The organism is Pseudomonas sp. P97.38 (assembly GCF_001269745.1).
GTDB lineage: Bacteria > Pseudomonadota > Gammaproteobacteria > Pseudomonadales > Pseudomonadaceae > Aquipseudomonas > Aquipseudomonas chlororaphis_E.
This window is the reverse complement of sequence record NZ_LHVJ01000011.1, coordinates 57672-114131: the sequence shown is the minus strand read 5'-3', so window position 1 is coordinate 114131 and position 56460 is coordinate 57672. Positions and strand designations below refer to the sequence as shown.

Here is a 56460-nt window from a genome sequence, read left to right as displayed (position 1 = left end):
GGGAACAGTTTCCGGCCGATCCCGACGCCGGGCTCAAGGACTGGCTCGGCCAGCGGTTGCTGGAGGATGGGCCCGCCCCTCAAGTGGTGGACCTGCGGGACGGTCGACGGGCCTGGATTGCGGTCGATCCTCGGGACGAAATCGATGAGATCCTCGACTCGCTGGTGCAACTGCTGGGCGTCTGCGCCCTGGCTCTGTTGGTCAGCCTGTTGGTGATTCGCTGGGCGGTGCGCCAGGGCATGCGCCTGCTGGATGAGTTGCTCGATGCGCTGCGTCAGGTGTCCGCCGGGAACCTGCACGTGCGCCTGCCGGCCGAAGGCGTGCCTGAAGCCCAGCAACTGGCCGGGCATTTCAACCGGATGACCGCCGCGCTGGCCCAGGCCCAGGCCGACAATGCCCGGCTCACCCAGGCGCTGTTGGCCGTGCAGGAGCAGGAGCGCACCCAGCTGGCCCAGACCCTGCACGATGACCTGGGCCAGTATGTGGCGGGCATTCGCGCTCGCGCCTGCCTGCTGCGCCTGGTGCTGGACCAGCCTCCGGTGCTGGAGCAGACGGTCGGTCAGTTGGAGGAACACTGCGAGCATTTACAGCAGGGGTTCCGCGCGCTGGTGCATGACCTGTACCCGGTGGTCTTGCAGCACTTGTCGTTGCACGAAGCCGTCGGCTTGCTTGCCGGGCAATGGCAGAAGAACCAGGGCATCGCTTGCCAGGTGCACATCGATCAAGCGCTGCCGGCGTTGCCGGGGGCGGAAAAAACTCATCTGTATCGCTTGTTGCAGGAAGCGTTGACCAACGTGGCCCGGCATGCGGGCGCCACACGGGTGCGGATCCGCCTGCAACACCGGGCCGGGCGCCTGCGCCTGCTGGTGCGTGACAACGGCCGCGGTGCGAAGCAGCCGCCGCGCGCCGGCGTGGGCCTGCATTCGATGATGGAGCGGGCCCGCAGCCTCGGCGGCGAGTTGCGCATTATCAGCCAGCCCGGCGACGGTTGGGCGCTGGCCTTGAACATGCCTCTGGAGGGCTGATGAACATTTTGCTGGTGGATGATCATGCGGTGGTTCGGCAGGGCTATGCCAGCCTGCTGCGGGCACTGATGCCGGACTTGCAGGTGCGGGAGGCGGCCACCGGAGAGGAGGCGCTGAACCTGGTCCAGGAGCAACTGCCTCACCTGGTGATCATGGACTTTGGCCTGCCAGGCATCAGCGGGTTGGAAACCACCCGGCGCCTGCGCCAGCGCCTGCCGCAACTGCGGGTGTTGTTCTTCAGCATGCACGACGAACTGCCGTTGGTGCGTCAGGCCCTGGACGCCGGCGCGGCGGGCTACCTGACCAAGAATTCGGCGCCCCAGGTGCTGGTGGAAGCGGTCCGCCGGGTGCTGGCCGGGCATGCCTACATCGAACAGTCCCTGGCGACGCAGCTGGCCTGCGCCAGCTCCCGGCACGCTGTCGATCCGCGCCTGCAATGCATGACCCAGCGCGAGCTGGAAATCTTCGTCATGCTCGCCAAGGGCACCCCGGCGCGCACGATTGCCGAGCAGTTGTGCATCAGCGCCAAGACCGTCTCCAACCACCTGACGCTGCTCAAGAGCAAGCTGCAGGTCAGCTCTCATGCCGAATTGGTGCATCTGGGGATCGATCTGGGGGTGGTGCGGGTGGCGGGGTGAACATCTGATCTGAAAGACCTACCCGATTGTGGCGAGGGAGCTTGCTCCCGCTGGGGTGCGGAGCGCCCCCAAAAACCGGCACTTCGGTGTGCCAGGTTCATTGAGTTGTCCCTATTGGGGCTGCTTCGCAACCCAGCGGGAGCAAGCTCCCTCGCCACAGGGGGGCACGACAGGCTCACTGATCCCAGGAGGTTGGACACCCCTCGCAGCCTTCCATGTTCGCATTCTGGAAATTGCCGTAGTGCTGGCGTGAGCCGCTCAGGTTGGCCTGCGCCAGTTTGCTTTCCCCCAGCTTGGCTTCTTGCAGGTTGGCGTCGCGCAAGTCGGCGGCCGTGAGGTCGGCCTTGCTCAGCCAGGCCATTTCCAGGTCGGCGGCCTGCAGGTTGGCGCCTTGCAGTCTGGCGCCGGACAGGCGGGCGAATTGCAGGTAGGCCGCGCTCAGGTCGGCCCGCTGGAACTGCGCACCCTGGGCAAACAGCCCCCAACCCTGGATGGCCTTGAGCGTGGCGTCGCTGAAGTCGGCCAGGCGCAGGTTGCTCTGTTGCAGGCTGGCGCGGGTCAGGTTGGCGCCTTGTAACTGGGCTTTCTCCAGGTTGGCCAGGTCCAGGCGTGCGTGCCGCAGGTCGGCATCGCGCAGATCGGCGCCGCTAAGGTTCATTTTGCGCAAGTCCTGATTCGCCAGTTTTGCGCCCCGCAGATTGGCGCCGGGGCATTGGCTGGATTCGGCGATGAGGCAGCCGTTGATCGTCAGAACGGTGTCAGAGTCGTCAGCCTGGGCAAAGGTGCCGACGAGCAGAAGCAGCAATGGCAAGAGTTTCATGGCATCAACTCAGGTAAGTGTGGGAGCGGGCTTGCTCGCGATGGCGGTGGTTCAGCCAGCATTCATGTTGACTGACACTGCGCTATCGCGAGCAAGCTCGCTCCCACAGAGGGTTGTGGTGTGGGTCGGGACCCGGTTGGGCTCAAGTTATTTTTGTGCCGTGGCCTTATCCCAAGCTGGGATCTTGAACACCCAGAACGACCCGCCCTGGGCCACCGGCTTGGTCAGTTCGGCCATGTCGCCGCCCCACAACGGCACCGCGCCGCCATAGCCGACGGTGACGCCGATGTACTGCTCGCCATCCTGCTCCCAGGTGATGGGCGGAGAGACGATCCCGCTGCCGGTCTGGAATTTCCACAGCTCCTGGCCGGTCTTGGCGTCGAAGGCCTTGAAGAACCCGTCGCCGGTGCCGGTGAACACCAGGTTACCCTTGGTGGCCAGCACGCCGGCCCAGAGCGGCAAGGGCTCCTTGTGTTCCCAGACGACCTTGCCGGTGGTGGGGTTCATCGCCCGCAAGGTGCCGACGTGATCGTCGTACATGCGCTTGATGCGAAACCCCATGCCCAGGTAGGCCGAGCCTTTCTTGTAGTTCACTTCTTCGGTCCAGTACTCCTCTTTCCACTGGTTGCCGGGCACGTAGAACAGCCCGGTGTCCTGGCTGTAGGCCATGGGATTCCAGTTTTTGCCACCGAGGAACGGCGGCGAGACTTCCACCGGCTTGCCCTTGGTTTCGCCGGGCAGGGGCTTGGCCGGACGCTGGCCGGGGTTCTCCACCGGGCGGCCGGTCTTCAGGTCGATGTGGCTGGCCCAGGTGATGTTGTCGACGAAGGGAAAGGCGTTCTGCAGCTTGCCGTTGTGGCGGTCGACCACATAGAAAAAGCCGTTGCGGTCGGCGTGGGCGGTGGCCTTGACCACCTTGCCGTCCTTGTCCTTGTAGTCGAACAGCACCAGCTCGTTGTTGCCGGAAAAATCCCAGGCATCGTTGGGCGTGTGCTGGTAGAACCACTTCACTTCGCCGGTGCTCGGGTCGACGCCCACCTGGCCTGAGGTGTAGAGGCTGTCGTAATCGTGGGGGTTGCCGTCCTTGGCCGTGCGCGCCCAGGTGTTCCAAGGGCCGGGGTTGCCCGCGCCGACAATGATGGTGTTGGTCTCGGGGTCGAAGCTCGCACTCTGCCAGGGTGCGCCGCCGCCATGGCTCCAGGCTTCGACCTTGCCGGTCTCGGTGGTCTTGTCATCGGGCCAGGACGGTGCCTTGACGTCGCCGGTGGGTGTACTGTCCTTGCCGTTGAGGCGGCCCATGTGGCCTTCGACGAAGGGACGCATCCAGACCTCTTCGCCGGTCTCCGGGTCGCGGGCGAACAACTGCCCGACCACACCGAACTCGTCGCCGGAGCTGCCGTGGATCAACAGCACCTTGCCGCTGGTCTTGTCCTTGATCAGCACCGGCGCTCCGGTCATGGTGTAGCCGCCGGCGTGGTCGCCAAACTTCTTGTTCCAGACCACCTTGCCGGTGTTCTTGTCCAGGGCGACCACCCGGGCATCCAGCGTGCCGAAGTAGATTTTGTCGCCATAGATCGCCGCGCCGCGGTTGACCACATCGCAGCACGGACGGATGTTGTCCGGCAGCCGGTGGTTGTAGGTCCACAGGCGCTTGCCCGTCTTGGCATCGAGGGCAAAGACCCGCGAGTACGAGCCGGTGACGTAGACCACGCCGTCGCTGACGATGGCCTGGGACTCCTGGCCGCGCTGCTTTTCGTCGCCGAAGGAGTAGGACCAGGCGGGGGTCAGCTTGAACACGTTCTTGTCGTTGACCTGGGCCAGCGGGCTCCAGCGCTGGGCGTTGGTGCCCATGCCGTACTGCAGGACATCCCGGGTGGTCAGGTGGTCGTTGGCGATGTCTTCCCAGGTCACGCCCGGGGCAGTCGCGGCGGCGTGGGCCAGCGTGCCCAGCGTCAGGCTGCCGGCCAGCATCAGGGCCTGCACGGCAACGGCCAGGGGGGAGAAGGGGGGCAGTGTTCTTATTGTCATGGTAGCGATTCCCAGTGAGGTTTTGGCCTGACTAGGGTCGGTCGTGGTGGTGCCTGGCCGATACGGAAAAAGTCCCGCCCTTGCCGGGAAGACTTCCCGATCCGGGTGTCTTTGCGACTTGCGTCGGAGGGCTTGCTACCAAGGAACTAGACCCCGGCCACCAAAGCAGCATTCGGCGGGGAACGGGCGCTTTCTAAGATGACGGCACGGCCTCTGCAGAGAGGTTTGCGTGCAATCTGAGAGGGCATAACAATGACAACAAAACGCAACGCCATCATCGCTAGCGCCTTGCTGATGGGGCTGATCGGCGCAGGCCCGGTGTGGGCCCACGGCAACGTAGTGCCCCAGGCAGTGGAAACCAAAGGGCTGACCCCGGTCAAGGACAGCAACCTGCCGCTCGACGCCGACGGCTGGGCTTCCCAGAACCCTTATCGCAATTCCCCTGAACGCGACAAGGCGGTGGAAATCGGTGCTTCGGCGTACAACCAGAACTGTGCGGCCTGCCATGGCCTGGAGGCCAAGTCTGGCGGCATCGCCCCGGACCTGCGCATGCTCGATGCCGCCGAGGCTGGAGACGAATGGTTCGTCGAGCGCGTGCGCCACGGTGCCGTGCGCGATGGTCGGGTCTACATGCCGAAAATGGCCGACTACCTGAGCCAGGAGGCCTTGTGGGCGGTGCGCTCTTACCTGGACAGCGTGCACGTCGAGGAGTGATCGTCATGCGCCTGTTCGCGTGGGTGATATGCAGCCTGCTGCTGTGGGGCCAGGCGGTGCAGGCGCAGGTGCGCAGCTACGACCAGATGATCGCCGCCGGCGAGTTGAAGGTGGCGGTCTACAAGGACTTCGCCCCCTACAGCTTCGAAGACCAGGGCCAACCCAGGGGCGTCGACGTCGAGTTGGCGCAGGCCCTGGCCAAGGCCCTGGGCGTGCGCCTGCAATTGATCTGGGCGCCGCCGGGCGAGAAGCTCGATGACGACCTGCGCGACTACATCTGGCGCGCCAGCCCGCTGCACGACCGCCAGCTTGCCGACCTGATGATGCGGGTGCCCTACGATCACGACTACGTGCAAAAGCGCAACGATGTCGGTGAGCTGGAGAATGCCCAGGTGGTGATGTTCGGCCCCTATCAGCAGGAGTGCTGGCAGGTGGCGTTTGACCGTCGGCGCCTGGACTCGGTGGCGAGCGTCGCGGTGTTCCAGCAGCACCCCATTGGCGTTGAAGTGGACAGCGTGCCGTCGTTCTACCTGACGTCGGTGTTCAACGGCATGCTCAGCGCCAAAACCCACCATTACCCTGGCGTGAGCCAGGCCTTCAAGGCCATGCAGGCCGGGGAGGTCGATGCGGTCATGGCCATGCGCGGGGAGGTTGACTGGCAGGTGCACCAGGCGGCCGACCCGCAACTGGCGCTGGCGGAAAACGCCTACCCGAACATGGGCAAGCAGCGCTGGGAAATCGGCATGGCGGTGCATGAAAGCAACCGCCAGTTGGCCTATGCAGTGGAAGAGGCCCTGGAGGGGCTGATCCGCGACGGCAGCCTCAAGGCCATCTATGCCCATTACGGCCTGCGGTATGACGTGCCGCAGATGTATCAGTAGGGGCGCAAGGGATGAAATGGCTCGTGTGTGGGCTGTTGGGCCTTGGCCTGCCGATGATGGGGCTGGCGGCCGTCGAGCCGGAAAAGGATCCGGTGCCGTCGGTGATGTGGGCGTTCTATCACAAGCAACTGCTGGGCGATGCGCCGTTCGTGTTCGACGATCGGGTCCGGTTGTTGGCCCCGCCCTTTGCCGAAGATGCGCGCCAGGTGCCGCTGGAAATCGATGCCCGGGCCCTCGGCGTGGACGTGGTACGGGTGTTGGCCTGGGCTGAACTGAACCCGTTGCCGAAAATCGTCGATTTCCAGCCAGTGGCGCGGGTGCAGCCCTGGCTGTCGATCCGCATTCGCATCGAACAGGCCACGCCATTGCGCGCCGCCGTACAGACCCGCGATGGCCTGTGGCACGTCGGCTCGACCTTGATCGACGCGGCCGGTGGCGGCTGCACCGCGCCCAGCGTGGTGCGCACCCAGCCCGGTTGGGAAGAACACCTGGGCGAAGTGCTCGGGGCCCGCTATCCCCGGGGTGATGGCAGTCGCTTGCGTTTGCAGGTCGCCCACCCGATGGACAACGGCCTGGTGAGCGGCATCCCTGAGTTCTATCTCAACCAGGCCCAACTGCTGGGGGCCGACGGCGAAGAGTTGGCGCGCCTGGAGCTGTTCCCAGCCGTCAGCGAAAACCCCAACCTGGGCTTCGACATCCAGGGCCCGGGCCGCACCCGGTTGCTGCTGCGTGACAACAGCGGCAACGCTTTCGAAGCGGCAATTCCCTGACCCCAAGGAGTGCGCCATGCGCTGGTTGTTGTTGATCTTCATGGGCCTGTACTGGCCGGCCTGGGCCTTGGCGGACTATGGGCTCAAGCCCCGGCAGATCGCCGTGGACACCTGGCTGCTGGAAGGCAGCACCGAGAACTTTGCCAAGGCCAACGGCGGCAACATCGTCAACAGCGGCTTCATCGTCACCGACGCCGGGGTGGTGGTGATCGACACCGGGCCGTCCAAGCGCTACGGCGAGGCCCTGCGCCAGGCCATCGCGGCAACGACTGACAAACCGGTCATCCAGGTGCTGCTGACCCATCACCACCCCGACCATGTGCTCGGCAACCAGGCCTTCGGCGACGTGCCCATCGGCGCGCTGGCGGGCACCACGCAACTGTTGCGCGAGCAGGGCGATGCGCTGGCGGAGAACATGTACCGATTGGTGGGCGACTGGATGCGCGGCACCGAGGTGGTGTTGCCGACCCAGGTGCTGGTGCCTGGTCCGCTGCAGGTGGGCAATCATTCGTTGCGGCTGTTGCAGATGGCCGGGCACACCGGCGCGGACCTGGCGATCCTCGATGAAACCACGGGCGTATTGTTCGCCGGTGACCTGGTGTTCTACGAGCGCGCCCTGACCACTCCCAACAGCCCCGGACTCGATGTCTGGCTCCACGACCTGGACACCTTGCAGGCCTTGCCCTGGAAACTGATCGTGCCCGGCCACGGCCCGGTGGCAAGCGACAGCGGCTCCTTTGTGCAGATGCGCGATTACCTCGGTTGGCTCGATCAACTGATGCGCGAAGGCGCCGCACGGGGCGACGACATGGCCGAGATGATCCGCAGCCCCATCCCCGAGCGCTTCGCCGGTATCAGCCTGAGTCGGTATGAGTTGATCCGCAGTGTCAGCCACCTGTATCCGCGGTATGAGCGGGCGGGGATGAAGCGGGTGGATAGCAAGCCTCGATAATCCCGTGGCGAGGGAGCTTGCTCCCGCTGGGGCGCGCAGCGGCCCTAAAAATATCCAGCCAAACCTGATAGCCCAAGGTGGGCCAAAAATGGGGGGGGCTGCTGCGCAACCCAGCGGGAGCAAGCTCCCTCGCCACAGGGACCTGCCGCCCCGGCCTGCTCATCACATGTACCAAGGAACTAGAAAACTCAACACAGCGGGCAATTGTTGGCAGGGGCTGCGGGCCCAAGAATCTGCGCCAGACCGGGAAAATTTCCCGGGTATAACAATAATCGCAGAGGTAGCCGTCATGACTCATCCCGCACGTCGCCAACCCTTCGCCGTGAGCTTGCTGCTCAGTGCCATGCTGCTGTCCGGTTCGGCCTTGGCCGCCGTGACCGATCAGGAAATTCTCCAGGACCCGAAGAACCCGCAGCAGGTCGTGACCAACGGCCTGGGTGTCCAGGGCCAGCGCTACAGCCCGCTGGCGACCCTCAACACCGACAACGTCAAGGATTTGCGCCCGGTCTGGGCCTTCTCCTTCGGTGGTGAGAAGCAACGCGGCCAACAGGCGCAGCCCATGATCAAGGATGGGGTGATGTACCTCACCGGTTCCTATTCGCGGGTGTTTGCCGTGGATGCGCGCACCGGCAAGAAACTCTGGCAATACGACGCGCGCCTGCCCGATGACATCCGCCCTTGCTGCGACGTGATCAACCGTGGCGTGGCGCTGTATGGCGACCTGGTGTTCTTCGGCACCCTCGATGCCAAGCTGGTGGCCTTGAACAAGGACACCGGCAAAGTGGTGTGGAGCAAGAAGGTCGCCGACCACAAGGAAGGTTATTCCATCAGTGCCGCGCCGCTGGTGATCAACGGCAAGCTGATCACCGGCGTGGCCGGTGGCGAGTTTGGTGTGGTGGGCCAGATCAGCGCTTTCGACCCGAAGAATGGCGAGCTGCTGTGGACCCGTCCGACTGTGGAAGGGCACATGGGCTATGTCTACAAGGACGGCAAGGCCATCGAGAACGGGATCTCCGGCGGTGAGGCCGGCAAGACCTGGCCGGGCGATCTCTGGAAAACGGGCGGTGCTGCGCCGTGGCTGGGCGGTTACTACGACCCGGAAACCAACCTGCTGCTGTTCGGCACCGGCAACCCGGCGCCGTGGAACTCCCACCTGCGCCCTGGTGACAACCTCTATTCCTCGTCGCGCCTGGCGCTGAACCCGGACGATGGCAGCATCAAGTGGCACTTCCAGAGCACGCCGCACGATGGCTGGGACTACGACGGCGTCAACGAGCTGATTTCGTTCAACTACAAGGAAGGCGGCAAGGACATCAAGGCGGCGGCCACGGCCGACCGCAACGGCTTCTTCTACGTGCTCGATCGCACCAACGGCAAGTTCATTCGTGGCTTCCCGTTCGTCGACAAGATCACCTGGGCCACGGGCCTGGATAAGGACGGGCGGCCGATCTACAACGAAGCCAGCCGTCCGGGGGCGCCGGGCAGCGAGGCCAAGGGCAGCTCGGTGTTCGTCGCACCGGCGTTCCTGGGCGCGAAGAACTGGATGCCGATGGCGTACAACCAGGACACCGGGTTGTTCTATGTGCCTTCCAACGAGTGGGGCATGGACATCTGGAACGAAGGCATCGCCTACAAGAAGGGCGCGGCGTTCCTCGGGGCCGGGTTCACCATCAAGCCGTTGAACGAAGACTACATCGGCGTGCTGCGGGCCATTGACCCCAAGACCGGCAAGGAAGTCTGGCGCCACAAGAACTTCGCGCCGCTGTGGGGCGGGGTGCTGACCACCAAGGGCAACCTGGTGTTCACCGGCACGCCTGAAGGCTTCCTCCAGGCCTTCAATGCCAAGACTGGCGAGAAGGTCTGGGAATTCCAGACCGGTTCCGGTGTGCTGGGCTCACCGATCACCTGGGAAATGGACGGCGAGCAATACGTCTCCGTGGTCTCGGGCTGGGGCGGCGCGGTGCCGCTGTGGGGGGGCGAAGTCGCCAAGCGGGTGAAGGACTTCAACCAGGGCGGCATGCTTTGGACCTTCAAGTTGCCGAAGGACTTGGTGGCCAAGCACTGAGCCAACTCTGGCAAGTGCAGAACCTGTGGAAAATGTAGAACCTGTGGGAGCGAGCTTGCTCGCGATGGGGCCAGAACATCTTGCATTGATGTTGACTGATCCGCCGCCATCGCGAGCAAGCTCGCTCCCACAAAAAAGCCCGGGTCATCCTCAGATCGCGGCAAAACCTACGACCAAATAACGAGAGCTTCCCTGCCAACGACGCATTCGTCCGCCGCACGGGGCTCTCTACCATCGGCCTATCGCCTGTCCCGTGACAGGCATCGACCAGGCAGAGGCCCATCATGATCTACGCACAACCCGGAACCCCAGGCGCCGTCGTTTCCTTCAAGCCGCGCTACGGCAACTTCATCGGCGGCGAGTTCGTCGCGCCCGTCCACGGCGAATATTTCACCAACACCTCGCCGGTCAATGGCGAAGTCATCGCCGAATTTCCACGCTCCAGCGCCGCCGACATCGACAAGGCCCTGGACGCCGCCCATGCCGCCGCCGACGCCTGGGGCAAGACCTCGGTCCAGGACCGCTCGCGGGTGCTGTTGAAGATCGCCGATCGCATCGAACAACACCTGGAACTGCTCGCGGTCAGCGAGACCTGGGACAACGGCAAGGCCGTGCGCGAAACCCTCAACGCCGACGTGCCGCTTTCAGCCGACCATTTCCGTTATTTCGCCGGCTGCATCCGGGCCCAGGAGGGCGGCGCCGCCGAGATCAACGAGTTGACCACCGCCTACCATTTCCACGAACCGCTGGGCGTGGTCGGGCAGATCATCCCGTGGAACTTCCCACTGTTGATGGCCGCCTGGAAACTCGCCCCGGCCCTGGCGGCCGGCAACTGCATCGTGCTCAAGCCGGCGGAACAGACGCCGCTGTCGATCACGGTGTTCGTCGAGCTGATCGCCGACCTGCTGCCGCCTGGCGTACTGAACATTGTCCATGGTTTTGGCCGCGAAGCCGGTGAAGCCCTGGCCACCAGCAAGCGCATTGCCAAGATCGCCTTCACCGGTTCCACTCCGGTCGGCTCGCACATCATGAAATGCGCCGCCGAGAACATCATCCCGTCCACCGTGGAACTGGGCGGCAAGTCGCCGAACATCTTCTTCGAGGACATCATGCAGGCCGAGCCGGCCTTCATCGAAAAAGCCGCCGAAGGCCTGGTGCTGGCGTTCTTCAACCAAGGCGAGGTCTGCACCTGCCCGTCCCGGGCATTGGTGCAGGAATCGATCTACGCGCCGTTCATGGCCGAGGTGATGAAGAAGATCGCCAAGATCAAGCGCGGCAATCCCCTGGACACCGAAACGATGGTCGGCGCCCAGGCCTCGCAGCAGCAATACGACAAGATCCTGTCGTACCTGGACATCGCCCGGGAAGAGGGCGCCGAACTGCTCACCGGTGGCGCGGCCGAGCGCCTGGAGGGTGACTTGTCGAGTGGCTATTACATCCAGCCGACCCTGCTCAAGGGCCACAACAAGATGCGCGTGTTCCAGGAAGAAATCTTCGGCCCGGTGGTGGGCGTGACCACTTTCAAGGACGAAGCCGAAGCCCTGGCGATCGCCAACGACACCGAGTTCGGCCTCGGCGCCGGCCTGTGGACCCGCGACATCAACCGCGCCTACCGCATGGGCCGAGCGATCAAGGCCGGTCGGGTCTGGACCAACTGCTACCACCTGTACCCGGCGCATGCCGCGTTCGGCGGCTACAAGAAATCCGGCGTGGGCCGTGAAACCCACAAGATGATGCTCGATCACTACCAGCAGACCAAGAACCTGCTGGTGAGCTACGACGTCAATCCGCTGGGGTTCTTCTAGTAAACCCTGTGGGAGCGGGCTTGCCCGCGAAGGCGTAAGTAGATTCAGCACTTCTGCAAGCTGAACCACCGCCTTCGCGAGCAAGCCCGCTCCCACATTTGAGTGTTGTGTGATGCCCGAAATCGCTACCAACGCACCCCGCCCACCGGTTCGAAAGTAGCATTCGAACCCAGGGCGCACCGTGCATTAATGAGTCACCGGAATCGTCCGGTACAAGAAGAGGAAAGACCCATGTGGACTAAACCCGCGTACACCGACCTGCGTATTGGCTTTGAAGTGACGATGTACTTCGCCAACCGATGAGTGCCGGCCCGGTCTGGCGCGTCCAGGCCGGGCTACCCATTGGTCTGATTGCATTCACGGCGGGATGCTTTAGGCTCAGAGTATCCCCGGACAATAACAACAGGCTTACCAATGAGCCACGCCCCTGCAAAGATGAGTCTCAGCCCGCTGCGCAAGTTCGTTTCTCCTGAAATCATGTTCGGCGCCGGATGCCGGCACAATGTCGGCAACTACGCCAAGACCTTTGGTGCGCGCAAGGTGCTGATCGTGACCGATCCCGGCGTGATCGCCGCTGGCTGGGTGGCCGATGTCGAGGCCAGCCTCCAGGCCCAGGCCATCGACTATGCCCTCTACAGTGCGGTCTCGCCCAATCCCCGGGTCGAGGAAGTGATGCTCGGTGCCGAGCTGTACCGGGAGAACCACTGCGACGTCATCGTCGCGGTCGGTGGCGGCAGCCCGATGGATTGCGGCAAGGCCATCGGCATCGTCGTCGCCCATGGCCGCAGCATCCTCGAATTCGAAGGCGTCGACACCCTGCATGTGCCCAGCCCGCCGTTGATCCTGATTCCCACCACCGCCGGCACTTCGGCCGACGTGTCGCAGTTCGTGATCATCTCCAACCAGCAGGAACGCATGAAGTTTTCCATCGTCAGCAAGGCGGCGGTGCCGGATGTGTCGCTGATCGACCCGGAAACCACCCTGAGCATGGACCCGTTCCTGTCGGCCTGCACCGGCATCGACGCGCTGGTGCATGCCATCGAGGCGTTCGTGTCCACCGGCCACGGGCCATTGACCGACCCCCATGCGCTGGAGGCGATGCGCCTGATCAACAGCAACCTGGTGCAGATGATCGCCAACCCGGCGGACGTCGCGCTGCGGGAAAAGATCATGCTCGGCAGCATGCAGGCCGGGCTGGCGTTCTCCAATGCGATCCTGGGCGCGGTGCATGCGATGTCCCATAGCCTGGGGGGCTTCCTCGACTTGCCCCACGGGTTGTGCAACGCGGTGCTGGTGGAACACGTCGTGGCGTTCAACTACAACTCGGCGCCGGAGCGCTTCAAGGTGATCGCCGAGACCCTGGGCATCGATTGCCGTGGGCTCAATCACCGGCAGATCCGCAGCCGGCTGGTGGAACACCTGATCGCGCTCAAGCGCACCATCGGTTTTCACGAAACCCTGGGCCTGCACGGCGTGAGCACGTCGGACATCCCGTTCCTGTCGCAACATGCGATGCACGATCCCTGCATCCTCACCAATCCTCGGGAGTCGAGCCAACGGGATGTCGAGGTCGTCTATGGCGAAGCCCTCTGACGAGCAGCAAAAGGCCCTGGCCGGTTTGCTCGGGCTGGGCAATCACTCCACGCGCAAGAGCCATTACCCCGAGTTGGCGGCGCGTCTCGATGAGTTGGAGCTGGCCCGCCAGCGCTTGCAGCAACTCAATGACCAACTGGAGCAACGGGTGGCCGAACGCACCGATGCGCTGTTGGAAGCCAACCACAACCTGCAACAGCAGATCGCCCAGCGCGAGCGGGTCGAGCGGCAATTGCGCGACGCCCGGGACGCGGCCCAGGCCGCCAACCGCAGCAAGGACAAATACCTGGCCGCCGCCAGCCATGACCTGCTGCAACCGCTCAACGCCGCGCGCCTGTTGATCGCCACGCTGCGCGAGCGGCAACTGCCCGACACCGAGCGGGTGCTGGTGGAGCGCACTCATCAGGCCCTGGAAGGTGCAGAAGACCTGCTCACCGACCTGCTGGACATTTCCCGCCTGGACCAGGCCGCCGTCCGGCCCGACCTGGCGCCGTATCGGCTGGACGAGCTGCTGGCGCCACTGGCCTCGGAGTTTCAATCGGTGGCCGGTGCGGCGGGGCTGGAGCTGCGGGTGCGGTTCGCCGACGAGGCGGTCATGACCGACCTGCGGCTGCTGACCCGGATCCTGCGTAACCTGCTCAGCAACGCCTGCCGCTACACCGACCAAGGCGGTATTCTCCTGGCGGCGCGGCGCCGGGCAGGGCGCTTGAGCCTGGAGGTGTGGGACACCGGGCGCGGCATCGCCGCCGATTGCCTGGAGTCGATCTTTCTCGAATTCAACCAGTTGGATGTCGGCCGGGCGGCCGATCGCAAGGGGGTGGGCCTGGGGCTGGCGATTGTCGAGCGCATCGCCCACATCCTTGGCTATCGGGTCCAGGTCCGCTCGCGTCCGGGACGGGGTTCGGTGTTCAGCATCGAGGTGCCGCTCTCCACTGAGAAACCGTTGCCTGTGTCGCAGGTGCCTGCCCAGGCGGTGACCGGCAATCCGCTGCCGGGCCGTCGGCTGCTGGTGATCGACAACGAACTGAGCATCCTGCAGAGCATGGCTGCGTTGCTGGGGCAGTGGGGGTGCGAAGTGTTGACCGCCACCGACGAGGCGGACGCCATCGACGTGTTGCAAGGGCGTGCGCCAGAGCTGATCCTGGCGGATTTTCACCTCGATCATGGGGTGGTGGGCTGTGAAGTGGTCAGGCGCTTGCGCGAGCACTTCAGCCGGGCGATCCCGGCCGTGATCATCACCGCCGACCGCAGCGACCAGTGCCGCCGCGCCCTGCGCAAACTGGAAGCGCCGTTGCTCAACAAACCGGTCAAGCCGGGTAAGTTGCGGGCGGTGTTGAGTCAGTTGCTCGGCTAGCGCGGTGTACTCATCCCCTGCGACGGATCCCCTGTAGGCGCGAGCTTGCCCGCGAAAGCGGAGGGTCAGTCAACCAAGATGTCGGATGTGCAGCCATCTTCGCGGGCAAGCCCGCTCCCACAATGAATGTGCGTCGGGCACGCCATCCGGACCCGCCGAAGAACCTGTGGGAGCGGGCTTGCCCGCGAAAGCGGAGGGTCAGTCAACCAAGATGTCGGATGTGCAGCCGTCTTCGCGGGCAAGCCCGCTCCCACAATGAATGGGCGTCGGACACGCCATCCGGATCGGCCGAAGAACCTGTGGGAACGGGCTTGCCCGCGAAAGCGGTGTGTCAGTCAACGGAAGTGTCGGATGTGCAACCGTCTTCGCGGGCAAGCCCGCTCTCACAATGAATGTGCGTCGGGCACGCCATCCGGACCCGCCGAAGAATCGGTGGTAGCGGCTCGCGAAAGCGGAGAGTCAGCCGGCACAAGCCTGAGTGAACCGTCGTCTTCGCAAGCAGGCCCGCCGTGAAGGGTCTATCCGTCGCGGTGTTTTGTGTTATGTTATCCGCTTTCTTTTGACAGGGATTCTCATTCCCTGTCTTGTACGGATCCCCGACGAGTATTGCCATGAGCCTCTCTTCCCCTGTGACGAGCCTGTCCGGCGTCGCTGCGCCCACCCTTGCCACGAGCCTCGCCAAAACCCATGTGCGCATGCTGGCCATCGATGCCCTGCGAGGGTTCGTGATGTTGCTGATGCTGATCGACCATGTTCGCGAAACATTCCTGCTGCACCGGCAGGTCAGCGACCCGATCGATGCACTGAGTGTCACCCCGGACCTGTTCTTCACCCGGCTGCTCAGCACGCTCTGTGCTCCGGTGTTCATCTTCCTCACCGGTTTGTCGGCCTGGCTCTACAGCCAGAAGCACACCGCCGGCGAAACCTCGATGTTCTTGTTCAAGCGCGGGCTGTTCCTGGTGGTGCTGGAGCTCACGTTCGTGTGTTTCGCCTGGACCGCCGAGTTTCCCCCCAAGACTTTGTGGCTGCAGGTGATCTGGTGCATCGGCATTTGCATGATCGCCCTGGCCGTGCTGTTGCACTTGAAGCGCAGTTGGCTGGTCATCATCGGCGTTGCGATTGTCGCCGGCCACAACCTGCTGGACGGCATCGTGCTGGGGCCTGACTCGCCGTTCTTCGTGCCCTGGTCGATCCTGCACCAGCGGGCATTCATCGATCTCACCGAATTCACCCGCGCCCGTACCACTTACCCGGTGTTGCCCTGGATCGGCTTGATCCTGCTGGGCTGGGCCATCGGACCATGGTTTGCCCGGCAAGTGGACCCCGCCGTGCGAGTGCGGCGGTTGTTGCAGGTGGGCATCGGCTTGCTGGTGGCGTTCGTCGTCATCCGTTACCTGAACGTCTATGGCGACAAACCCTGGGTGCAGACCGGCGATGCGCTGCGCACCGCCATGAGTTTCCTGAGTGCGACGAAGTACCCGCCATCGTTGATGTTCCTGCTACCGACACTGGGGGTTGGCCTGATCCTGTTGGCATTGTTCGAGAAGGCTCAGGCGCGGGGCACCATCGCCTTGCTGGCGGTCTACGGCGGCGCGCCGATGTTTTTCTATCTGTTGCATCTCTACGTGCTCAAGGCCTTGTACCTGGTAGCGGTTGCTCTCTGGGGCACCAACCAGGGGGCGTATTTCGGTTTCGACCATTTGCCCCTGGTGTGGGTATGGAGCGTGCTGTTGGGCGTGGTGCTGTTCTTCCCGACCCGCTGGTTCGCCGGCCTGAAGCAACGGCGGCGGGACATCGCACTGCTCAAGTATTTCTGATGAGAGCCAATAAAACGCCGTCATCTGGCCGGCGTTTTTCGTCCGCAATGTAAAAAGATGCTTCGGTCTGGTTATTTCATTATGTAAACTCCCCCCGCTGCGACAATCGGGCACGGTCAAATCAGACCCGAGCACAACCGTTTTGCAGTGTCCCTCACTCAGCTGAAGCCAAGACCTACAAGAAGTCAGCGCCGGAGAGACATAAATCTGAGGCCGACCTTTTGCTCGGTCCTGTAGGTCCATCCTCCAGTCCTATCGAACCTTTCACGCTGGCGCTGCCGGCTACGGGCGTGATCTATCCTTGATCAGGACAGGAGGGCGGAATGGCGTTCCATCCTAGGGATACACACATGTTGAAGAAAACACACACGGCGCTACTGGGCCTGGCGATGGCGATGGGTCTTGCGACCACGCACGCCGCCGAGGCAAAAAAAGTGGACGTCCTGCTCATTGGTGGGGGCATCATGAGCTCGACACTCGGCGTCTGGCTCAATGAGCTGGAGCCGGGCTGGACCATGGAAATGGTCGAGCGCCTGGACGGTGTTGCCGAAGAAAGTTCCAACGGTTGGAACAACGCCGGTACCGGTCACTCCGCACTGGCCGAACTGAACTACACGCCGGAAGACAAGAACGGCAAGGTCGATATCTCCAAGGCCATCGAAATCAACGAAGCCTTCCAGATCTCCCGTCAGTTCTGGTCCTGGCAGGTCAAGAACGGCGTGCTGAAGAACCCGCGTTCGTTCATCAACTCCACCCCGCACATGAGTTTCCTGTGGGGCGACGACAACATCGCGTTCCTGAAGAAGCGCTACGAAGCCCTCCAGGCCAGCCCGTTGTTCGCCGGCATGCAGTATTCCGAAGACCCCGCGCAGATCAGCAAGTGGGTGCCGCTGATGATGCAAGGGCGTGACCCGAGCCAGAAAGTCGCGGCGACCTGGAGTCCCCTGGGCACTGACGTGAACTTCGGCGAAATCACTCGCCAGTTCGCTGCCTACCTGCAGAGCAAACCGAACTTCTCGCTGAAACTGTCCAGCGAAGTGGAAGACATCACCCGCAACGAAGACGGCACCTGGCGCGTTTCGTACAAGAACCTGAAGGACGGTACCGAAACCGAGACCGACGCCAAGTTCGTGTTCATCGGCGCTGGCGGCGGCGCCCTGCACCTGCTGCAGAAGTCCGACATTCCGGAAGCTCGCGAGTACGCCGGTTTCCCGGTGGGCGGTTCGTTCCTGGTCACCGAAAACCCGACCGTTGCCCAACTGCACCTGGCCAAAGCCTACGGCAAGGCTTCGGTCGGCGCGCCGCCGATGTCGGTGCCGCACCTGGACACCCGCGTGCTGGATGGCAAGCGTGTGATCCTGTTTGGCCCGTTCGCCACCTTCTCGACCAAGTTCCTGAAGAACGGTTCGTACTTTGACCTGCTGACCAGCACCACCACCCACAACGTGTGGCCGATGACCAAGGTCGGTATCGAACAGTACCCGCTGGTCGAGTACCTGGCCGGTCAACTGATGCTGTCGGACGAAGATCGTTTCAATGCGCTGAAGGAATACTTCCCAGAGGCCAAACAGGAAGACTGGCGCCTGTGGCAGGCCGGCCAGCGTGTGCAGATCATCAAGCGTGACGAAGAGAAGGGCGGTGTCCTGAAGCTCGGCACCGAGGTGGTCGCCTCCCAGGACGGCAGCATCGCCGGTCTGCTGGGTGCTTCGCCAGGTGCGTCGACGGCTGCGCCGATCATGCTGACCGTGCTGGAGAAGGTCTTCAAGGACAAGGTTGCCAGCCCGGCCTGGCAGGAAAAACTGCACCAGATCGTGCCAAGCTATGGCACCAAGCTCAACGACAGCCCTGAGCGCGTTGCCCAGGAATGGGCCTACACCAGCGAAGTCCTGCAACTGGACACGCCGCCGGTGATCGGCAAGCCAGGCGCCGCTCCGGCCCCGGCCCAACCAGCGGCTGCCCGCGAAGCCAATCCAGCGGCTGACATGGCGCTGTAAGCCTGACGTTGTCGGGTTGATAAAAAAACGCCGCTCATCGAGCGGCGTTTTTTTTGGAGTGCGATTTGTACGGCAGGGCACTTCGGCCAACGATCAGTCGCCGGCACCCCTCTGGAAGCGCTGGTCAAAATCTTCGGCCAATTGCGCCAACGTAATGCTGCCCAACCGCTTGAGCAGCAACGCCTGGGCTTCGTCGAATGCATCGGTCAGCGCTGCGTTAACCGCTTGTTCGACCAGGCATTGCGGGTGGTCGGTGGACAGGCCGATGGAAAAGATCGAAGTGCTGCCCAGGGCCTGATGGATGTCGAGCAAGGTCATGTCCGACAAGGGCTTGCTCAGCGTCCAGCCGCCTCGATGGCCTTTTTCCGAGGTGACGTAACCTTGCTCCTTGAGCAGGGCCATGGTCCGGCGCACCACCACCGGGTTGGTGCCCAGCATCTGGGCGATGGTGTCGGAAGTGGCCGATTGCTGGTGGCGGTCCATGTGGATCAGCACATGGAGCATACGGGACAGGCGGGTGTCGGTTCTCATGATCGGTACGGCGTTCTGTGGTCGGGACGAACGAAAGTATCGCCTGTAATCGCAAAAGTTACGAGAACGTTGACAGTGGCTTTTCAAGGAACTTACGATGTGTCGAGACTTTCATCCAGCCATCCAGGGAGATCGACCATGCACTACGACGTCATCATCGCAGGCGGCAGCTATGCTGGCCTGTCCGCGGCGCTGCAATTGGCGCGGGCGCGGCGCAAAGTACTGGTGATCGACGCGGGTCAGCGTCGCAACCGCTTCGCGGCCAGCTCTCATGGGTTTCTCGGGCAGGATGGCCGTTCCCCCGGCGACATTGTCGAGGATGCCCGGCGCCAGCTCATGGTGTATCCGACTGTGCAGTGGCTATCGGACACGGCCATCGACGCTCGTCAGGAGGCAGAGGGTTTCACCGTGGAAACCGCCGGCGGACAACGCCATCGGACCCGGCGCGTGTTGCTGGCCACGGGCGTGATCGATGATCTGCCGCCAATAGAGGGGCTGGCCGAGCGCTGGGGCAAAAGCGTGTTCCATTGCCCTTACTGCCACGGTTACGAGCTGGAGCAAGGGCCGATCGGAGTGCTGGCCACGTCGCCAATGTCCCTGCACCACGCTCAGATGCTTCCGGACTGGGGGCCGACCACTTTTTTCACCCAGGGCGTGTTCGAGCCTGACGCCGAGCAGCGGGCCAGTCTGGTGCAGCGCGGGGTGACACTGGAGCCGGAGCGTGTCGTGCGTATTGAAGGCGAACGGGCCAATGTCGTATTGGCGGATGGGCGCGGCGTGCGCATCGACGGCCTGTTCGTCCTGCCGCGCACCCGGGCGGCCAGCCAGCTGGCGGTCTCTCTGGGCTGTGCCTTTGAAGAGGGGCCGTTGGGTGCGTTCATCCAGACCGACGCCATGACCCGTGAAACCCGAGTGGCGGGTGTCTTTGCCTGTGGTGATGCGGCGATGCCGTTCGGTTCGGTCGCGCTGGCTGTTGGCGACGGGGTGCGCGCCGGGTCGGGCGTGCACCGCTCGTTGATCTTCGCCCAGGCATGAGGGCAGGGGGCGCCTGGCGACCTGGCAGGGTTATTGAGTGCCGAACAGCGCCGTCCAATAGATCCCCGCATCGCTTTTCGGGTCGGTGGCGTAACCGGCGCCCAGCTCGTGGAATTGCGGGTTCATCAGGTTGGCGCAGTGCCCTGGGCTGGCCAGCCAACCGTCCACCACCTTGAGGGCGGTGTCTTGCCCGGCGGCAATGTTCTCGCCGATCAACTGGCCCAGGTAACCGGCGAGTTCGGCACGGTCGCCGGGCATGCGGTTGTCACGGTCCTTGTGGTCGAAGAAATTGTTGTTGGCCATGGCGCGGGTGTGGGTCACGGCGGCCAGGGCCAGGGTCGCGTTCCAGGTCAGCGGGGTGGTGGCGGCAAAGGTCTCGGTGCCGCAGCGGCGCGGTTGGGCCCGGGCGCTGTTGATCAGCTTGAGCAGTTTCTGGCCTTCGGCCTGCCAGTCGCCGAGGCGAGCCGACAGCAGTGGGCGCGCCACCACGATGCGCCATTCACGGTCCATGCGACTGACGCCGATATCGACGAATTGCGGGTCGAGGACCACCTGGCAGAAGCTTTCCTGGATGGCCTTCATCGCACTTTGCGCATCCCGCGGTCCGGACAGGCTGATGGCCTGCACGTTGACCATCGGGTAGGCCGTGCGCGCGAGCGCCTGCTGCAGATCGCCGATGCCATTGGCCGACAGGATCAGCCGGGAATCCATCGCCAGCGGTGGCAACTCCAGCGAAGCCTGGCCGGAGCAGCTTTGGGATTGGCTGCGGTAAAGGTTGATGGACTCGACCAGTTGCGTCTCTTCGGTGGCTGCGGCGCTGGCGGCGAACACCAGCCCCAGCGACAGCACGACAAGACGCATGACGGATGAAATGGCACGCATGTAAATCTCCCTTGAGCGGACGGCGCCTATGATGCGCAATTTTTGCCCCGCTGGGGCAACGGTATTCACGCTCTCTTGAAATTCCCTGAGCGGCACCGCTGGGCACCGTTCGGGACAATCCTCAAGTACTGGGATCAATTTTCAGGCAAATAAGTCCATCACCGGCGTTTGAAGGTGCAAATCCGTCGAACTTCAGCTCATCCAGTTGCCGCCGTCGACGTTGTACGTCTGGGCCACCACGTATTCGCTGTCCGCCGAGGCGAGAAAAACCGCCATGCCCGTGAGGTCTTGCGCGGTGCCCATGCGGCCGTAAGGCACCTGCTGGCCGACCTGGCGTTTCTTTTCCCCCAGGGGCAGGTTTTCATGGCGGGCGAACAGTGCGTCCACGCCGTCCCAATGCTCGCCCTCCACCACGCCGGGCGCGATGGCGTTGACGTTGATCCGGTGCTTGATCAGATCCAGCCCGGCGGACTGGGTCAGGCTGATCACCGCTGCCTTGGTGGCGCAATAGACACCCACGAGGGCTTCGCCACGGCGTCCGGCCTGGCTTGCCATGTTGATGATCCGGCCGCCGTGGCCCTGGCCGATCATCTGCCGGGCCGCGGCCTGGAGCGTGAACAGCGTGCCGGCGACGTTGATCGAGAACAGCCGCTCATAGCTTTGCCGTGTGATCTGCACGATGGGCGCCAGGTCGAACAGCGCCGCGTTATTGACCAGGATGTCCAGCTTGCCTGCACGTGCCACCACCTCTGCAATGGCTGCGTCGATCGAAGCCTGGTCGGTCACGTCGAGCCTGACCGCGTAGGCGTATTTGCCCAGCTCGGCGGCGGTGGCCCGGGCCCGATCCAGGTCGATATCGGCAATTGCCACGGTGGCACCTTCATTGATGTAGACCTGGGCAAACGCTTTGCCGATGCCTCGGGCGGCGCCGGTGACCAGGGCACTTTTTCCTTCCAGTCGTTTCATGGGATGGTCCTGTGTTCGATGGCAAAAGGGTGGGGTGTCGCCATGGCGGCGGCAGGCCGATTACAGCAGCGAGCCCGAAGGCGGACAAACGCGGGCAGCATCGCCAACCGATACTTTTTTAACGTAGGGCACTGCGGGTTAAAAAAGTATCGGTGAACGGTCAAGCCGCGGCTGGCAGGGCGCCAGTCATCCGGCGTAAGGTGCCGTCATGAGGCCAGACGAGACGCGACATGCCTGATCACCGAGCCCCGCTGTTCGAGCAGCGCCCGGCCGAGCTGGAGGTCATCCTGCCCGAGCCCGAGCACAGTTTTCGTTGGTACGAGCACGATTACCCGTACCCCCTGGCGCGCTGGAACCACCACCCCGAGTTCGAAATCCACCTGATTCGCCACGGCAGCGGGAAGTTGTTGGCGGGCGACTACATCGGGCCTTTCGGTCCCGGCCATGTGGCGATGATCGGTCCCGGCTTGCCCCACGACTGGATGGCGGACCTGGCCCCCGACGAATACCTGGCGGGGCGTGATGTGGTCCTGCAGTTCGACGGTGCGGCGTGGCTGGCCTTGCGTCCGACCTTGCCCGAGCTGGCGCAGGTGCAGGGGCTGTTCGAGCGCGCCCGTCGTGGCCTGGCCTTCAGTGGCGACACCGCACGGAGCGCCGCGCTGTTGCTCGAAGCCATCGGCCCGGCCCGGGGGCTCAAGCGCCTGGCACTGTTCCTCGAGTTGCTCGAAGCCCTGGGCCAGGCCCCTGACACCGACGTGTTGAGCCTGGCAAGCCCTTGCTATGCGCCGACCCTCGACGCCCGCAGCAGCGAGCGTATCCATCAGGCTTTCGAATACCTGCACGCCGAACTCACCGGTGACCTGCGCCTGTCGGAGATCGCCCGGCGGCTGAACATGAGCGAGCCCGGTTTCTCGCGCTTCTTCAAGCGCATCACCGGGCATGGTTTTGTCGACCTGATGCGCAAGCTGCGGGTCCAGCGTGCCTGCCGGTTGCTGTTGCACAGCGAATTGCCGGTGACCGAGATCTGTTTCGAGGTGGGGTACAACAACCTGTCCAATTTCAACCGGCACTTTCGCATCGAGATGAACCAGACACCCAGCGAATATCGCCGGCTGTTGGCTCAACGGGCCACGTGCGCCTGACCCACCGGCACGGCACGGGCCATCACACTGATCGCCGCCACGGCGGCAATAAGCAGGCCGGGTGATGTCGCCAGCAGCACACCGGTGGTTCCCGCGCCGGCCGCCAGGATCTGCCCGGCGGCCAGGGGGCCAGCGACCGAACCCAGGCGCCCGATGGCTACTGCTGCACCGACGCCCGTGGCGCGCACGGCCGTGGGGTAGGCGGGCGGCGCCAGTGCGTAGAGCACCAATTGCGCGGCCATGACAAACAGCCCAGCGGCGAACCCGGCGATGGCCATCGGCACGATGCCCACCGATAACCCGACCCCGGCCAGGGCGCTTAGAAGCCCGGCGTAGACGAACAGCACCACCTTCAAACCATTGCAGCGGTCCAGCAACAGGCCGCCAATCAACGAACCCAGGGTGCCACCGATGTTGAACAGCATCTGGACCAGGCCCGCCTGGGGCTTGCTGAAGCCTTGTTCCAGCAGCAGCGACGGCAGCCAGTTGAGCAGCATGTACATGACCGTCAGCGTGAAGAAATAGCTCAGCCAGAGGGCCAGGGTGGTCCGGCCTCGACCTTCGCCGAACAGTGCCTGGCCGGTTGAACCACGCGCGTCGCCACCGACCTCCCGGGCCTGGCGAAAGGCGCTGGACTCGGGAAGCCACAGCAGCATCAACGGCACCACCAGCAGCGGCGCCAGCCCGCCGATGAAAAACGTCATCTGCCAGTGCTCGCCAAACAACATGGCGACCACCGCCGCCAGCGCGCCGCCCAGCGGAACCCCGGCGTACATCACGCTGATTGCCGTACCGCGACGCTGCTCACCCACGGCTTCGGCGCACAGGGCAATGAGGTTGGGCAGGGCGGCACCCAGGCCCAGGCCCGTCATGAAACGCACCAGCAGCAGGCTGGAGAACTGCTCGACGTAGGCCGTGCTGAGGGAGAACACGCCGAACAGCAGGACGGCGGCGATGAGGATTTTCTTGCGGCCAATGCGGTCGGCGATCCAGCCACCGAAGAACGCCCCGGGCAGCAGACCGATGATCCCGGCACTGAAGACCCAGCCCATCATTTTCGGGTCGAGGGTGAACGTCTGCCGCAAGCCCGCCGCGGCGGTGCCGGCCGACTGCAAGTCAAACCCCTCGATCAGCGCAACGATGAAACACAAGGCAATGGTCAACGTCGCACGACGTCTCGGCTGGTTCATGGCAAATCCTCTTATTGTTTTTGTCCTGTGGCGCTGACCGAGAGCGACCAGCGCAATTTAGATTAACAAAGCTAACTAAAAAATGAATGGATGATAGGAAATCGCTGGAGCAGTAAAAATAAACAGTGGAATCAATAGGTTGAAATGAATTTATAGAGGTTTTGCTTAATTGATTAATGATATTAACGTTCGATTATCGGACGGTTGAGTTGACGAAACCTTCGCGGCCTTTCCATTCTCCTTGCCCAGAGCCCTGACCCGAAGGCGTCGAGGGCGATCAAAAACAACAACAATAAGTGGACATAGGACATGCCGAATCTTGCGCGGGCCGCCCTGGCGGCGGCCCCTGTTTCACCCCTCGTTCAACTGCTGGCCTGCCTGGGATTGAGCCTGGGTTCCAGTGCGGCGCTGGCAGAAGGATTCATCGACGACAGCCACGGCACCCTGACCCTGCGCAATTACTACATGGACCGCGACTACAAGGACGAGGGCGCCAAGACCGCGGCCCGAGAGTGGGCCCAGGCGGCGATCGTAAACATGGAGTCGGGGTTTACGACCGGCACGGTAGGGTTCGGCCTGGATGCCCGCGGCTTGCTCGGGATCAAGCTGGATTCGTCGCCGGACCGCAGCGGCACCGAGTTATTGCCGGTGTCCAGCAATGACAGGCGTGCCGCCGATGAGTATTCGCGCCTGGCCATCACCGGCAAGTTGCGCGTTGGCCAGACCACGGTGAAGACCGGCGATGTCTCGATCTTCCTGCCGTTCGCCTTTGCCAGTCCGTCACGCCTGTTGCCGCAGACCTTTCGTGGCACGGCCCTCAGCAGCAAGGACATCGACGGCCTGACCTTGAACACCGGCTACATCGACCGCATCAACCGACGCGACTCCACTGATTACCAACCCATGAGCATTGCCGCGCCCAACCGGCGCTTCAATGGCGCGGCGACGACGTCCCACATGGCCTATGTCGGCGGCGACTATCAAGTCGGCAAGGGCCTGAGCCTGCGCGCCTATCACGCCGAAGTGGCCGACCTGTACCGCCAGGACACCCTGGCGCTGCTGCATGACCTGCCGTTGGGCGACGGGGTGTTGACCACCGACCTGCGCAGTTTCTTCAGCGGCGAGGACGGGGCCGCCAAGGCCGGCAAGGTCGATAACCGCAATGTCTCGGCGCTGGTCGGCTATCGCCTGGGCGGGCATCGGCTGAGCCTGGGTTATATGCACGCCAGCGGCGACACGGCCACGCCCTATGTGTCGGGCACCGAGTTGATGGGCTTGAGTGAAATGACCATGAGCTCGGATTTTCTCAATGCCAAGGAGCGCACCTGGCAGGCGATCCATGACTATGATTTCGCCGCCGTCGGAGTGCCGGGCCTGAGGACAAGGCTGCGGTATGTACGGGGAGACCACATCGAGCTGGCGGCCCTCGGTGCCGAGGATCGCAAGGAGCGAGAGTTCCAGATGGAGTTGGGCTACGTGATCCAGAGTGGACCGCTGAAGAACGTCGGGCTGCTGGCGCGCAAATCGATCTACCGCAATGACTTTCCGGGCACCGCGGCGTTTCGCGATGAGAACCAGACCCGCTTCCTGGTGACCTACAACGTGCCGATCTGGTGAAGTGTCGCCAGCCCCGTGGCGAGGATGATCCTCTCGCCACGGGGCTGGGGGCCGGCCTTACTGCTGGTACACCTTCTTCAGCAACCGCAGCAATTGCTCCCGCTCATCGTCCGACAGCGCTGTCGTGGAGTCCAGGTCGCTCTGGGCGGCGATCTGCTGGAGTTCCTTGAGCAGGGTTTCCCCGCTCTTGCTCAGGAAAATCCCATAGGAACGCTTGTCCGGCTTGCAGCGCACGCGTACGGCCAGGGCCCGGCTTTCCAGCTTGTTCAGCAACGGCACCACTTGCGGTGGTTCGATGGCCAGGGCCCTGGCCAGGTCAGCCTGCATCAGGCCGGGGTTCTGGTCGATGATCGCCAGGGCCGAGAACTGGGCGGGCCGCAGGTCGTGGACGGCCAGCCGACCGATCAGGTTCTGGAACAGTTTCAACTGGGCGCGACGCAGGGCGTAACCGATCAGGTCGTCCAGCGCAGTGTCCAGCGGCGCCTCGGCACCGGCGGCCACGGACTCGGTGGTTTCGGCAAGCTTGGAAGACTTGGCCATCGAAATGAGCATCCTTGGGATGAGTAATTAATAAGGCTATGCATTTTGCCGAGGTTGCGACGCCCTGGCTATGGGCGAGCGCGAATTCCTGATTTGCAGCTGCCTTCGCATCGCTGAAAAAACACAGGTAAATCGATTAATAGTTAATTGACATAATTAAATTTCAGGTTTAGTTTTTGCTCATCTTCAGCCAAAGAACAAGAGAGCCCGCATCATGAGCAACTACGAAGGTCGCTGGAAAACGGTCAAGGTCGAGATCGAAGAGGGCATCGCCTGGGTCACGCTCAACCGCCCGGAAAAACGCAACGCCATGAGCCCAACCCTTAATCGCGAGATGATCGACGTGCTCGAGACCCTGGAGCAGGACCCGGCCGCCGGCGTCCTGGTGTTGACCGGGGCAGGGGATGCCTGGACCGCCGGGATGGACCTCAAGGAATATTTCCGCGAAGTGGATGCCGGACCGGAAATTCTCCAGGAAAAAATCCGCCGCGAGGCCTCCCAATGGCAGTGGAAACTGCTGCGCATGTACGCCAAGCCGACCATCGCCATGGTCAACGGCTGGTGTTTCGGCGGCGGTTTCAGCCCGTTGGTGGCGTGCGACCTGGCGATCTGTGCCAACGAAGCGACCTTCGGGCTTTCGGAAATCAACTGGGGCATCCCGCCCGGCAACCTGGTCAGCAAGGCCATGGCCGACACCGTGGGTCATCGCCAGTCGCTGTACTACATCATGACCGGCAAGACGTTCGGCGGGCAGAAAGCCGCTGAAATGGGCCTGGTCAACGAGAGCGTGCCCCTGGCGCAACTGCGCGAAGTCACCGTGGAGCTGGCGCGCAACCTGCTGGAGAAAAACCCGGTGGTGCTGCGGGCGGCCAAGCACGGCTTCAAACGCTGCCGCGAGCTGACCTGGGAGCAGAACGAGGATTACCTGTACGCCAAGCTCGACCAGTCGCGCCTGCTGGACACCGAAGGCGGTCGCGAACAGGGCATGAAGCAGTTCCTGGACGACAAGACCATCAAGCCTGGCTTGCAAACCTATAAGCGCTGAGGCGACAGGCGATAGCGGGCCGCATCCCGCTGTTCGCCGTGTCGCCCCGGCGCTACTGTTACACCGCTGCGCTGCATTCCCGATAAAGACAATAAAGAGGAATCACCATGCTGGACGTGCCCCTGTTGATCGGCGGCCAGTCGTGCCCGGCCCGTGACGGTCGGACCTTCGAGCGCTGCAACCCGGTGACCGGTGACGTGGTTTCGCGTGTCGCCGCCGCCACCCTGGAAGATGCCGATGCCGCTGTGGCCGCGGCCCAAGCTGCGTTTCCCGCCTGGGCCGCGCTGGCGCCCAACGAGCGCCGCACGCGTTTGCTGCGCGCCGCCGAACAGTTGCAGGCCCGCAGCGGCGAGTTCATCGCCGCCGCCGGCGAAACTGGCGCCATGGCCAACTGGTACGGGTTCAACGTACACCTGGCGGCCAACATGCTGCGCGAAGCGGCGTCGATGACCACCCAGATCAACGGCGAAATCATCCCTTCGGACGTGCCCGGCAGCTTTGCCATGGCCCTGCGCCAGCCCTGCGGCGTGGTGCTCGGCATTGCGCCGTGGAACGCCCCGGTGATTCTCGCCACCCGCGCCATCGCCATGCCCCTGGCCTGTGGCAACACCGTGGTGCTCAAGGCGTCCGAGATCAGCCCGGCGGTGCACCGGCTGATCGGCCAGGTGCTTCAGGACGCCGGCCTGGGCGACGGGGTGGTCAACGTGATCTGCAATGCGCCGGCCGATGCGCCGGCGATTGTCGAGCGGCTGATCGCCAACCCGGCCGTGCGCCGCGTCAATTTCACCGGATCGACCCACGTCGGGCGGATCGTCGGTGAACTGTCGGCGCGGCACCTCAAGCCGGCCTTGCTCGAACTGGGCGGCAAGGCACCGTTGCTGGTGCTGGACGACGCCGACCTGGATGCCGCGGTAGAGGCGGCCGCCTTCGGGGCGTACTTCAACCAGGGACAGATTTGCATGTCCACCGAGCGGCTGATTGTCGACGCCAGTGTCGCCGATGCCTTTGTCGAGCGCTTGAGCGCGAAGATCGCCACGTTGCGCGCCGGTGACCCGGCAAACGGTGATTCGGTGCTGGGCTCGCTGGTGGATGCCAGTGCCGGCCAGCGCATCAAGGGGCTGATCGACGATGCCTTGGGCAAGGGTGCGAAGCTGGTGGCGGGCGGGCAGTTGGACGGCAGCATTCTGCAGCCGACCTTGCTCGACAACGTCACCGCCGACATGCGCTTGTACCGCGAGGAGTCTTTCGGGCCAGTGGCCGTGCTGCTGCGCGGTGACGGCGACGAAGCCCTGCTGCGCCTGGCCAATGACTCCGAGTTCGGCTTGTCGGCGGCGATCTTCAGCCGTGATACCACCCGTGCCCTGGCCCTGGCCCAGCGTGTCGAATCGGGCATCTGCCACATCAACGGCCCGACCGTGCACGACGAAGCGCAGATGCCTTTCGGCGGGGTCAAGTCCAGTGGCTATGGCAGCTTTGGCGGCAAGGCGTCCATCGAGCATTTCACCCAGTTGCGCTGGGTGACCTTGCAGAACGGCGCCCGGCATTACCCGATCTGAAACCCGTCGCATCGTCGGCGGCCCAGCGCCGCTGCGATGCAGGCCAATAATAATGACAAGGCCGCAGCCAGACGCTGCCACGCTCCGCTCGTTTCATGCGAGCCGACCGTGCCTTGGTGGAGGAAATGTACGTGAGTTCCGAGTTCAGATCGTCCTCCCGGACCCCGGCCGGGCGTTATCGCCAGGTGTCGATCGGTCATCCCGCCGTAGAAGTCAGGGAAGAGCACGGCATCTTGCACATGCGTTCCCTGGAACCCTTGGCGCCCTTGCCGGCGCGCCTGCTCGATCGCCTGGTGCACTGGGCTGAAGTACGCCCGCAACACACCTTCATCGCCGCCCGCGACGGCGGCGGTGACTGGCGCCGGATCAGCTACGCGCAGATGCTCGACAGTGTCCGCGCCATCGCCGAAAGCCTACTGGGCTTTGGTTTGTCGGCGGAAAAACCCTTGGCGCTGCTGTCGGGCAACGACATCGAACACCTGCAAATGGCCCTGGGTGCGATGTACGCCGGGATCCCATATTGCCCGGTGTCGCCAGCCTATTCGCTGCTGTCCCAAGACTTCGCCAAGCTGCGTCACGTCTGCGACTTGTTGCAGCCCGGGCTGGTGTTCGTCAGCGACACGGCGCCTTTCGAGCGAGCGATCAATGCCGTGCTGCCGGCCAACGTACCCTTGATCAGCGTGCGCGGCGAGCTGCCGGGCCGCGCCATGACGCGCTTCTCCAGCCTACTGGCCCAGCCTGGCGGCGAGGCGGCCGAGCGGGCGTTCGCCGCCACGGGCCCGGACAGCATCGCCAAGTTCCTGTTCACGTCGGGCTCGACCAAGCTGCCCAAAGCCGTGATCACCACCCAGCGCATGCTCTGTGCCAACCAGCAGATGCTGCTACAGACCTTCCCGGTGTTTGGCGAGGTGCCGCCGGTGCTGGTGGACTGGTTACCGTGGAACCACACGTTCGGTGGCAGTCACAACGTCGGCATCGTGCTCTACAACGGCGGCACGTTCTACCTGGATGACGGCAAGCCTACGGCCCAGGGCTTCGCCGAGACCTTGCGCAACCTCAAGGAGATTTCGCCCACGGCCTACCTGACGGTCCCCAAGGGCTGGGAAGAATTGGTCAGCGCCCTGGAGCAGGACGGCGAACTGCGCGAGCGCTTCTTCAAACGCATCAGCCTGTTTTTCTTTGCCGCTGCCGGCCTGTCCCAGAGCACTTGGGATCGCCTGGACAAGGTCGCCGAGGCCCATTGCGGCGAACGCATCCGCATGATGGCAGGGCTGGGCATGACCGAGGCGGCGCCGTCCTGCACCTTCACCACCGGGCCGCTGTCGATGGCCGGCTACATCGGCCTGCCAGCTCCGGGCTGCGAAGTGCGGCTGGTACCGGTGGACGGCAAGTTCGAAGGCCGGTTTCGCGGACCGCACATCATGCCGGGCTACTGGCGCTCACCGCAGCAGACCGCCGAAGTCTTCGACGAGCAAGGGTTCTATTGCTCCGGTGACGCGATCAAGCTGGCCGACCCGAGCAATCCGCAGTTGGGGCTGATGTTCGACGGGCGGATCGCCGAGGACTTCAAGTTGTCGTCCGGGGTGTTCGTCAGCGTCGGGCCACTGCGCAATCGCGCCGTGCTGGAAGGCACGCCTTATGTCCTGGACCTGGTGGTCACCGCGCCTGATCGCGAATGCCTGGGCGCGCTGGTGTTTCCAAGAATCCCCGAGTGCCGTCGCCTGTCGGGGCTGGGCGCCGATGCCACCGATGCCCAGGTGCTGGCCAGCCCGGCGGTGCGCCAATGGTTCACTGAATGGTTGCAGCGCCTGAATCATCAGGCCAGCGGTAACGCCAGCCGTGTGGAATGGATTGCCCTGCTCGATGAGCCGGCTTCCATCGACCGTGGTGAAATCACCGACAAGGGTTCGCTCAACCAGCGTGCGGTGTTGCAGTGGCGGGCGGAGAAAGTCGAGGCGTTGTATCGGGGCGAGGATGCGTCGATCCTGCGGGCGGGTTAGCGGGTACAAGTTAAGCCGCGAGCCCGCTCCCAAAAGGTCCGGCGTCGAGTCTCAATCCCAAGCTGCCCGCCATTCTGACTGTGGGAGCGGGCTTGCCCGCGAAAGCGGTGTGTCAGTCGCCGATGATGCTGGCCGTGCCACCGCCTTCGCGGGCAAGCCCGCTCCCACAAAGTTCAGCGTCGAGTCTCAATCCCAAGCAGCCCGTCATCCTCACTGTGGGAGGGGGCAAGCCCGCTCCCACAAGGAGTGGCTTAACGCCGTCCCAGCAGCAAACCCACCACCAGCCCGAACCCGGCGGAGATCGCCACGGTCTGCCACGGGTGGCCGCCGATGTAGGTTTCAGTGGCGTCGACCATCGGGCGGGTACGCTCCCGCGCGCTGGCGAGGGAATCCAGGGCTTGTTGCAGTTTCTGGGAGATCTGGCCGCGCAGGTTCTCCGCATCTTCGCCGACCAGCGCGGCGCTGTTCTTGAGCAACTTCTCCGACTCTTCGATCAACGCCTTCAGCTCGCTGAAGGCCTGGTCCTTGATTTGCTCCCCGTTTGCTTGCACGGTGCTTCTACGCGCCATGGTGTATCTCCTTGTAAATGATGGCAGTGAACTATGGAGTGCTGCACGGGCTTAAAAGTTGCGAAGGGGCTGCTCGCAACCGGTCATTCCCAAAAGCGGGTTAAGGCTGTTCGCCGCAAGGTGTAAGATGTCGCCTATTTACGCAACAGGTAATTCCCATGAGCTTCAATCTGGCTGACAAGCCCCTGGCCGAGCGCGCCGCCCTGGAAGACGAAAAATCCCGACTCTTTGAACTGTGGCAAAACAACCTGGGCAAGGCCAAGGGTGATGCCGCGCGGCTGTTCGGCGAGCGTTCCAAGCGCAAGGGCAAGTGGGCCGAGTGGGTGCGCGCCGAACTGGACGGCATGTCGCCGCCGGAATACGCCAACATGGTGCGCAGTGAAGTCAACCGGCTGATGGCGGCCAACAAGTAAGCCCTACGCGAAGGCGGCGACAATTGCCTCGCGAACCTTGATCACGGCCGGGTCCATCTGCAATTGGGTTCGCCAGCCGAGTTCGATGGGGTAGCGAGGCAGCGCCAGAGGGCAAGGCAGCAACGCCAGGCCGCCGAGGGCCGCGATGGCCTGGGCGGCATGGGTCGGAATGGTCGCCACGGCCTGGCTGCCCTTGAGCAGGAAAGGCAGCGCGGCGAAATGGGTGGTCGAGGCCGACACCCGCCGACTCAGGCCGAGCCCGGCCAACCCTTCATCGGTGATGCCGATAAAACCACCGGAAGACACCAACAAGTGCTCGCGGGCCACGAACGCCTCCAGGCTGAGGGTCGGCGAGGCTTGCGCCAGGCTGGCCGGGTCGACCAGACAAGCGTAGTCGCCTTCCCCCAGCACCTGGCGGCTGAGCAGCCGCTGGGCGAAACCGCCGGCCGTGATCGCCAGGTCGAGGTGACGCTCCATCAGCGCCAGGCCGACGATCTGGCTGTGGGTCTGGCGAAAAATCAGGCGCAGGCCCGGTGCACGCTGCGCCACTTCTTCCACCAGGCGCCGTCCGTAGGCGATCTCGAAGTCGTCGGACAGCCCGACGATGACCGAGCGCCCCTGATAATGGTTGGCGTGCGGGTCCACCATCGCCAGGCTCTGGCGGCACTTGTTCAAGGCTTCGCTGATCACCGGCTTCAATTGGTTGGCCCGCAACGTCGGCGCCAGGCCCCGACCGGTGCGCACGAACAGTTGATCGTCATACAGGCTGCGCAGCCTGCGCAACGCGGCGCTGATGGCCGACTGGGTCACACCCAGGCGCAGGGCGGCACGGCTGGCACTGGACTCGTCATGCAGCGCTTCGAAGGTCTTGAGCAGATTGAGGTCGATGTCGGCGATATTCATGAGGCTCATATCATTTAGCAGCGATTGGGGCTTTATTCATGATCGGTCGACGCCGGAAAATCAGCAACACTTGTTGATGACGGAGTTGAACACCATGCCCAAATCCATTGTGGCGGCCCTGCAAATCGGCTCATTGCCTGGCGGCAAGGGCGACACCCTGGCCCAGATTCTTTCCTATGAAGACGCCATCCGCGAGGCGGGGGCGCGCCTGGTGGTGATGCCCGAAGCCCTGCTGGGTGGCTACCCCAAGGGCGAAGGTTTCGGCACTCAACTGGGGTATCGCCTGCCGGAAGGACGCGAAGCGTTTGCCCGCTATTTCGCCAATGCCATTGACGTGCCCGGGGTTGAAACCGAAGCCCTGGCCGGGTTGTCGGCGCGCACGGGCGCCAGCCTGGTGCTCGGCGTGATCGAGCGCTGCGCCAGTACCTTGTACTGCACCGCGCTGTACTTCGAACCCGAGGCGGGCCTGGTGGCACGGCATCGCAAGCTGATGCCGACGGGCACCGAGCGGTTGATCTGGGGCAAGGGCGATGGCTCGACCCTGCCGGTGATCGACAGCCAGGTCGGTCGCGTGGGCGCGGCGGTGTGCTGGGAAAACATGATGCCGCTGCTGCGCACCGCGATGTACGCCAAAGGCGTGCAAGTGTGGTGCGCGCCGACGGTGGATGAGCGTGAGATGTGGCAAGTGACCTTGCGCCACATTGCCCACGAGGGGCGCTGTTTCGTGGTCAGTGCCTGCCAGGTGCAGGCCTCGCCGCAAGCGTTGGGCATCGAGGTTGCAAACTGGCCTGCCGAACGTCCGTTGATCGCGGGCGGCAGCATGATCGTCGGGCCCATGGGCGATGTGCTGGCCGGGCCCTTGAAGGACTGCGCCGGGTTGCTCACCGCTGAAATCGATACCGATGAGCTGGTGCGTGCGCGGTACGACTACGACGTGGTCGGCCATTACGCCCGGCCCGACATCTTCGAACTGGTGGTGGATGAACGGGCCAAGCCCGGTGTGCGTTTCATCCAATGACTCACCAGGTGGCCGTGGAACCGCGTAAGTCGAGGGTGCCACGGTCGACGAAGCGTCGGGTGCCGAACACTCCGCCGGCGAGTTTGCCCCTGAGCACGTAAGGCAGGTTATCCAGGCTTTGGGTCTGGCTCAGGCCGAGGGTCTGGCGCAGTACGGAAAACGCCGAGATGCTCACCGGGATGCTCAGTATCGTTTCGGAAAACCGGGGGAGGGAGCCGGTCTGGTCGCTGACCCCCGAGGCCAGGGGCCGACCGTTGACTTCCAGGTCCAGCGCTACGCCGTTGTAGTCCAGGGTGGTGTCGTTGGGGTTCTGCACGCGCAGCTTCACGGCAAAGCGCATTTCCAGGTCCTGGCTGGGCAGCGGCTCGATGCCGACCACGTTGATCGTCAGTGGGTCGCGCTGCGGGAACAGGGCGCAGGCGCTCAGGCTGAGCAACATCAGTAGCAGGGACAGGCCGAACAATCTGCGCATGGTCAACTCTCGCAATGGACATCAGGGGCTGGCAGTCATCAGGCTACCGCAATTATCGGCAACCGGCGCCTGGCCATGAAAAGCCTGGCTCCTGACATTTTCTGACACCCGTCTCTGCTAATCTGCGGCAATTATTTCCCTGCGGATCGCCATCGTGTCGCGTACTACCCGGCTGCTCACTTTGCTGCAAGTCTTGCGGGGCAAGCGTTGCCCGGTTACCGCCGCGACATTGGCTGTTGAGCTGAACGTCTCCGAGCGTACCTTGTACCGCGACATCGCTGAGCTGACGGCCCTTGGTGCGCCGATCCAGGGGGAGGCGGGCATCGGCTATGTCTTGCGCAGTGGGCTGTTCCTGCCGCCACTGATGTTCACCGCCGATGAGATCGAAGCCATCGTGCTGGGCTTGCGCTACGTGGATCAGCGCGGCGACGACGTGCTGGGCAAGGCCGCCGCCGACGCGTTGGCGAAGGTGGAGGCGGTGCTTGCCCCGGACGTTCGCGACGCCTTGCGCAACCCTACGGTACTGCCGGGGCCGCCGGGTTATGGCTACCCGCAGAACACCGTGCAGTTGAATGTCTATCGCCAGGCCATTCGCACCCAGGCCAAGCTGCACATCGATTACGCCGACGTGAACAAGATCCCCAGCCAGCGGTTGATCTGGCCGCTGGCCCTGGGCTTTTTCAACGAGGCGCGGGTGGTGGTGGCCTGGTGCGAATTGCGAGGGGCCTACCGGACTTTCCGCACCGACCGGATTGCCTCGGCCGCCGAGCAGGGCGAGCGCTACCCCGGGCGGCGCAGCGACCTGCTGCGTGCCTGGTTCGCGCTGATGCAACTGGACGAAAACGGGCGCTTCACTCCTGACAAAAACTGACACAGCTGTGTTCTAGCATGGCGCCAGATCGATAAAACAAGGAGCCCTGCCATGTCCAACCCCGTCTCTTCCCTGGCCCCGGCCATCGCCGGCTATATTGCCGCCGCCAACGCCCGTGACAGCTCGGCGGTGACGCGTTTCTTCGCCGAAGACGCCAGCGTGTTCGATGAAGGCCACCACCGCCTCGGTGCCCAGGCCATCGCCCAATGGATGGAAGACACCGCCCAGCGCTTCCAGCCACGGGTGCAAGTGCTCAATGTGCAGCAACGAACCGGCAAGGTGCTGGTGCAGAACCTGATCTCCGGCACCTTTCCCGGCAGCCCGCTGGAGCTGCGCTACACCTTCCGGCTCGACGACCAGGGCAAGATCAGCCGGTTGGATATCTCGGTCTAGCCGTTGCCCGGAACACCCGTGGCGAGGGAGCTTGCTCCCGCTCGGGCTGCGCAGCGGCCCCCATTATCCGCGGTCGCTGCGCGTCCGAGCGGGAGCAAGCTCCCTCGCCACAGAATTTGCCTGGATCAGGGCTGATGCGCGCCTGCCGTCATGGCATACTCCCGGTCCTTCTTTCCCGGACCTGGGCCGCATGACTGACTCCCCCCTGAGTGCCTGGCAGCACGCCATCGAACACCACGACTTCGTCCAGGACGAGGCTCAGGAACTGGCGATCATGGCCCTGCAACAATGCCACACGGCGTTGGGCGAGGGCCGCAAGTCGATCAAGGGCGTTTACCTGTGGGGGCCGGTGGGCCGTGGCAAGACCTGGCTGATGGACCGCTTCTACGAGAGCCTCAAGGTGCCGGCGCGCCGCCAGCACTTCCATCACTTCATGGCCTGGGTGCACCAGCGCTCCTTCCAACTGACCGGCACACCGGACCCTTTGCAGGCCTTGGCCCGGGAGCTGAGTGCCGAGGTGCGGGTGCTGTGCTTCGACGAATTGTTCGTCACCGACATCGGCGACGCCATCATCCTCGGACGGCTGTTCCAGGTGATGTTCGAACAAGGCATGGTGATCGTCAGTACGTCCAACCTGCCGCCCGAAGAACTCTATGCCAACGGCCACAACCGTGAACGCTTCCTGCCGACCATCAGCGCGATCAAGCAATACATGCAAGTGGTGCCGGTGAACGGGTGGCAGGACCACCGCCAACACCCGGGCGCGGTGCAGCAACGCTATTGGGTACGCGACTGCGGGCAACCCGACCCGTTGACCGCGGTCTTCGACCAGTTGGCGGGCGGGCAAACGCTCGCCAGCGGGCCGATCGAAGTCGGCCATCGCCTGCTCGAGCCCGTCCGGGCTGGCGATACGGTGCTCTGGAGCCGCTACGCCGATCTTTGTGAGCAACCATTCTCGGCGCTGGATTTCATGGCCTTGTGTGACCGTTTCAGCGTCATCCTGCTCGGCGATGTGCCTTGCCTGAGCGCCGAGCAGCGCGAAGGGCGCATTGCCCGTGGTACCGAGGACGGGGTCGAGCGGGTGGAGGCCGGCGACCGTGAACTGCCGCAATTGTCCGTCCATGACGATGGCGTGCGGCGTTTCATTGCCTTGGTCGACGAGTGCTACGACCGCAAGGTGCCGCTGTACCTGTGCGCCGAGGTGCCGATGGAGGCCTTGTACACCGAAGGCTATCTGCAATTTCCGTTTCGCCGCACGCTCAGTCGGCTCCAGGAAATGCAGATGCAACGTTTTGGTCAACCCGCCTGACCGGGCCCCCGCCGCCGGCACTACCGATGTGAAATGGAAATGGTCATGGCAGAAGCCGGGGGCATCTGCCGGTTTCGATCATTTCTGGACGATTTCAGCCACAGGCGCCTTGGGTTTGATCAGGCTGAAATCGATCAGGCCCTTGTGCTGGCTTTCATACGGGTTGCCGATCATCAGTGGTCGCGCCTTGAACTGGTCGCTGACCAGGCTCTTGCTGTGGTCCAGCTCGTCGAAGCTCAGGCCCGCCAGGTCTGCCCAGGTGTGAATCAGGTGCGAGCTGCTGTAGGGCCGCGACAGGTCGCCGGCAAAGTTCCAGTCATGGCTTTCGCGCCACTTGGGCGAGGCCCAGGCCATGAATGGGATGGTGTACATCGGCGCGGTCGGCTTGGCTTCGTTGCGGCCCAGGGTGTCATGGCCCAAGGAGTCGAAGACGTCTTCGCCGTGGTCCGAGAGGTACAGCAGGAAGCCGTTGGGATCGCTCTTGGCGTAGTCCTTGATGAGGCTGGAAACCACGAAGTCGTTGTACAGCACCGCGTTGTCGTAGCTGTTGTAGGTGGGCAGTTGGTCGTCACGCACACCTGCCGGCACGCCCTGGCGGTCGGTGAACTTATCGAACGTCGGCGGATAGCGGTACTGGTAGCTCATGTGGGTGCCCAGCAGATGCACCACGATCAACTTGCGCGGAGCACTGTCAGCGAGGGCCTTGTTGAACGGCTCGATCACGTCGCCGTCGTACTGGGCGGCGTTCTGGTTGCGGTTGTTGTTGAGGTACACCTGCTCATCGGCCTGCTGTGAGAAGGTCGTGAGCATGGTGTTGCGCTTGGTCATGGTCTGCTGGTTGGTGATCCAGAAGGTCTTGTAGCCGGCCTGCTTCATCATGCTCACCAGCGAAGGCGTGCTCAGGTACAGCTCCGGGTTTTCCTCGTCGGCGAAGGTCAGCACCTGCTGCAGCGCTTCGATGGTGTAGGGGCGCGGGGTGATCACGTTGTCGAACACCGCGAGCTGGTCCTTGAGCTTGTCCAGTTCCGGCGTGGTTTCGCGCGGGTAGCCATAGAGGCTCATGCGTTGGCGGTTGGTCGACTCACCGATCACCAGCACCAGGGTCGCCGGCTGGTCGGCCATGGCGTCCTTGAGGTGATTCAGCGGCGCGATCTTGCTGGCGCTGTGCAACATGCCTTGCATGTTTTCCAGTTGTTCGCCGTAGCGTCGGTAGGCCACGACCATCTGCCAAGGCACGGCGGGCTCGATGCGGTCTTCGAATTTTTCCAGGCCACCGGCGAAGCTGCCGGTGCGCTGGGTCTGCTTGATCAATGGATAGCCGACCACGGCCACCACGATGGCCGCCGCCGCGACAATGGCCTGCCCACGCGGCAGGTAGACCGGGCGCAGGCGGGTCCAGAGCAGGTAGCCCACGACGGTGTGGGCGAGGAACGCCGGCACCATCCACCAGGCAAAATACTGCGTCATGTATTCGCCGGCTTCCGCCACGTTCGACTCGAACATGATGAAGATGACGCTCTGGGAAAATTCCTGCTGGTAAATGAAGAAATACCCCAGGCTCGCCATGGAACAGGCCCACAGCACGATCCCGATCAGGGCCGCGAGCAGGCGGGTGCGGGCGGGGAAGAGCAGCATGGGCGCCAGCCACAGGGCACTCATCACGAATGCCTGGCGAAACCCGGTGAAGCCGGACGTGTCGCTGAGCAGAATGAGCAGTTGGGTAATGCCCGAAAAATACCAGAAGAACAGAAACAGCCAGCCAAGCCCGGCCCAGTCAAAACCTTTCGCAGTCGTTGTGCTGCGTTTGAACAAACTCATCAAGCGCTCCAGCCTGTTATCGACGCGCCTGGCGGTACCGGATTGGTGACCGCAGGCACACGCCGAGCAACCCTAAAGGTCGGCAGTATCGCGAGCCGCTTGTGAAAACTTCGTGAGTTTTTTGGTTACAAAATGCTGACTTAGGTGCGTAAGGAGGGCGCCTTCCTGTGAAGACGGGCCTGCTCGCGAAGGTGTTGGTTCAGCCGCCATTGAGTTTCACGCAAACGCGGTTTCCGCAGGCTGGCTCGCACCCACGGTGGCGGGTATCGGGGAAGGGGATGAGGATGAGGATCAGGCTTGTGGGAGCAGGCTCCCACAAGGTGGCTTCACAAAGCCCTGCCACACGAGGGAGGGCTGTTTTTCATGGGAAAGACACCGGGTTGCCCAATGTCCCTTCCTGATGCCGTGCCTCTGGGACGCTTACCGCGCCACAGCCTGGTTCTGATGGGACAACTGTGCGTGCTGCAACTGCATGCGCAACTGCGTCACTTCATCTAGCAGCAGATCACGCTCTTCCTTGAGAAGGCGCAATTCATCGCGACGAATGGTCACATAAAGGGTTTGGGGAGGACGTGCGGTAACGACTGGGCCCATTGCTCACCTCGCAAATGGCGTACATCAACTATAGAGATGTCGCCAGCATTTTGGTCGACACCTCTACTATCGGCGCCGATTCTGATTTCTTTTGCTTGTGATTGGAACTTTTTTATTTTTCATGGTCGCTGTGTCTTTGGCCGGGATTGGAGCGTTATCCCTTGTGATCGCTCAAATTACCCGGAAACTATGCAGCAATGCTCTGGACTAACCCCCAACTGTCTTTTGAGCTAAACCTTTGACTTACCTTTATTTGTAGTAGGGAGCATCAGCACATGCAACTCGGGATTATTGGACTGGGCCGCATGGGCGGCAATATTGCGCGGCGCCTGATGCTCAATGGGCACACCACCGTGGTCTACGACCGCAACGCTGCGTTCGTCGAAAATCTCAGCCAGGAAGGCGCCACTGGCGTCGCCGACCTGCCAGCGCTGGTGGCCGCCCTTGAGGCGCCACGGGCGGTCTGGGTCATGCTGCCGGCCGGTGCGCCGACCGAAGACACCATCACCGTGCTCAGCGGCCTGCTGGAGCCGGGCGACGTGATCATCGACGGCGGTAATACGTACTACAAGGACGACATCCGCCGGGCCCACGCCCTGCTGGAGAAGGGCCTGAACTACATCGACGTCGGCACTTCCGGCGGCGTGTGGGGCCTTGAGCGCGGCTACTGCATGATGATCGGCGGTGACGCCGAAGTGGTGAAGCGCCTGGACCCGCTGTTCGACAGCCTGGCGCCGGGCATGGGCGATATCCCACGGACTCGCGACCGCAAGTCCGACGACGACCGTGCCGAACGCGGTTACATCCACGCGGGCCCCGCGGGCGCCGGGCATTTCGTCAAGATGATCCACAACGGCATCGAGTACGGCATGATGCAGGCCTTTGCCGAAGGGTTTGACATCCTCAAGACCAAATCCAGCGAAAGCCTGCCGCCAGAGCAGCGTTTCGACCTCAACGTCGCCGATATCGCCGAGGTCTGGCGTCGCGGCAGCGTGGTGTCGTCCTGGTTGCTGGACCTGACCGCCGACGCCTTGGCCAGTGATCCGAAACTCGATGGCTTCTCCGGCGAGGTCGCCGACAGCGGCGAAGGGCGCTGGACCATCGAAGCCGCCATCGAGCAGGCGGTGCCGGTGCCGGTGCTCTCCAGCTCGTTGTTCGCCCGTTTCCGTTCGCGCCAGCAGAGCACCTATGGCGACAAGATGCTCTCGGCCATGCGCTTCGGCTTTGGCGGCCACGTGGAGACACCGAAAAAATGACCGCGATCGGCAGCAAATCCAAGGCAGAACCTGCACCGCCGACCACGTTGTTCCTGTTCGGCGCCCATGGCGATCTGGTCAAGCGCCTGCTGATGCCGGCGCTGTACCACTTGAGTCGTGACGGCCTGCTGGGGGATGGGCTGCGGATCGTTGGAGTTGACCATAACGCCATCAGCGATGCGGACTTCGCCAGCAAGCTGGAGGCCTTCATTCGCAGCGAGGCGGCGAGCAAGGGCGGCGACCCCGAACACGCCCTCGACCCGCAGCGCTGGGCCAGCCTGGCGCAAGGCATCAGCTATGTGCAGGGTGACTTTCTCGATGACAGCACCTATGACGCGCTGGCGGCGAAAATCGCCGCCAGCGGCACCGGCAACGCGGTCTTCTACCTGGCGACCGCGCCGCGCTTCTTCAGCGAGGTGGTCAGCCGCCTCGGTGCGGCCGGGCTGCTTCAGGAGCAGCCGGATGCGTTCCGGCGCGTGGTGATCGAAAAGCCGTTCGGCTCCGACCTGCGCACCGCCGAAGCGCTGAATGCCTGCCTGCTCAAGGTCATGAGCGAGAAACAGATCTACCGGATCGACCATTATCTGGGCAAGGAAACGGTACAGAACATTCTGGTCAGCCGTTTCTCCAACAGCCTGTTCGAGGCGTTCTGGAACAACCACTACATCGACCACGTCCAGATCACCGCTGCCGAAACCGTCGGCGTGGAAACCCGTGGCAGTTTCTATGAACGCACCGGCGCCCTGCGGGACATGGTGCCCAATCACCTGTTCCAACTGCTGGCGATGGTGGCCATGGAGCCGCCGGCGGCCTTCGGCGCGGATGCGGTGCGGGGCGAGAAGGCCAAGGTCGTGGGCGCGATCCGGCCGTGGTCGGTGGAGCAGGCCCGCGCCAACTCGGTGCGCGGCCAGTACACCGCCGGTGAACTCGGTGGCAAGGCGGTCAACGGTTATCGCGAAGAAGCCAACGTGGCGGCCGACAGCAACACCGAAACCTACGTCGCCCTCAAGGTGATGATCGATAACTGGCGTTGGGTCGGCGTGCCGTTCTACCTGCGCACCGGCAAGCGCATGAGCGTGCGTGACACGGAAATCGTCATTTGCTTCAAGCCGGCGCCTTATGCTCAGTTCCGCGACACCGACGTCGACGAATTGCAACCTACGTACCTGAAAATCCAGATTCAGCCCAACGAAGGCATGTGGTTCGACCTGTTGGCCAAGCGGCCAGGCCCGGCCCTCGACATGGCGAACATAGCGTTGGGCTTTGCCTACAAGGATTTCTTCGAAATGCAGCCGTCCACGGGTTACGAAACCCTGATCTACGATTGCCTGACGGGCGATCAAACCCTGTTCCAGCGTGCCGACAATATTGAAAATGGCTGGCGCGCGGTGCAGCCGTTCCTCGACGCCTGGCAGCAGGACGCGACGTTCCAGCCGTACAAGGCCGGGGAAGACGGGCCGGCCGCGGCCGATGACCTGCTGACACGCGATGGCCGCGTCTGGCACGGCCTCGGATGAGCGAGCCGTTGAAACACCCCATCCGCTTCCTGCTCAGTGACATGGACGGCACTCTGCTGCTGCCCGACCACAGCCTCAACCAGCGCACCATTGAAGCCGTGCGTTCGTTGCGCGAGGCCGGCGTGTTGTTCAGCCTCGCCACCGGTCGGCCGCCCCGAGCGATGCTGCAATACATCGAGGCCCTGGGTGTCGACCTGCCCACCGCGGCGTTCAATGGCGGTACGCTGGTGCATCCGGACGGCAGTTTCCTCGCGGTGCACTACCTGCCGCCCGAGGTGGCGTTGACCACCCTGGCGCTGTACGCCGACCAGCCCGGGATCGAGGTCTGGGTATTTGCCGACGGCGATTGGCTGGTGTGCGATGCCCACGGGCCGATGGTCCCGGTGGAAACCCGCGGCCTGGGCTATCCGCCGGTGCAGGTCGAGAGCTTCGAGCCTTACCTGGAACGCATCGACAAGATTGTCGCCACCAGTGCCAACACTGATTTGCTGGTGGAGCTGGAGGCGCGCCTGCACCCGCTGCTCAACGGCCAGGCCCAGGTGTCGCGTTCGCAACCGATCTACCTGGACGTCACGGCGCTCAAGGCCAACAAGGGTGAAGCGTTGGCGACTCTGGTCGATTTCCTCGGCGTGCCGCTGGAGCAGACCGCCGCCATGGGCGATGGGGGTAACGATCCGGCGATGTTCCACCGCGCTGGCTTGTCGATTGCCATGGGGCAAGCGGAAGAAGCGATCCAGCGCCAGGCCGATGTCATCACCGCCGCCAACACCGAAGACGGTGCGGCCCTGGCCATCGAGCGCTACATCCTGCCCCGATAACTCCAAACACTCCGGTGCGAGCCTGCTCGCGAAGGCGGTGGGTCAGTCGATGAAAATGTTGACCGACCCACCGCCTTCGCGGGCAAGCCCGCTCCCACCGTGTTGCTGGGTGGGCTCGAACTATGTGTGTCCGCCCAGATTCTCTTGTGGGAGCGAGCTTGCTCGCGAAAAGGGTGGATCAGTCGATGAAGAGGTTGACTGACCCACCGCCTTCGCGGGCAAGCCCGCAGTGTTACTGGTTGGGCTTCAGTTACAGCCAATAGGTCACGGCATACCAACCCAGCCCGCCCATTACCACGGTATAGGGCAGTGCCATCCAGACCATGCGGCCATAGGACAGGCGAATCAGCGGGGCAATCGCCGAGGTCAGCAGGAACAGGAACGCGGCCTGGCCGTTGGGGGTGGCGACGCTGGGCAGGTTGGTGCCGGTGTTGATGGCCACCGCCAGGGTTTCGAACTGTTCGCGGCTCATGTGGCCAGATATGAAGGCCTGCTTCACTTCGGTGATGTAGATGGTTGCGACGAACACGTTGTCGCTGATCGCCGACAGCAGGCCGTTGGCGATGAACAGCATGCCCGGTTGCTGGTCGGCGGGCAGGGCCAGCACCCATTGGATCAAGGGCGTGAACAGTTGCTGGTCATGAATGACCGCCACCACCGCAAAAAACACCACCAGCAGGGCGGTGAACGGCATGGCGTCCTTGAATGCATTGCCAAGGCGGTGCTCGTCGGTGATGCCGGTGAACGCAGTGATCAGCACGATCACCATCAGGCCGATCAGACCGACTTCAGCGATGTGCAGCGCCAGTCCTACGATCAGGATCAGCGCGGCGATGCCCTGGACGATCAGCGCCGCCCTTTGGCGTGAGGTGCGCTCGCGGTTGTCCTGCTCGGCGTAGTCGGCCAGCACCGCCCGCACGTTATCCGGCAGCAATGTGCCGTAGCCGAACCGGCGCAGCTTCTCCAGCGCCACGCAGGTTACCAGCCCGGCAACCAGCACCGGCAGCGAGACCGGCGCGACCTTCACGAAGAACTCGACAAAATGCCAACCCATCTCATGGCCGATCAACAGGTTCTGCGGCTCGCCCACCAGGGTGCAGACGCCGCCCAGCGCGGTGCCGACGGCGCCATGCATCAGCAGGCTGCGCAAGAAGGCCCGGAACTGCTCGAGGTCTTCGTGGTGCAAGGTAGGCAGGGCGTGGTCTTCATCGACGCTGCTGTCCTGGCGCGGATCGTTGCCCGAGGCCACGCGGTGATACACCGAATAAAAGCCCACCGCGGCGCTGATGATCACCGCGGTGACGGTCAGGGCATCGAGAAAGGCCGACAGGAACGCCGAGAGAAAGCAGAACATCAGCGCCAGCAGCGCCTTGGAACGCACGCCCAGGAGCAGGCGTGAGAACAGGAACAGCAGAAGGTCTTTCATGAAATAGATGCCGGCCACCATGAACATCAGCAGCAGGATGACCGGAAAGTTGTGCAGCAGCTCATCGTACAGCGCCTTGGGCGTGGTCATGCCCAGCAGCAGGGCTTCGATCAGCAGCAGGCCGCCGGGCATCAGTGGGTAGCACTTGAGGGCCATGGCGAGGGTGAAGATGAACTCCACCACCAACATCCAGCCGGCGACGACCGGGCCCAGCGTCCACAGCACCACGGCGTTGATAATCAGGAAGGTGATGATGCACGCCTTGTACCAGCGTGGGGAATGCCCCAGAAAGTTGTGCGCGAAAGCCTGAGCCATTGGACCGGACATCGGCTGCTCCTTTTAATTAGAAGCGCGCAACTTGCCGTAACACATGCGCAATATCAAGCGCAGAAGCAAATGTCCTTCAAATGCGACGGGGCTCAGGCCCAATACCGGGCCACCACCGCACGGTAGCTGCCGTTGAGTGAATAGCCGCCCACCAGGATTTTTCCGTCGGGTTGCACCGCCAAGCCGGTCGCGGTGTCCAGGCTGTAGCCCAAGCGCGTGCGAACCCAGCCGTTGCCTTCGCCGAAATCCGGGTCGAGGCTGGCGTCCGGCAAATGCCGGGCCAGTACGAAGTCGGCCTCGATACCGCCGAGGGTGGCGCCGGCGGTCAGCAGTTTTCCATCCGCCTGGACCTGGGCAGCCGTCCATTGGCTGGCGCCGCGACCGATTTCCAACAGCCGGCATTGGCCCTGGTTGCTGTGGCGATCCGGTACGCCATCGCGGCACACTTTCAAGGACAGGCTGTGCATCGGGTCGCGACTGCTGCCAAACGCCTGCAGGTCGCCGTTGGCATGCTCGACGATCTGGCTGACCATCACGCTGTGGTCCTGGGCCAGGATGGACAGGAAGCCTGCGTCGCCAAAGCCGCTGTCGAGGTTGCCGTGGGTGTCGTAGCGCGCGATCAGGCCATGCTGGGGCAGGTCGATGGCCCCGCCGACGAGGATGTGGCCATCGGCCTGGAGCGTCAGGCAGCCCAGCCAGGTGTTTTTCAGCAGGCGGCGGACCATCACAAAGCCGCGTCCGTTGAAGGTATTGTCCAGTTCGCCATCCGGTAGGAGTCGGATCAGCACGCCGACATGGTCGGACAGTTGGAAGTGATGATTGGCCAGCAGGAGTATCCGGCCATTGGCCTGCACTTGCATGTCACAGGCTTCAAGGCCGGGCACCCCCGGCGGAAGCCAAGGGTCGCGCAGGCCTTGGGAAAGGTTGCCGCACAGCCGGACGATCCGTCGGCCGGCGTTGCCGAATCCAGGCACGGCGCGGCCTTGACGATCGAACAACGCCAGGGCGGGGAGGGTGTGGTCGTTACTTTCGTAGTGCAGGCCGCAGAGCAGGATCTGTCCGTCGGGCAACTCGATCACTTTGCCTGCGGTGGCGTCGAAGCCGTTCTCGAACGAGCCGATCACGCTGCCACCCGTCCCGAAGCCCGGATCGGTGGAGCCGTCCTGGTTGAGGCGGGCGAGCCCGAACCGTGTGCCCTGGGCGGTCTCGACCCGGGCGGCTACCAAGGCCCGGCCGGCGCGGTCCAGGGTCAGCCCGGTGAGCAGGCTCGACATACTGCCCTCGAAATGAACCCAGGCTTTGCCGTTGTCGGCAAAGCCTGGGTCAAGTTGCCCTGCGTGAGCCGCAGCCTTGGGAAACGCCAATGCGGATTGATCGGGCATGCATGCCTCTCCTTGTGCGTCGAACGCCCCGAAAGGGCGACGACGGCATGAAGGCAACATTCAAACCCTGAATGTGAAAGTGCACAACTGTCAGGTCCAGCAGATGCAGGGGCGTTTCGTGCCATAACGATGGCTTTCTGATCCAGTGCCAAGCCTGCAACCATAAATATCGCTGACTGCGAGTTATTCCGGCATGGACCAGGACTGCAACTTATAACCTTCCTGGCTCAATTCGGCGCGGGCTTGTTTCAACAAGTTGGCCAGTTGGGCCGGGTCGGTGTAGGCACTGCTTGGAATCTGGGTGCGACCGATGTGGGTATTGGTGCGGTCGATGACGGTCAGGCTGAGTTCGCCGTTACCGTCTTGTGGGGCCCAGGCCACGCACTGGAAGGGACGGAATGCGCGGTCGGCAATCAAAAGAGCTTCGTTGATACGGAGCGGGGCGTTCATGGCGTCTTCTCTTAAAAGGTGCCCAATCAAATGATGTGCCGGCGGTTGGGCGTACCGTGCGGCTGGTTACTTGTACTGATGTTCCGAACCCGGGGGCGGGTCACACAATTGTTGAATAAATTTCGATTTTCTTTCAGACCCGGCGTTGTGGCTTTTGTTTGAAAGCGTGGTGAAAGAATTAATGACGGATTCGTTAATTAGAATCGCGCTTATAACCAGTTTTGTGTCATCTCGATAATCAATTGATACAAGGGTGTGTCAACTTCTTGCTACTGTTACATGCAGGTTCGCCAAACGACTGTTTCTAATCATATTTCCTTATTTTGGCGCCAAGGATCAGTCATGCTCGAAGCCAGTACGTCGCGTCGTCTGCTCGTGGTTGATCCCTGCGACGATTGTCATCGTCTATTGCCCGGCCTTCGGTCCATCGGCTGGGACGTGGACAGCTGTGCCCTCGAACACGCCGGCGATCGCACCTGTGATGTCGGCCTGTTGCGGTTGCAGCCGTTTCACCTGGAGCGCCCGGAAGCGGTCAAGGAATTGATCAGCCGCAGTGGCACCGAATGGATCGCCGTGCTCAACCAGGAAGTGCTGCGCCTGCAGAACGTCGGTGATTTTGTCTGCGAATGGTTTTTTGACTTCCACACCTTGCCTTTCGACGTCTCCCGCGTGCAGGTCACCCTGGGGAGGGCGTTCGGCATGGCGCGGTTGCGCGGGCAAGGTTCGATACACATCGACCAGCCTGAACATGAATTGCTGGGCGACAGCAAGCCGATCCGCGAACTGCGCAAGTTGTTGGGCAAGCTGGCGCCCACCGAGTCTCCGGTGCTGATTCGCGGCGAGAGCGGCACCGGCAAGGAGTTGGTCGCGCGCACCCTACATTTCCAATCCCACCGACGCAACAAGCCCTTCATTGCGATCAACTGCGGGGCCATTGCGGAACACCTGATCCAGTCCGAGTTGTTCGGCCATGAGAAGGGCGCTTTCACCGGTGCGCACCAGCGCAAGATCGGGCGAATCGAGGCGGCTCATGGCGGCACCTTGTTCCTCGATGAAATTGGCGACCTGCCGCTGGAGTTGCAGGCCAACTTGCTGCGCTTCTTGCAGGAGCGACACATCGAGCGGGTCGGTGGCAGCCAGCCCATTGCGGTGGACGTGCGGATCCTGGCGGCCACCCATGTGGACCTTGAGGCGGCCATCGGGCTCAAGCGGTTTCGCGAGGACTTGTACTATCGCTTGAACGTGTTGCAGGTGGTCATGGCGCCGCTACGCGAGCGCCATGGCGACCTGGCGATGCTGGCCAGTCATTTTTCCCATTTCTATAGCCAGGAAACCGGGCGCCGGCCCCGCAGCTTCAGCGAGGATGCGTTGGTGGCGATGGGTATGCACGACTGGCCCGGCAACGTGCGGGAGTTGGCCAACCGGGTCCGGCGCGGGCTGGTGCTGGCCGAAGGGCGACAGATCGAGGCCCATGACCTCGGCCTGGCCAGCCCCCAGGGAGTGGTCGCCCCCATGGGCACCCTCGAAGACTACAAGACCCGTGCCGAACGCCAGGCATTGAGTGACGTGCTCAATCGCCACAGCGACAACCTCAGCGTCGCGGCCAGGGTACTGGGCGTATCCCGGCCGACGTTCTATCGGTTGCTGCACAAGCACCAGATCCGCTGACCCTTCACAAGGGAAAGTATCACCAGGCCCTAGAAGTAATACGGAAACTTCAAGCTGAAGGTAAAGTCCGGCGCGTCGTCGGTGAGCCCGATGGACAGGTTCGGCACGATGGTCAGGTTGTCGGTGGCGGCGACGGTCATGCCAATGTTGAAGTAGCCGGCGTTGGCGTCGCTGGATACCACCGATCGCCAATCCTGGCCGTCTTCCTTGAGCTTGCTTTTCTTCTGGATCAGGTCCGAGACCGAGAACGACATGCTCATCTTCTCGTTCAGGGCAAAGGCGATGCCGGCGCCGATCTGGAAGCTGTCGCCGATGCGCACCTTGCCCGGGGTCTTCTGGTTGACGGTGGAGCTGATGTCGTCGAACGATTCTTCAAGGTTGTGCGTATAGGACAGGCTGCCGAACAGCACCGCCGGGTCGTAGGTCTTGACCAGCGAAAGGCCCGGGGTGATCGACCAGACGCCGTTGCCGGTGGGCAGGTCTTCAGGCACGAACAGGTTGGTGTTGGCCTGGGACTGGCGCAGCTTGATGCCGAACGGATCCTTGCCGGTGGGCGCCTTGACCCGCAGGGTGACCACGGCGTCGGGGCTGTTGACCGACTCGTCCATGAACTTGTAGGCGATGCCGAAGTTGACGTCACCAATAGTGGGGTCGCGGGTCACGGTTTCTTCGCTGGTCACACCGGCGGCGCCTTGATTGGCCCCGCCCGACTGGTAGGTGGACTCGCGGTAGATCACCGGTACGTTGAGGTCGAACTGCCAGCGATTGTCGAAGTTGTAGCGACCGGTCAGGTCCAGCGTCCAGGTGTCGGCCTTGATCCGGTCGAGGTTGATGTTGCCCAGGAATATCGAATCCAGTGCCAGGAAACCATTGAGGATCAATTGCCGGGTGTCGTAGCGCGAGTAAGTGACGCCGGTCTCGAAACTGAACTTGCCGCCGCCGAAGAAGCCGCTGGCCTCGTCATAGAGGTTGGACACGCTTTGCGCCGGTTGCGAATCATCGGCCAGGGATTGACCGTAGCCGCTGCCGCCGGCGGTCGTCGCACCGTTGCCGGCCACGCTCTGGTTGCCCTTCATGTCGGCCGGCGACTTGGCCAGGCGCTTGGGTTGCGGGGCGGCGGGCTGGTCCTCCACCTGGCGTACCCGCTGTTCGAGCACCGCCAGGGCCTTTTGCTGGACCTCGTACCGTTGCTTGAGCTCGAGAAGTTCCTGTTTCAGCGCCTCGATGTCCGCATCCGGCGCCGCGTGCAGCAAAGTTGCCGGAAACAACGTGCTCAAACACATCACAGCGCGCAACGATACGGATCGATACATGGAAATGTCGTCCCTATTTGCCCAGTGGTTGAAAGGCAGCGTAGTTCAATAACCGAGGTTACGCAGGCCTCGCAATTGGGTCAGGTTGCAGTCCAGCGCACCGGCGCTGGGGCCGTTGTTGTTCAGCACCACGTTGAGCTGGGTCATGTTGGTGACCAGGTTGCTGTTGCCCAGCAGACGGGTGTTCTGCAGCAGGCCGCCCTGGGCGACTTGTTGCAGGCTGCTGCCCTGGTTGTGACTGGCCTGGATCGCCATCTGCACGCCACTGCTGGTGGCCGTGACCGCGACGCTGCCGGCGGCGTTGCTGCCGCTGATGGTCTGGCCGCGCGTCAACAACTGGCCCTGGGCGGGTGCCAGGGCAGGTGCCTGGTTGCTTTCCTTCACATTGATGTCGACGTTGTTGTACGCGGTGTTGCCGTCGCCGGCCGCGCGTACGCTCTGGGTCACGCCCTGGCCCGTGCCAAGGCCTGCGCCACCGGTGATGTTGCCGCTGCCCTGGTCCGGGACGCTGCCGTTGCCGGTCTGCTTGATGGTGGAGACGTAGAATTCGGGCTTGATGGTGGCGGCCTGGATCTGCATCGAACTGCTGGCGCCGATCAGGTCGCCACTGGCGTTGCGCCAGGTGCTGCTCATGACGATGCCAAAGCTGATGATCCGGCCGGGCATGACATACCGGCCGCGCAGTTCGGCAAGCTCCTGATCCTTGACTTCGATAGGTTTGAATCCGGCGTAGGCGTGGGCCGGGACTGAAGCGGCCAGGCAGGCCAGCGTCAGCCAATGTGACGTTTTCATGTACTGCTCCCGGAGCGTCCTGCTCCTTATTGTCGTTATGTTGGCGTTGGTCGGCGATTAAAAGAAGTCGCTCTGTATGAAGCCGAAATCCATCAGTTCTGCATCCCTGACCGGGTTGAACCCGTCCAGCTTGTTACGTGCCGTCAGCGGTTGCGGAGGGCTGCGCAACGCATTGGTCTTGTCGTAGCCTGGCCCGACGATGGCAAAGACGATGCCGTTCCAGCCCTTGACGAAATCTTCCTGGGCGTAGCGTTTATGGCCCAGCACCGGGTCGGCGATATAGACCCATTGCTTGTCGGCGCGCTGCAATACCACGAAGTGCTTGTAGCCGCGGATTTCCATCAGCACCACCACCGGAATGGTCACCGCTTCGAGTTTCTCGGGCGGTATCCGGTAGCCTCGGGCGCGCATCCCGATGGTTTCCACGTAGCGTTTCATGTCGAGCATGGAAAACCCCTGGGTGCGGACCAGGTTCTGGTCGGCATTGACCAGCATGCCCTTGATGACGTGTTCTTCATCGACATCCAGCCAATAGGCCTGACGCAGCACCGTGGCCAGCGCGGCGGCACCGCAGCTGAAATCGGTTTTCTGCTCGACGATATCGCTGAACTTGCGCTCGCGTACGCTTTGCACCGGCTTGAAGACCAGCATGCCGCCAGGCAGGGCGGCCACCGGCATCTGCGCGGCCTCAGCCACGCAAGCGACGCAAAGCAGCAGGGAAAGGGCCATTGCACGCATGATCGATACGCCTGGGGAGTCGTGGAAAAAAAGCCCCGTTCGTGGACAACGCTATTGGCTCAAGGTCTTTGTGAACCCTGTGGCCAGGGAGCAAGCTCCCTCGCCACGGGCCCATTTCAAATCCCGTGAATGGCTAGCACGACCGGTTCCGGGGGCTTCGTTTCATGCGCGTCTACATGCAGGCCTTGCAACCTGCGGCAATGGACAGCGAGTTGCTTTGCTGGTTGCCCACGCCGGCCGACACGTTGGCGCCACCGTTACCGGAGAAGCCGTTCATGGAGTTGCTCATGGTGGCGTTGTTGATCACAGGGTTTTTCCAGCCATCGCGGGTCAACACCTGCTGGGTGTTGCTGCCGGCCAGGTCGAAGGTGCCCACGGCGCTGAACTTGAACTTGTCGTCGTCGTGGCCGCCGCCATAACCGCCGCCCTTGTTGTCCCAGCCGCCATGATTGTCGTCTTCGGCGGTGCCGCTGCCTTTGGCCTTGAACGTACCGGAGGCGCTGTAGGTGCTGGTGAGGGTGTCGGTCTTGTAGGTCCGCACGCCTTTGTTGTCCACTTCCAGGCCGGTGGAGGTCTGGTCGGCCGACGCCGAGGCTTGGGCGACGCGACCGCCGGAAACGGCGATGGCCAGGTTGTTTTTCTGTTGGTTGAAGTTGCCGGCGGTCACGTTGATGCCGATGTTGCCGGAGCCGTTGTTGCCTGCGTTGGTGAGCGAGGCATTGTTCTGGGTGGAGTTATTCTTGACGTAGTTGTTGTTATTGACCTGGGTCGCACTGGACATGGCGACGGCCGAGCCAAAGATGAAGCTTTCGTCAGCGGTGGCCAGGGCGGCGGCGTTGTCCTGCTGGTTACCGTCGCCACCTGCGACGTTGGCACCCATGTTGCCGTTGCTGCCATTGAGCGAGTCCTTGGCGTCAGCGGTGTTGCGGGTGGCCTGGTTGGTCACCACGTTGCCGTCGCTGTTCTGCTCGTCCAGCACCGTAGCCCCAGCGCCGGCACTGATGGAGAGCATTTGATCCAGCGTCGGACCTTGTTGGCCATGGTTGCCATGGCCGTGCCCATTGCCATGTCCATTGCCGTGATTGTTATCGTTACCGCCAGCCTGCGCGGCCATGGCCATGACAGCGGCGAGAGCGAAAACCAATGGTTTGAGTGCCATTGTAGGTTTCATAGTGTTTCTCCTTGCGTGTCGTTGGTTAAGTGTCGGTACTTTCTTATGCGCACTGCGCCGGGTCAGTCAGCGACCCGGATGCTCAGGGTGTTGGCCATGCGGTTCCCCACCCCGGCACTCTGGTTCACCTGAATCACCCCTCGGCTGCCGGTGAAGGCCTGGTCGCTGGTTACGACCTGGCGACTGCCGGTTGGGGCGCCAGTTGCTCCTGAGTTCGGTAGCAACGCCACGTTCTGTTGGGAAAGGGCGCTGTCATCAATGCTCTGCGGGTGGGCACTGATGCCCACTCGCATGACATTGGCCATCTGGTTGTTGGTCCCGGCGGACTGGTTGACGCCCAGCACGCCGTCGCCATGGGTGAATGCGTTGCCGCCGATACGGGCGGTGGCGTTCATGTTCGGGTTGGCCGACGTGTCGAGACGCTGGCGTACGGTGGTGGTGGCCTGGGCGTCGGTGCCAATGGCAATTGCCCGGGTATTGGTCTGCTGGGTCTGGTCGCCGGCCGCCTGGTTGATGTTGAGGTTGCCGGTGTAGCGACTGCCGGAATCCTGCAGGTTGGCGCTGTTGACCAGTGCCACACCTGGGTCGGCAAGGGCGATGGAGGAGCCGAACAGGGCCAGCAGGCAAAGGACGGGCTTCATCTCATTGGCCTCCCGCCAGCCGACCCAACGGGGCCAGGCCGGAGCTGAGCGAGCGGTTGATGGTGCCGGAGATCGCGCCGCCGCTGCCGCCGCCGTGTCCGGCACTCATGCCGGGCATGCCGTTGGGGTTGGTCACCACGTTCAGGCCCTGCATGCCGGTGTTCGGGTTGACGGTGCCGCGGATCGACGAGCCGCTGGCGACGCTGGCGAACTCGCCATCGCTCAGCTCGGTGCTGGTGGTCACCTGATGGATTCGTTCGGATGGGTTGGCATTGACGGTGGTCGGATAGGGGTCTTTGCCGCCATTGCGACCGATGGGAATGGGTTGCACGTCACGGCTGAGCACAATGACGCCGTTGCCTTCGGCCTGCACCGGCGGGCTGAGGGTTGCGCTGGTGGCGCAGCCGATCAACAGCAGACAGGTCAAGCTTCTTTCGAAAGTCCCCACGACGGCGATTCCTTCTTCGGTGGGCTGGCCCGGGTCCAGCGTTGCGAAGTAGGGCAGAGCAGGTGTTGTGCCGTGTTTTGAAACGGCTTTGGATTCAATGGGTTGTCGTCAACGAAGCGGCATGGTGGGTGACAGGTGTTTCAGCGCTGAGACACTGCCCGTGTCCGTCAGGCTGCGTCCCGCTGTCCCAGGGCTCTGGATCCAGGCTTTCAGCGGGGTGTTTCAGCGACTTTACAATCAAGATGACCGTTGGATGAAGCGGCTTTGCAGGCGGGGTTGGCGTGGGAGATGTGTTTCAGGGATGCAACACATCCGGGTGGAGCAACTGGGCTACGACGGCGAAAACTCGCTCCTGGCGTTGCGCCCAGTTGCCTTCGATCACCTGGTAGGGCTGAGCGTGGCGAACCAGCCACTGCTCGATCGCCTTGAAAAAGGCCATGCGTTCGGCGAGTTCCGGCTGGCAGCGCAAGCCGTCGCCGGTCCATTCGACCTGCTCGGGGCTCAGCAGCAGGTGCAGGTCGTAATGGCGGCTCAGCAATGCCGGTTCGAGCCAGGCCGGGCAATTACCGAAGAGGGTCTGGCTCCAGAGGATGTTGCTCAGCAGGTGCGTGTCGAGGATCAGCAGCGCCGGCTGGCGGGCTCGGGCGGTGTCCTCCCAGGCCAGTTGCCCGGTGGCGATCTCGGGGATGTCGGCCAGGCAGGTGTCGCGTGGGTTCTGCTCCATGAAATGGCGGACATACTCGTCCACCCGCAGGCCGCCGAAGTGCGTCTGCAACTGCTCGGCCAGCCAGCTCTTGCCGCTGGATTCCGGGCCTGTCAGCACGACCACCTTCATGCGCGCAGCGCCGGGTCGGCACGCCATTCCCGCCAACCTTGCACGGCCAGGAGGGTGAACAACGCGTACAAGGCGGCGGTCAGGTACAGGCCCTTGTAGATGAACAGGGCGACGAAAATGCAGTCCAGGGCGATCCACAGCGGCCAGCATTGCACGCGTTTCTGCGCCATCCACCACTGGGCCACCAGGCTAAAACCGGTCAATGCGGCGTCGAGCCAGGGCTGGGCGGCGTCGGTCCAGTGGGCCATGGCCGCGCCCAATACCAGGCTTCCCGCCGCGCCGATGCCCAGGCCTAGCCACACCGACGGCGCTTGCAGGCGCGTGACCTGACGGCCTTCATGGGCCTGCCCGGCGCGGGTCCATTGCCACCAGCCGTAGAGCTGCAGCACGGCGTAGATCACCTGCAGCAACATGTCGGAATACAACTTCACGTCGTAGAAAATCCAGCTGTACAGCAACACCATGACCAGGCCGATCGGCCAGCACCAGGGGTTCTGCTTGACGGTCAACCAGACAGCGATCACACCGAGGGCCGCGGCAAACAGTTCGAGCCCGGACATGGTGGTTCCTTGGGGAAGTGGAAGAGGGCGGCGATTGTAAACGGTATGGCGGGGGCAGCTCCAACTTCAATGCTGGAGCGTTCGCGAGCAAGCTCGCTCCCACAGGTTGATCCTTGGCGGACACAGGATTTGTGCTCACCGTAGATCCCTTGTGGGAGCGGGCTTGCCCGCGAAGCCGGTCTACCGGCTAGACGCGGAACTGCGTGAGCAATCCGTTCAATTGCTCACTCAATGCCTTGAGCCGGGTGCTCGCCAGGCTCGACTGTTCGGCGGCCAGGGCGGTGCTGTGAGAGAGGCCGGCAGCCTGGGTGACGTTCTGGTTGATGTCTTCCACCACATGGGCCTGTTGCAAGGTCGCGCTGGCGATGGAGGCGTTCAGGCTGTTGAGGTTGCGCAGGGCCTGGCCGATCGCGTTGAGGCTGGCGCCCGCCAGGCCGGCCTGTTCGATGGTCAGTTGCGAGGCCCGGCTGCTGTCGCTGATGACCTTGACCGCGGCCTCGGAATGGTTCTGCAGGCGCTCGATCATCGCCTGGATCTCGGCGGTGGATTTCTGCGTGCGTTGCGCCAGCAGCCGCACTTCATCGGCCACCACCGCAAAACCGCGGCCCTGTTCGCCCGCGCGGGCGGCTTCGATCGCGGCGTTGAGGGCCAGCAGGTTGGTCTGCTCGGCAATCGAGCGGATTACCTCCAGGACGCTGCCAATCTGGGTGCTTTCGCTGGCCAGGGTGCGGATTACCTCCACCGCCTGGTCGATGGTCTGGGACAGTCGATCGATCTGCTGCAAGCTGCCGTCGATGTTCACCTGGCCCTGCTGCGCCTGGGATTCGGCGTCGCGCATCTCGCTGGCGGCATGCTCGGCGTTCTTCGCCACGTCCTGCACGCCATAGGTCACCTGGTTGATCGCCGTGGCCACCAATTCCATTTGCTGCGACTGCTGCTGGCTGCGTTCCTGGGCCTGGGCGGCGTCGCTGCCCAACTCGTTGGAGGATTGCCCCAGGGCACTGGCCGAGGCCTGCAACTGGCTCACCACCTGGCGCAGCTTGGCGGTAAAGGCGTTGAAATGCCGGGCCAGTTGCGTGACTTCGTCCTGGCCGTGGGTGTCGAGGGTGCGGGTCAGGTCGCTTTCGCCGCTGGCGATGTTCGCCATGGCGTTCACCGTTTCCTGCAATGGCCGCACGATGCTGCGCACGATCAGTGTCAACAGCACGGCCATGATCAGGGTGATCCCCAGGCCGACCAGCGACGCCTTGATCAACTGGGCGCGGAATTCCGCGGCCACGTCGTCCACGTATACCCCCGAGCCGATCACCCAGCCCCAAGGCTCGAACAGTTTGACGTAGGAGGTCTTGCCCACCGGGGCCTCGGCGCCCGGTTTCGGCCAGAGGTAATCCACCATGCCCGCGCCCTTGGACTTGGCGATGGCGACCATTTCGTTGAACAGAGCAAAGCCGTTCGGGTCGCGGATAGCCGAGAGGTTCTGGCCTTCGAGTTTCGGGTTGGTCGGGTGCATGACCATGACCGGCGTCAGGTCATTGATCCAGAAATAATCGGTGTCGTTGTAGCGCAGGCCGCGCACGGCGCTGAGGGCCTGTTTCTGTGCCGCGTCGCGGGTCAGGGTGCCAGCGGTTTCCAGGCCATGGTAATAGCTCAGCACGCCACTGGCGGTCTGCACCACGTGCTGGGTCTTCTGTACCTTGGCCTGATACAGATCGTAATGGATCTGTTTGAGCATCAAGGCGCCCAACGTGAACAGCATCACGATGGCCACGACCAGGATGAGCCATAAGCGTCGGCTGAT

Annotated in this window: 52 protein-coding genes (2 of these 52 running past the window's edge); 28 read left to right on the top strand and 24 right to left on the bottom strand. The window is 63.2% G+C overall.

Translation table 11 applies throughout. The features are described 5' to 3' along the window. Together AD664_RS06145 and AD664_RS06140 are read left to right on the top strand one after the other, a co-directional pair. Nucleotides 1-1025: the 3' portion of a sensor histidine kinase gene (locus AD664_RS06145; protein WP_053145179.1), read on the top strand. Its footprint begins 232 nt before the window's first position; only the last 1025 of its 1257 coding nucleotides appear in the window; the start codon falls outside the window, past its left edge; it ends in the stop codon at nt 1023-1025. Beyond that, entirely contained in the window at nt 1025-1663 is a 639-nt protein-coding gene (locus AD664_RS06140; RefSeq protein ID WP_042729331.1) for a response regulator transcription factor, read from the top strand. Before AD664_RS06145 ends, AD664_RS06140 begins: the two co-directional genes overlap by 1 nt. A gap of 175 nt (nt 1664-1838) precedes the next feature. Here the strand turns inward: AD664_RS06140 and AD664_RS06135 are convergent, their stop codons facing one another. Next, nucleotides 1839-2483 carry a pentapeptide repeat-containing protein gene (locus AD664_RS06135; RefSeq protein ID WP_053145177.1) on the bottom strand — a complete coding sequence of 215 codons (645 nt, stop codon included), beginning with the start codon at nt 2481-2483 and terminating at the stop codon, nt 1839-1841. 147 nt (nt 2484-2630) lie between these two features. Then, a complete protein-coding gene (gene exaA, locus AD664_RS06130; RefSeq protein ID WP_371260949.1) occupies nt 2631-4454 on the bottom strand; it encodes a quinoprotein ethanol dehydrogenase in 1824 nt (607 codons plus the stop codon). A 309-nt stretch (nt 4455-4763) separates the two neighbouring features. Between exaA and pedF the strand changes: the two genes are divergently transcribed. The 11 genes from pedF (at nt 4764) to mqo (ending at nt 18456) form a co-directional block, all read left to right on the top strand. Continuing rightward, nucleotides 4764-5225: a cytochrome c-550 PedF gene (gene pedF / locus AD664_RS06125; protein WP_053145173.1), complete on the top strand. Its 462-nt coding sequence runs from the start codon at nt 4764-4766 to the stop codon at nt 5223-5225. 5 nt (nt 5226-5230) lie between these two features. After that, complete coding sequence (locus AD664_RS06120; protein WP_053145171.1) at nt 5231-6106, top strand: ABC transporter substrate-binding protein; 876 nt, start codon at nt 5231-5233, stop codon at nt 6104-6106. 53 nt (nt 6107-6159) lie between these two features. Continuing rightward, nucleotides 6160-6876 (top strand): quinoprotein dehydrogenase-associated SoxYZ-like carrier, encoded by a 717-nt coding sequence (locus AD664_RS06115; RefSeq protein ID WP_256207080.1) that lies wholly within the window; start codon nt 6160-6162, stop codon nt 6874-6876. 16 nt (nt 6877-6892) lie between these two features. Further along, on the top strand, nt 6893-7828 hold the full coding sequence (locus AD664_RS06110) for a quinoprotein relay system zinc metallohydrolase 1 (RefSeq protein WP_053145167.1): 936 nt from the start codon (nt 6893-6895) through the stop codon (nt 7826-7828). A gap of 289 nt (nt 7829-8117) precedes the next feature. Then, a complete protein-coding gene (locus AD664_RS06105; protein ID WP_042729338.1) occupies nt 8118-9893 on the top strand; it encodes a PQQ-dependent methanol/ethanol family dehydrogenase in 1776 nt (591 codons plus the stop codon). Nucleotides 9894-10177: 284 nt separating this feature from the next. Continuing rightward, a complete protein-coding gene (locus AD664_RS06100; protein WP_042729339.1) occupies nt 10178-11698 on the top strand; it encodes an aldehyde dehydrogenase family protein in 1521 nt (506 codons plus the stop codon). Nucleotides 11699-11929: 231 nt separating this feature from the next. Continuing rightward, a complete protein-coding gene (gene pqqA / locus AD664_RS26860; protein WP_003243383.1) occupies nt 11930-12001 on the top strand; it encodes a pyrroloquinoline quinone precursor peptide PqqA in 72 nt (23 codons plus the stop codon). Nucleotides 12002-12133: 132 nt separating this feature from the next. After that, complete coding sequence (gene ercA, locus AD664_RS06095; protein ID WP_157061548.1) at nt 12134-13291, top strand: alcohol dehydrogenase-like regulatory protein ErcA; 1158 nt, start codon at nt 12134-12136, stop codon at nt 13289-13291. Further along, a complete protein-coding gene (locus tag AD664_RS06090; protein WP_053145163.1) occupies nt 13275-14645 on the top strand; it encodes a hybrid sensor histidine kinase/response regulator in 1371 nt (456 codons plus the stop codon). The genes ercA and AD664_RS06090 overlap by 17 nt, the downstream gene beginning before the upstream one ends. A gap of 611 nt (nt 14646-15256) precedes the next feature. Next, on the top strand, nt 15257-16462 hold the full coding sequence (locus tag AD664_RS06085; RefSeq protein WP_053145161.1) for a DUF1624 domain-containing protein: 1206 nt from the start codon (nt 15257-15259) through the stop codon (nt 16460-16462). 350 nt (nt 16463-16812) lie between these two features. Beyond that, a complete protein-coding gene (gene mqo / locus AD664_RS06080; protein WP_053145159.1) occupies nt 16813-18456 on the top strand; it encodes a malate dehydrogenase (quinone) in 1644 nt (547 codons plus the stop codon). Between the two features lie 93 nt (nt 18457-18549). On the opposite strand, the gene AD664_RS06075 is transcribed toward mqo, so the two are convergent. Beyond that, the gene (locus AD664_RS06075; RefSeq protein WP_053145157.1) at nt 18550-18987 is read right to left on the bottom strand and encodes an Rrf2 family transcriptional regulator; all 438 of its coding nucleotides are present in this window, start codon (nt 18985-18987) and stop codon (nt 18550-18552) included. 138 nt (nt 18988-19125) lie between these two features. Here AD664_RS06075 and AD664_RS06070 point away from each other — a divergent pair, with 138 nt between their 5' ends. Next, nucleotides 19126-20022: an NAD(P)/FAD-dependent oxidoreductase gene (locus tag AD664_RS06070; protein WP_053145155.1), complete on the top strand. Its 897-nt coding sequence runs from the start codon at nt 19126-19128 to the stop codon at nt 20020-20022. A 30-nt stretch (nt 20023-20052) separates the two neighbouring features. Here the strand turns inward: AD664_RS06070 and AD664_RS06065 are convergent, their stop codons facing one another. Then, nucleotides 20053-20904, bottom strand: coding sequence for a CAP domain-containing protein (locus AD664_RS06065; protein WP_053145153.1), 852 nt, complete (start codon nt 20902-20904; stop codon nt 20053-20055). A gap of 192 nt (nt 20905-21096) precedes the next feature. Beyond that, a complete protein-coding gene (locus AD664_RS06060; RefSeq protein ID WP_053145151.1) occupies nt 21097-21870 on the bottom strand; it encodes an L-iditol 2-dehydrogenase in 774 nt (257 codons plus the stop codon). Nucleotides 21871-22100: 230 nt separating this feature from the next. Here AD664_RS06060 and AD664_RS06055 point away from each other — a divergent pair, with 230 nt between their 5' ends. Further along, entirely contained in the window at nt 22101-23012 is a 912-nt protein-coding gene (locus tag AD664_RS06055) for an AraC family transcriptional regulator (protein WP_053145149.1), read from the top strand. On the opposite strand, the gene mhpT is transcribed toward AD664_RS06055, so the two are convergent. Then, entirely contained in the window at nt 22991-24202 is a 1212-nt protein-coding gene (mhpT, locus tag AD664_RS06050) for a 3-(3-hydroxy-phenyl)propionate transporter MhpT (RefSeq protein ID WP_053145147.1), read from the bottom strand. The genes AD664_RS06055 and mhpT overlap by 22 nt on opposite strands. Nucleotides 24203-24511: 309 nt before the next feature. On the opposite strand from mhpT, the gene AD664_RS06045 reads away from it, so the two are divergent. Further along, nucleotides 24512-25819 (top strand): OprD family porin, encoded by a 1308-nt coding sequence (locus AD664_RS06045; RefSeq protein ID WP_053145145.1) that lies wholly within the window; start codon nt 24512-24514, stop codon nt 25817-25819. A gap of 57 nt (nt 25820-25876) precedes the next feature. On the opposite strand, the gene AD664_RS06040 is transcribed toward AD664_RS06045, so the two are convergent. Further along, a complete protein-coding gene (locus AD664_RS06040) occupies nt 25877-26359 on the bottom strand; it encodes a MarR family winged helix-turn-helix transcriptional regulator (protein WP_053145144.1) in 483 nt (160 codons plus the stop codon). 214 nt (nt 26360-26573) lie between these two features. Between AD664_RS06040 and AD664_RS06035 the strand changes: the two genes are divergently transcribed. From AD664_RS06035 to AD664_RS06025, 3 genes are all read left to right on the top strand, one after another. Further along, nucleotides 26574-27404: a p-hydroxycinnamoyl CoA hydratase/lyase gene (locus AD664_RS06035; protein WP_042732035.1), complete on the top strand. Its 831-nt coding sequence runs from the start codon at nt 26574-26576 to the stop codon at nt 27402-27404. A gap of 107 nt (nt 27405-27511) precedes the next feature. Further along, on the top strand, nt 27512-28960 hold the full coding sequence (locus tag AD664_RS06030) for an aldehyde dehydrogenase (RefSeq protein WP_047738757.1): 1449 nt from the start codon (nt 27512-27514) through the stop codon (nt 28958-28960). A 131-nt stretch (nt 28961-29091) separates the two neighbouring features. Continuing rightward, the gene (locus AD664_RS06025) at nt 29092-30960 is read left to right on the top strand and encodes a feruloyl-CoA synthase (RefSeq protein ID WP_053145458.1); all 1869 of its coding nucleotides are present in this window, start codon (nt 29092-29094) and stop codon (nt 30958-30960) included. A gap of 251 nt (nt 30961-31211) precedes the next feature. On the opposite strand, the gene AD664_RS06020 is transcribed toward AD664_RS06025, so the two are convergent. Then, nucleotides 31212-31529 (bottom strand): YqjD family protein, encoded by a 318-nt coding sequence (locus AD664_RS06020; RefSeq protein WP_042732611.1) that lies wholly within the window; start codon nt 31527-31529, stop codon nt 31212-31214. 158 nt (nt 31530-31687) lie between these two features. Here AD664_RS06020 and AD664_RS06015 point away from each other — a divergent pair, with 158 nt between their 5' ends. Then, entirely contained in the window at nt 31688-31942 is a 255-nt protein-coding gene (locus tag AD664_RS06015; protein ID WP_003181187.1) for a hypothetical protein, read from the top strand. A gap of 3 nt (nt 31943-31945) precedes the next feature. Here the strand turns inward: AD664_RS06015 and AD664_RS06010 are convergent, their stop codons facing one another. Next, on the bottom strand, nt 31946-32854 hold the full coding sequence (locus AD664_RS06010) for a LysR substrate-binding domain-containing protein (protein ID WP_053145142.1): 909 nt from the start codon (nt 32852-32854) through the stop codon (nt 31946-31948). Between the two features lie 85 nt (nt 32855-32939). Here AD664_RS06010 and AD664_RS06005 point away from each other — a divergent pair, with 85 nt between their 5' ends. Next, on the top strand, nt 32940-33863 hold the full coding sequence (locus AD664_RS06005) for a carbon-nitrogen hydrolase family protein (RefSeq protein ID WP_053145456.1): 924 nt from the start codon (nt 32940-32942) through the stop codon (nt 33861-33863). A gap of 1 nt (nt 33864) precedes the next feature. Here the strand turns inward: AD664_RS06005 and AD664_RS06000 are convergent, their stop codons facing one another. Beyond that, nucleotides 33865-34335, bottom strand: a complete 471-nt coding sequence (locus AD664_RS06000; RefSeq protein WP_042732613.1) for an LEA type 2 family protein — start codon at nt 34333-34335, stop codon at nt 33865-33867. Nucleotides 34336-34489: 154 nt separating this feature from the next. Here AD664_RS06000 and AD664_RS05995 point away from each other — a divergent pair, with 154 nt between their 5' ends. The 3 genes from AD664_RS05995 (at nt 34490) to zapE (ending at nt 36908) form a co-directional block, all read left to right on the top strand. Next, the gene (locus AD664_RS05995; protein WP_053145140.1) at nt 34490-35206 is read left to right on the top strand and encodes a YafY family protein; all 717 of its coding nucleotides are present in this window, start codon (nt 34490-34492) and stop codon (nt 35204-35206) included. 51 nt (nt 35207-35257) lie between these two features. Then, the gene (locus AD664_RS05990; RefSeq protein WP_053145138.1) at nt 35258-35599 is read left to right on the top strand and encodes a nuclear transport factor 2 family protein; all 342 of its coding nucleotides are present in this window, start codon (nt 35258-35260) and stop codon (nt 35597-35599) included. A 190-nt stretch (nt 35600-35789) separates the two neighbouring features. Next, complete coding sequence (gene zapE, locus AD664_RS05985) at nt 35790-36908, top strand: cell division protein ZapE (protein WP_053145134.1); 1119 nt, start codon at nt 35790-35792, stop codon at nt 36906-36908. Nucleotides 36909-36986: 78 nt separating this feature from the next. Here the strand turns inward: zapE and AD664_RS05980 are convergent, their stop codons facing one another. After that, nucleotides 36987-38726, bottom strand: coding sequence for a phosphoethanolamine transferase CptA (locus AD664_RS05980; RefSeq protein ID WP_053145132.1), 1740 nt, complete (start codon nt 38724-38726; stop codon nt 36987-36989). A gap of 420 nt (nt 38727-39146) precedes the next feature. Then, complete coding sequence (locus AD664_RS27630) at nt 39147-39320, bottom strand: DUF6026 family protein (RefSeq protein WP_172679699.1); 174 nt, start codon at nt 39318-39320, stop codon at nt 39147-39149. A 275-nt stretch (nt 39321-39595) separates the two neighbouring features. Here AD664_RS27630 and gnd point away from each other — a divergent pair, with 275 nt between their 5' ends. From gnd to AD664_RS05965, 3 genes are read left to right on the top strand one after another with little or no spacing between them, the layout of a single operon-like run. Then, nucleotides 39596-40576, top strand: coding sequence for a phosphogluconate dehydrogenase (NAD(+)-dependent, decarboxylating) (gnd, locus tag AD664_RS05975; RefSeq protein WP_053145130.1), 981 nt, complete (start codon nt 39596-39598; stop codon nt 40574-40576). Then, a complete protein-coding gene (zwf, locus tag AD664_RS05970; RefSeq protein ID WP_053145128.1) occupies nt 40573-42093 on the top strand; it encodes a glucose-6-phosphate dehydrogenase in 1521 nt (506 codons plus the stop codon). The genes gnd and zwf overlap by 4 nt, the downstream gene beginning before the upstream one ends. Then, nucleotides 42090-42911 (top strand): Cof-type HAD-IIB family hydrolase, encoded by an 822-nt coding sequence (locus tag AD664_RS05965; RefSeq protein ID WP_053145127.1) that lies wholly within the window; start codon nt 42090-42092, stop codon nt 42909-42911. Before zwf ends, AD664_RS05965 begins: the two co-directional genes overlap by 4 nt. A 250-nt stretch (nt 42912-43161) precedes the next feature. On the opposite strand, the gene nhaB is transcribed toward AD664_RS05965, so the two are convergent. The 3 genes from nhaB to AD664_RS05950 form a co-directional block, all read right to left on the bottom strand. Next, on the bottom strand, nt 43162-44664 hold the full coding sequence (nhaB, locus tag AD664_RS05960; protein ID WP_053145125.1) for a sodium/proton antiporter NhaB: 1503 nt from the start codon (nt 44662-44664) through the stop codon (nt 43162-43164). 92 nt (nt 44665-44756) lie between these two features. Continuing rightward, nucleotides 44757-46046, bottom strand: a complete 1290-nt coding sequence (locus AD664_RS05955; RefSeq protein ID WP_053145123.1) for a delta-60 repeat domain-containing protein — start codon at nt 46044-46046, stop codon at nt 44757-44759. A gap of 183 nt (nt 46047-46229) precedes the next feature. Then, nucleotides 46230-46496: a hypothetical protein gene (locus AD664_RS05950; protein WP_003181216.1), complete on the bottom strand. Its 267-nt coding sequence runs from the start codon at nt 46494-46496 to the stop codon at nt 46230-46232. 342 nt (nt 46497-46838) lie between these two features. Here AD664_RS05950 and AD664_RS05945 point away from each other — a divergent pair, with 342 nt between their 5' ends. Then, nucleotides 46839-48164 carry a sigma-54 dependent transcriptional regulator gene (locus AD664_RS05945; RefSeq protein WP_053145121.1) on the top strand — a complete coding sequence of 442 codons (1326 nt, stop codon included), beginning with the start codon at nt 46839-46841 and terminating at the stop codon, nt 48162-48164. Nucleotides 48165-48193: 29 nt separating this feature from the next. Here the strand turns inward: AD664_RS05945 and AD664_RS05940 are convergent, their stop codons facing one another. From AD664_RS05940 to AD664_RS05900, 9 genes are all read right to left on the bottom strand, one after another. Further along, a complete protein-coding gene (locus AD664_RS05940) occupies nt 48194-49477 on the bottom strand; it encodes a transporter (protein ID WP_053145119.1) in 1284 nt (427 codons plus the stop codon). A 45-nt stretch (nt 49478-49522) separates the two neighbouring features. Then, nucleotides 49523-50269, bottom strand: coding sequence for a hypothetical protein (locus AD664_RS05935; protein ID WP_053145117.1), 747 nt, complete (start codon nt 50267-50269; stop codon nt 49523-49525). A 57-nt stretch (nt 50270-50326) separates the two neighbouring features. After that, on the bottom strand, nt 50327-51007 hold the full coding sequence (locus tag AD664_RS05930; RefSeq protein ID WP_053145115.1) for a C39 family peptidase: 681 nt from the start codon (nt 51005-51007) through the stop codon (nt 50327-50329). Between the two features lie 172 nt (nt 51008-51179). After that, the gene (locus tag AD664_RS05925) at nt 51180-52178 is read right to left on the bottom strand and encodes a hypothetical protein (protein WP_047738745.1); all 999 of its coding nucleotides are present in this window, start codon (nt 52176-52178) and stop codon (nt 51180-51182) included. A 62-nt stretch (nt 52179-52240) separates the two neighbouring features. Next, on the bottom strand, nt 52241-52819 hold the full coding sequence (locus AD664_RS05920) for a hypothetical protein (protein WP_053145114.1): 579 nt from the start codon (nt 52817-52819) through the stop codon (nt 52241-52243). A 1-nt stretch (nt 52820) separates the two neighbouring features. Beyond that, nucleotides 52821-53267, bottom strand: coding sequence for a hypothetical protein (locus AD664_RS05915; RefSeq protein WP_053145112.1), 447 nt, complete (start codon nt 53265-53267; stop codon nt 52821-52823). A gap of 295 nt (nt 53268-53562) precedes the next feature. Further along, nucleotides 53563-54102 carry an AAA family ATPase gene (locus AD664_RS05910; protein ID WP_053145110.1) on the bottom strand — a complete coding sequence of 180 codons (540 nt, stop codon included), beginning with the start codon at nt 54100-54102 and terminating at the stop codon, nt 53563-53565. Further along, nucleotides 54099-54662, bottom strand: coding sequence for a nicotinamide riboside transporter PnuC (gene pnuC / locus AD664_RS05905; protein ID WP_042732649.1), 564 nt, complete (start codon nt 54660-54662; stop codon nt 54099-54101). Before pnuC ends, AD664_RS05910 begins: the two co-directional genes overlap by 4 nt. A 187-nt stretch (nt 54663-54849) precedes the next feature. Further along, a protein-coding gene (locus AD664_RS05900; protein WP_053145107.1) for a methyl-accepting chemotaxis protein crosses the window boundary here: on the bottom strand, nt 54850-56460 show its 3' portion. Its footprint extends 24 nt past the window's final position; only the last 1611 of its 1635 coding nucleotides appear in the window; its start codon lies beyond the right edge, outside the window; the stop codon is at nt 54850-54852.

What these genes read in the sequence shown, in the direction of transcription:
- AD664_RS06140 (WP_042729331.1), top strand. Translation starts at nt 1,025, where the DNA reads ATGAACATTTTGCTGGTGGATGATCATGCGGTGGTTCGGCAGGGCTAT.
- AD664_RS06135 (WP_053145177.1), bottom strand. Translation starts at nt 2,483, where the DNA reads ATGAAACTCTTGCCATTGCTGCTTCTGCTCGTCGGCACCTTTGCCCAG.
- exaA (WP_371260949.1), bottom strand. Translation starts at nt 4,454, where the DNA reads ATGCTGGCCGGCAGCCTGACGCTGGGCACGCTGGCCCACGCCGCCGCG.
- pedF (WP_053145173.1), top strand. Translation starts at nt 4,764, where the DNA reads ATGACAACAAAACGCAACGCCATCATCGCTAGCGCCTTGCTGATGGGG.
- AD664_RS06120 (WP_053145171.1), top strand. Translation starts at nt 5,231, where the DNA reads ATGCGCCTGTTCGCGTGGGTGATATGCAGCCTGCTGCTGTGGGGCCAG.
- AD664_RS06115 (WP_256207080.1), top strand. Translation starts at nt 6,160, where the DNA reads ATGATGGGGCTGGCGGCCGTCGAGCCGGAAAAGGATCCGGTGCCGTCG.
- AD664_RS06110 (WP_053145167.1), top strand. Translation starts at nt 6,893, where the DNA reads ATGCGCTGGTTGTTGTTGATCTTCATGGGCCTGTACTGGCCGGCCTGG.
- AD664_RS06105 (WP_042729338.1), top strand. Translation starts at nt 8,118, where the DNA reads ATGACTCATCCCGCACGTCGCCAACCCTTCGCCGTGAGCTTGCTGCTC.
- AD664_RS06100 (WP_042729339.1), top strand. Translation starts at nt 10,178, where the DNA reads ATGATCTACGCACAACCCGGAACCCCAGGCGCCGTCGTTTCCTTCAAG.
- ercA (WP_157061548.1), top strand. Translation starts at nt 12,134, where the DNA reads ATGAGTCTCAGCCCGCTGCGCAAGTTCGTTTCTCCTGAAATCATGTTC.
- AD664_RS06090 (WP_053145163.1), top strand. Translation starts at nt 13,275, where the DNA reads ATGGCGAAGCCCTCTGACGAGCAGCAAAAGGCCCTGGCCGGTTTGCTC.
- AD664_RS06085 (WP_053145161.1), top strand. Translation starts at nt 15,257, where the DNA reads ATGAGCCTCTCTTCCCCTGTGACGAGCCTGTCCGGCGTCGCTGCGCCC.
- mqo (WP_053145159.1), top strand. Translation starts at nt 16,813, where the DNA reads ATGTTGAAGAAAACACACACGGCGCTACTGGGCCTGGCGATGGCGATG.
- AD664_RS06075 (WP_053145157.1), bottom strand. Translation starts at nt 18,987, where the DNA reads ATGAGAACCGACACCCGCCTGTCCCGTATGCTCCATGTGCTGATCCAC.
- AD664_RS06070 (WP_053145155.1), top strand. Translation starts at nt 19,126, where the DNA reads ATGCACTACGACGTCATCATCGCAGGCGGCAGCTATGCTGGCCTGTCC.
- AD664_RS06065 (WP_053145153.1), bottom strand. Translation starts at nt 20,904, where the DNA reads ATGCGTGCCATTTCATCCGTCATGCGTCTTGTCGTGCTGTCGCTGGGG.
- AD664_RS06060 (WP_053145151.1), bottom strand. Translation starts at nt 21,870, where the DNA reads ATGAAACGACTGGAAGGAAAAAGTGCCCTGGTCACCGGCGCCGCCCGA.
- AD664_RS06055 (WP_053145149.1), top strand. Translation starts at nt 22,101, where the DNA reads ATGCCTGATCACCGAGCCCCGCTGTTCGAGCAGCGCCCGGCCGAGCTG.
- mhpT (WP_053145147.1), bottom strand. Translation starts at nt 24,202, where the DNA reads ATGAACCAGCCGAGACGTCGTGCGACGTTGACCATTGCCTTGTGTTTC.
- AD664_RS06045 (WP_053145145.1), top strand. Translation starts at nt 24,512, where the DNA reads ATGCCGAATCTTGCGCGGGCCGCCCTGGCGGCGGCCCCTGTTTCACCC.
- AD664_RS06040 (WP_053145144.1), bottom strand. Translation starts at nt 26,359, where the DNA reads ATGGCCAAGTCTTCCAAGCTTGCCGAAACCACCGAGTCCGTGGCCGCC.
- AD664_RS06035 (WP_042732035.1), top strand. Translation starts at nt 26,574, where the DNA reads ATGAGCAACTACGAAGGTCGCTGGAAAACGGTCAAGGTCGAGATCGAA.
- AD664_RS06030 (WP_047738757.1), top strand. Translation starts at nt 27,512, where the DNA reads ATGCTGGACGTGCCCCTGTTGATCGGCGGCCAGTCGTGCCCGGCCCGT.
- AD664_RS06020 (WP_042732611.1), bottom strand. Translation starts at nt 31,529, where the DNA reads ATGGCGCGTAGAAGCACCGTGCAAGCAAACGGGGAGCAAATCAAGGAC.
- AD664_RS06015 (WP_003181187.1), top strand. Translation starts at nt 31,688, where the DNA reads ATGAGCTTCAATCTGGCTGACAAGCCCCTGGCCGAGCGCGCCGCCCTG.
- AD664_RS06010 (WP_053145142.1), bottom strand. Translation starts at nt 32,854, where the DNA reads ATGAGCCTCATGAATATCGCCGACATCGACCTCAATCTGCTCAAGACC.
- AD664_RS06005 (WP_053145456.1), top strand. Translation starts at nt 32,940, where the DNA reads ATGCCCAAATCCATTGTGGCGGCCCTGCAAATCGGCTCATTGCCTGGC.
- AD664_RS06000 (WP_042732613.1), bottom strand. Translation starts at nt 34,335, where the DNA reads ATGCGCAGATTGTTCGGCCTGTCCCTGCTACTGATGTTGCTCAGCCTG.
- AD664_RS05990 (WP_053145138.1), top strand. Translation starts at nt 35,258, where the DNA reads ATGTCCAACCCCGTCTCTTCCCTGGCCCCGGCCATCGCCGGCTATATT.
- zapE (WP_053145134.1), top strand. Translation starts at nt 35,790, where the DNA reads ATGACTGACTCCCCCCTGAGTGCCTGGCAGCACGCCATCGAACACCAC.
- AD664_RS05980 (WP_053145132.1), bottom strand. Translation starts at nt 38,726, where the DNA reads ATGAGTTTGTTCAAACGCAGCACAACGACTGCGAAAGGTTTTGACTGG.
- AD664_RS27630 (WP_172679699.1), bottom strand. Translation starts at nt 39,320, where the DNA reads ATGGGCCCAGTCGTTACCGCACGTCCTCCCCAAACCCTTTATGTGACC.
- gnd (WP_053145130.1), top strand. Translation starts at nt 39,596, where the DNA reads ATGCAACTCGGGATTATTGGACTGGGCCGCATGGGCGGCAATATTGCG.
- zwf (WP_053145128.1), top strand. Translation starts at nt 40,573, where the DNA reads ATGACCGCGATCGGCAGCAAATCCAAGGCAGAACCTGCACCGCCGACC.
- AD664_RS05965 (WP_053145127.1), top strand. Translation starts at nt 42,090, where the DNA reads ATGAGCGAGCCGTTGAAACACCCCATCCGCTTCCTGCTCAGTGACATG.
- nhaB (WP_053145125.1), bottom strand. Translation starts at nt 44,664, where the DNA reads ATGTCCGGTCCAATGGCTCAGGCTTTCGCGCACAACTTTCTGGGGCAT.
- AD664_RS05955 (WP_053145123.1), bottom strand. Translation starts at nt 46,046, where the DNA reads ATGCCCGATCAATCCGCATTGGCGTTTCCCAAGGCTGCGGCTCACGCA.
- AD664_RS05950 (WP_003181216.1), bottom strand. Translation starts at nt 46,496, where the DNA reads ATGAACGCCCCGCTCCGTATCAACGAAGCTCTTTTGATTGCCGACCGC.
- AD664_RS05945 (WP_053145121.1), top strand. Translation starts at nt 46,839, where the DNA reads ATGCTCGAAGCCAGTACGTCGCGTCGTCTGCTCGTGGTTGATCCCTGC.
- AD664_RS05940 (WP_053145119.1), bottom strand. Translation starts at nt 49,477, where the DNA reads ATGTATCGATCCGTATCGTTGCGCGCTGTGATGTGTTTGAGCACGTTG.
- AD664_RS05935 (WP_053145117.1), bottom strand. Translation starts at nt 50,269, where the DNA reads ATGAAAACGTCACATTGGCTGACGCTGGCCTGCCTGGCCGCTTCAGTC.
- AD664_RS05930 (WP_053145115.1), bottom strand. Translation starts at nt 51,007, where the DNA reads ATGCGTGCAATGGCCCTTTCCCTGCTGCTTTGCGTCGCTTGCGTGGCT.
- AD664_RS05925 (WP_047738745.1), bottom strand. Translation starts at nt 52,178, where the DNA reads ATGAAACCTACAATGGCACTCAAACCATTGGTTTTCGCTCTCGCCGCT.
- AD664_RS05920 (WP_053145114.1), bottom strand. Translation starts at nt 52,819, where the DNA reads ATGAAGCCCGTCCTTTGCCTGCTGGCCCTGTTCGGCTCCTCCATCGCC.
- AD664_RS05910 (WP_053145110.1), bottom strand. Translation starts at nt 54,102, where the DNA reads ATGAAGGTGGTCGTGCTGACAGGCCCGGAATCCAGCGGCAAGAGCTGG.
- pnuC (WP_042732649.1), bottom strand. Translation starts at nt 54,662, where the DNA reads ATGTCCGGGCTCGAACTGTTTGCCGCGGCCCTCGGTGTGATCGCTGTC.